Origin of the sequence: Chryseobacterium sp. IT-36CA2 (genome assembly GCF_949767875.1) — a bacterium.
Taxonomy (GTDB): domain Bacteria; phylum Bacteroidota; class Bacteroidia; order Flavobacteriales; family Weeksellaceae; genus Chryseobacterium.
Map to the genome: position 1 here is coordinate 1 of NZ_CATKPG010000021.1, position 57,671 is coordinate 57,671.

Here is a 57,671-nt window from a genome sequence, read left to right on the forward strand (position 1 = left end):
TCGTCCGTCTCTTTTTGAAGTAGCTAATGTTTTTGCCTATCTAAAGGCTCTTCTGCGCTACTGAATGTCTTTCGTTTTTCAGTGGGGCAAAGGTAGAAACTTAACTCAATCCACGCAAATTTATTTAACATAAATGTTACATTTTATTCACATTTATCCCTAAGACACTGGAATGCAGAGAGAAAAATTTTAAACATTTGTTTGGGAGGTTCGCGGAGAAGGTTTGAGAGTTGGAGAGTTTGGGTGTGAAAGGGGGTTTCAGGAGTAATGAGTAATGAAAGGTATACCTATATATAATAGTAGATATCTTTCTAGAAATATTCTTTTTCCAGGTTGGGGATAAAGCCCGCTTCTATTGAATAGCCAGATACAATTAACCACAGGTCGCACGGATTTGTACAGAGGATAGTAGATACAGTATATATAAGAGAGGTTATAATAGCAGAAATATTACGCATCGTAAGTAAAATGCTTCGACTCTGCTCAGCATGACACCGCTAATACTTACTCCTAAAAAACCTTAGACATTATACTCTCATTTTACTTCCTTTACAATTCTCATCAATAAGTCTGGATTCCTGCGGAATGACATAATGGGAATAGCAGGATATCTCTACACTGATTATTATATGGAATTATAGATTTAAAAACTTCAACCTGATTACCGAAACCCTACAACCAGGAACCCGCAACTTTATAACACATCATTCATCATTCATAATTCATCATTCATAATTCATCATTCATCATTTATAATTTTCTTCTAGCCCTGATAGAAATGGTTACCCCGCAGCTTACGTTGGTGGGTGGGTTTGGGCGTGGGAGTGCGCTGGCGCGAGGAGTAGGAATGGATAGCAGGATAAAGCTCCTGAGAATGTTGGAGACTGAGAGGGTCTGAGAGTTTGGGTGAGGATGATTGTAAGTAGGTTTGAGAGAGATGGAGAAGTGAGAAGAAGATGGGAAAGTGAAGAGACGAGAGGGTTAAGTGATAGCTTTCTATATGAAGGATCAGAAATGGAAATCTGATATGTTTTCAGGGGAGGGTATAAAAAAAACATTCCGTAAGAATCCTTTATATAAGGGACTCCTACGGAATGGGTATAAAACGAAGTTATATTTTTAGTTCAGGACGTATGATGTTCCGTCTCTTCCGTCTTTCAATTCGATTCCTTCTGCAAGCAGTTTGTCTCTGATTTGGTCTGACAGGTCAAAGTTTTTGGATTTTCTTGCCTGATTTCTCAATTCGATCAAAACTTTTAAGGTCTGATCAAGCTTTTCATTGTTGTTTTCTTCTACGGTCTGCAGTCCTAAAACATCAAAGATAAAGGCATTGAGAGTGGTTTTCAAATCTTCAAGATCTCCTGTTGAGATTGTTTCTTTACCATCATTCAAAGCAAAGATGTATTTCACAGCTTCAAACAGGTGAGCAATCAGAATTGGTGAATTGAAGTCATCTGTTAAAGCTTCATAGGCTTTATCTTTCCATTCTTTCAGACTAAAACCGGATTGTTTTGTATCGTCAGAAGTAATTGCATTCAATACTTTTACTGCTTCCATTAATCTGATGAATCCTTTTTCACTGGCAATCATTGCATCATTTGAAATATCCAGCACACTTCTGTAATGCGCCTGCAGGAAGCAGAAACGTACAATTGAAGGATGGAAAGGTTTTTCAAAGAAGTCATTATCTCCGGTAACCAACTGCATTGGAAGAATGTAATTCCCTGTAGATTTACTCATACGCTGAGAATTCATTGTTAACATATTGGCGTGCATCCAGTAATTCACTGGTGCTGCATCATTGCAAGCTTTCCCTTGTGCAATTTCACATTCGTGGTGTGGGAATTTAAGATCCATTCCTCCTCCATGGATGTCGAATGTTTCACCTAAATACTTAGTACTCATTGCAGTACATTCAAGGTGCCATCCCGGGAAACCTTCTCCCCAAGGGGAATTCCATCTCATGATGTGAGCTGGGGATGCTTTTTTCCACAATGCAAAATCCTGTGGGTTTTTCTTTTCTCCCTGTCCGTCAAGGTCTCTGGTATTGGCGAAAAGTTCTTCTATATTACGTTTTGAAAGTTCGCCATAATTCAATCCTCTTCTGTTGTATTCCAATACATCGAAGTACACGGAACCGTTGCTTTCGTAAGCAAAACCTCTTTCAATAAGTTTTTGAGTCAATTCGATCTGCTCTACAATATGTCCTGTAGCGGTAGGTTCGATGTTTGGAGGAAGCAGATTGAACATATCCAATACTTTGTGGAAATCTACGGTGTACTTCTGTACAATTTCCATAGGTTCCAGCTTTTCAAGTCTGGTTTGTTTTACGAATCTGTCGTTATCTACATTTCCATCATCGGTAAGGTGGCCTGCATCGGTAATATTTCTTACGTATCTTACTTTATACCCTAAATGCACGAGGGTACGGTAAATAAAATCGAAGGAAAGGAAAGTTCTTACATTCCCTAAATGCACATTGCTGTACACGGTAGGTCCGCAGACATACATTCCGACATTTCCTTCTAAAATAGGTTTGAATATTTCTTTTTCTGCAGTAAGCGAATTATATATTTTTAATTGCATTTATTTTTAAGTTAAAAGATTTAATGATTTTAAAGATTCAAAATTGAGTTAAAAAATTACTCTGTCACAACAAATAATTGTTGTGATAAAAATCTTATGTGAAACTTTTTTAAATTTTATCATAATTAAATCGCTTTTAAATGATGCTGTAAGTGATCTACATAATCATCAATAATAAACTTCAGTGTATAAATCCGAGGTTCTGTTTTGGTGGTATCGCAAGTTTTTTGCAATGCTTCATCGGGGATATTTTCCACGATGTGAACAATCTGATAGTTCAAAGACTTCCACAGGTCAATAAGATCTGAAGTAGGAACATTCTGATAGTTCTGAGCTTTTACCCAGAAATTCTGGTCATATACAATATTTTCGTTCTCTTTGTATTGTGTCACTACAAATCTACGGATATTTGTAAAAGCGCTGTCACAAAGATGGCCAATAATTTCTTTTTTAGACCATTTTTCTGAAGAACTTCTATATGACCATTCTTCTTCCGAGATGTTTTGAAATCTCTGAAGCTCAGCATCAATAATATTTCTAAGAATTTGGTAGTCCATTGTATTAATCCAGTTTTGCGTGGCTTCCTACGTAATGTAAGAATTCCTGTCTTGTAATAGGGTTTGTTCTGAAGATACCGCTCAATTCTGCCGTAATGGTAGAACTTGCCGTATCTTTTATTCCTCTGCAGTTAACGCAAAGGTGTTTTGCATCAATGATACATGCTACATCCTTAGTACCCAAAGCTTCTTTCAAAGCATCTACAATCTGCATGGTAAGTCTTTCCTGAACCTGTGGTCTTTTCGCATAATAATCCACAATTCTGTTAATTTTTGAAAGACCAATTACTTCTCCATTGGAAATATAAGCAACATGGGCTCTTCCTATGATAGGTAAAAAGTGGTGTTCGCAGAAAGAATATACGGTAATATCCTTTTCTACCAACATCTGGCGGTATTTGTATTTGTTGGAGAAAGTGGAGATTCCTGGTTTGTTTTCAGGAAGAAGTCCTCCGAAAATCTCATTGACGTACATTTTGGCAACACGTCTTGGAGAGTCTTTGAGAGAATCATCTGTCATGTCCATTCCTAATGTTTCCATAATCTCGCCAAAAAGCTCAGTAATTTTTTCAATTTTTTCCTGTGGCGATTTATCAAAAGCATCTTCCCTTATAGGCGTATGTTCTTTTCCAGTGAAAATATCATCGTCGTTATCAGTAAAATCAACCATTTTTATTTAATTTGCAGCAAAAATACGGATAATATCTATTTCTCTATTTCAAATAGGATGAAAAACATTATCTTTTATAGCATACTCTGATTAAAAAGCCTATGATTATTGTCGAAGAAGTACAAAACAAACTCCATAAGAGGGAATTTCTGGAATTCCCGGCCCGCCTTTATCAATCCGACAAAAATTATATCCGGCCTTTAGATAAACATATTGAGGAGATTTTTGATCCTGAAAAAAACAAGTTCTTTAAAAACGGTGAATGTAAAAGGTTTTTGTTTAAAAAGGATGGCAACACTGTTGGTAAAGTAGCCGTTTTTATAAATGGTTGTTATGAGCAAAAGCAGCCTACAGGAGGATTTGGTTTTTTCGACTGCATTGATGATCAGGAAACGGCCAATTTTATTTTTGACCATTGTAAAAACTGGCTTCAGGAAAAAGGAATGGAAGCTATGGACGGTCCTATCAATTTTGGGGAACGGGATAAATTCTGGGGACTTTTAATTGAGGGCTTTATTGAGCCTTTGTTTGGAATGAATTACAATCTTCCCTATTACAAAGAACTTTTTGAAAATTATGGTTTTCAGGTTTATTTTGAACAGCTTTGTTTTACCAGACCTGTTTTTGCGGAAGTTTCAAGGATTTTCACCATTGCTCATGAAAGAAACAGAAGAAATCCGGCAATTTCGGCGCAGCCTATGAAAAAGAATAACCTGGCCAAGTTCGCAAAAGACTTTACAGAGGTTTATAATAAAGCATGGGCTTCTCATGGGGAAGGAAAGTATCTGGAAGAAACCAAAGTTTTGAAAATGTTCAACACGATGAAACCTATCATCAATGAGCATATCTCCTGGTTTGTTTATGAAAATGAGAAACCGATTGCCATGTGGATCAATATTCCGGATCTCAACCAGTGGTGTAAATATTTGAATGGAAAGTTCGGCATTTTTGAAAAGCTCAAATTTTTGTTTTTAAAACGTTTTAAAAAGAATGAGAAAATGGTGGGGCTTGTTTTCGGTGTTGTTCCTGAGTGGCAGAAGAAAGGTATTGACGGATATATGATCTGGGAAGGAACCCAACATTTGAGAAAACACACAGATTTTACCATTACGGAACTACAGTGGATTGGTGATTTTAATCCTAAAATGATTAAGATTGCAGAAGCTCTTGAAACTACGGTTACCCGAAAGTTGGCTACTTATAGATATTTATTTGACGGGAATAAGGAGTTTGAAAGACATACTGGCCTTTAATGGAAATTTAATTTTTCTTGGATGCTTGAGGGTATTTGACGCAAAGCTTTTATTTACTGTCGTTATATTTGTTAGGAAGCAAAGATGGAATCAACAAAGTTGATTTTTTCTTAGCGGGTGTATAGCCTACGGTTTTCTTCATCTCTTCTATCTTTAAAATTAATTCGGTATCAGATTAAAAAAATAAAAACCCTGCTTTTTACGGCAGGGTTCCTTCATTTTGGTACTTTTATTAGAATAGCTCACCGGCTACTTTTTTTATGTTGTCACTCTTCCCCATTGAGTAGAAGTGCAGAACAGGAACTCCGAAATCCAGCAATTCTTTACATTGAGCAATAGCCCATTCTACCCCGATCTGCTTCACCGCTTCATTATTCTTAGCATTTTCTACTTCATTGATCAGTTCTTCGGGAAGATCTATTTTGAATACCTGTGGTAGGATTTTCAAATGTTTCTTTGTCGCAATAGGTTTGATTCCAGGGATAATCGGAACCGTGATTCCTATTTCTCTTGCTTTCTGAACGAATTCTATATACTTTTTATTGTCAAAAAACATTTGGGTAACGATATAATCTGCTCCGGCATCTACTTTTTGTTTCAGCCATTTCAGATCATAATTCATAGAAGGGGCTTCCATATGTTTTTCAGGATATCCGGCTACTCCGATGCAGAATTTGTTCAATTCATCACATGCCTCTTCCTCATTGTGAAGGTATTTTCCTCTTCCCAGGTTATTAATTTGTCCCACAAGATCCATAGCACTTGCATGCCCTCCCTGAGTGGGTTCGAAATACTGATGTCCTTTCATGGCATCTCCTCTTAAGGCCATTACATTATCAATTCCAAGGTACAAACAGTCTACCAGCAGATATTCTGTTTCTTCTTTCGTGAATCCTCCACAAAGAAGGTGTGGTACTGTATCTACATTATATTTATGCTGAATGGCGGCACAGATTCCCAATGTTCCCGGGCGCATTCTCGTAATACGGCGTTCCATTAACCCATTTCCTTTGTCCAAATAAATATATTCTTCTCTGGATGTGGTAACATCAATGAAAGGCGGTTTGAATTCCATTAACGGATCTATATTGGTATACAGGTCTTCAATCCCGATTCCTTTCTGTGGTGGAACAACTTCTAAGGAGAATAAAGTTTTTCCATTGGCATTTTTAATGTGTTCTGTTATCTTCATGTTAATTTTAATCTGCTAAATTTGGCGACAACCATTTTCTCGCTTCCTGGATGCTACAACTTCTTCTTGCTGCATAATCTTTAAGCTGGTCTTCTGTAATTTTTCCTAATCCGAAATATTTGGCATGCGGGCTTCCGAAATAATATCCGGAAACAGATGCCGTTGGAAACATGGCAAGGCTTTCTGTAAGGAAAACACCTGTATTTTCTTCTACTTTTAAAAGATCCCAGATGGTTTTCTTTTCCAAATGATCAGGGCAAGCCGGATATCCCGGAGCCGGACGGATTCCTTTGTATTTTTCGGCAATCAATTCTTCATTGCTTAAAGTTTCCTGATTGGCATATCCCCAGTATTCTGTTCTGACTTTTTTATGTAAAAATTCGGCGTAGGCTTCTGCAAAACGGTCTGCCAGAGCTTTTACCATGATGGAATTGTAATCATCATTGGCTTTTTCATATTCGTTGGATAGTTCATCGGTTCCAAATCCTGTTGTTACACAGAACGCTCCCATATAATCGGTTTTTCCGGAACTTTGAGGGGCGATGAAATCACTTAGAGCTAAATAGTCTTTTCCTTTTGATCTCTGAGCCTGCTGTCTTAAGGTTAAAAACTTCGCCTGCTCATTATTATCTTCATCAAAGATTAAAATGTCATCAGAGTCATTGGAATTGGCTTTAAAGATTCCAAAAATGGCTTTTGCGGTCAACAATTTCTCATCCAGAATTCTTTTCAGAATTACCTGAGCGTCTTTAAATAGTTCTTTCGCCTGTGCGCCCACGACCTCATCTTCTAAGATATTCGGGTATTTCCCGTGAAGATCCCAGCTTCTGAAAAACGGAGACCAGTCGATGAAAGGAAGAAGTTCTCTCAGATCCTGATTTTCGATGACTTTTATTCCTACCGTATTCGGAGTGAAGATCTCTTCGTTTTTCCAATCTATTTTAAAATTGTTTTCTCTTGCTTCTTCAATGGAAACATAATCTTTATCTACCTGTCTGTTCAGGAACTTTTCTCTGAAATCGGAATAGTCATTCTTTAAATCTGAAACATATTCTTTATTTCTGTCGCCCAGCAGTGAGCTTACTACGTTTACGGCTCTTGAGGCATCATTCACGTGAACGACAGCATTTTTATATTTTAAATCGATTTTCACCGCGGTATGTGCTTTTGAAGTTGTAGCACCACCGATTAATAAAGGAAAATCTAAATTTTGTCTTTCTAATTCTGAAGCGATATACACCATTTCATCCAAACTTGGGGTAATCAGTCCGCTTAATCCTATAACGTCTACTTTTTCTTCAATGGCGGTCTGGATAATCTTTTCAGCAGGAACCATTACTCCAAGGTCGACAATTTCGTAGTTGTTACAACCCAAAACAACGCTCACGATATTTTTACCAATATCATGAACATCACCTTTTACCGTTGCCATTAAGATTTTTCCGTTCGCTGGTCTTGATCCGTCTTTTTCAGCTTCAATATAAGGTTGAAGATAAGCGACTGCTTTTTTCATTACCCTTGCCGACTTCACTACCTGCGGAAGGAACATTTTTCCGCTTCCGAACAGATCTCCTACCACTCCCATTCCGGTCATCAAATTAATTTCGATCACATGAAGCGGTCTTTCAGCCAATTGTCTTGCTTCTTCTACGTCTTCTTCGATAAAACGGTCAATTCCTTTTACCAGCGCATAGGTAATTCTTTCCTGCAAAGGATTGTTTCTCCATTCTAAGTCTTCAGTTTTTTCTTTTTTTACTGATTTATGCTTTTCGGAATAATCAAGAAGTCTTTCTGTTGCATCTTCTCTTTTATCCAGAATTACATCTTCTACAAGTTCCAGCAGTTCTTTATTAATTTCGTCATAAACTTCAAGCATTGCCGGATTTACAATACCAATGTTCATTCCTGCCTGGATTGCGTGGTAAAGAAATACGGAGTGCATGGCTTCTCTTACAGTATCATTTCCACGGAAAGAGAATGAAACATTGCTCACTCCCCCACTTACAGAGGCATAAGGAAGATTCTGTCTTACCCAGCGTGTAGCTTCAATAAAATCGATGGCATTTCTTCTGTGCTCATCCATTCCTGTTGCTACCGGAAATATATTTAAGTCGAAAATAATATCTTCAGCAGGGAAGCCAAGCTGGTTTACCAAGATATCATAGGAACGTTTTGAGATTTCAATTCTTCGTTCAAAACTGTCAGCCTGCCCTACCTCATCAAATGCCATGACAATGACTGCTGCACCATATCTTTTGATGGCTTTGGCATGTTTGATAAATTCTTTCTCGCCTTCTTTTAAGCTGATAGAATTCACTACACATTTTCCCTGAGCTACCTGAAGACCTGCTTCCAGGATTTCCCATTTGGAAGAGTCTACCATGATTGGAATTCTTGCGATATCCGGTTCAGAGGCAATTAAGTTCAGGAATTTGATCATGGAGGCTTTTCCATCAATCAAACCATCATCAAAGTTGACATCCAGAATCTGGGCACCTCCTTCTACCTGATGGCGGGCAATATCTAATGCTTCAGAGAATTTCTCCTCTTTAATCAGTCTTAAAAACTTTTTGGAACCGGCAACATTAGTCCTTTCACCAACATTGATGAAATTACTTTCCGGCGTTATGATAAGAGGCTCGAGGCCTGATAATCTTAAATACTTCATTTTATTCTTCTAAAATATAGTAGGCATTATTGGCATTCTGTTTCAATAAATCCCTGTGCTTACCTAAAGCTGTAATCAGTGGAAATCTTTTGTACGCTAAATCATGTTCTTTAGCAAATTCTTCAATTTCCTCCGTGATTTCATTGTAATACATATAACTGTAGTTTGGAAACAGGTGATGGGCAACATGAAAATTGAAGTTTCCCAACATATTTCTTACCAGCCAATTATTTTCTTTTAAATCATTGGTCACTTCAAACTGATGCCGAAGCCAGCTGAATGGAAGACCTTTTTCTTTATTTAATTTTGGAAAGGCATTATCAGGAAGCGGATGCAAAGGCAGCAAAACAAACAATGCAAAAATACTTGCTGATATCACCTGTAAAAACCACGCCCCTAAAGCCAATCCTATTGATACTTTAAAGAACATTACAGGAACCACAATCTGATAAAAGAAATAGAACAGCTTATAGCTTATCATTTTTACTTTTTCAATAATGGGTATCTTTCCCTGGGTTTTTAAAATCACTCTTTCCTTATCAAAGAAGTCTCTAAAGTCTCTTATAAACATCCAGTTGAACAAATACAACGGATATACTAAAAAGAAAAACTTATCCTGATACTTCTGTACCCCTTTCGCTTTGATCCACGGCACGATTAAAAGCAGTCCGCTCTGTTCGATATCTGTGTCCCATCCATCTACATTGGGGTATGCATGATGGCTTGCGATATGTCTTTTTTTCCAGATATAGGAATTGGCTCCTATAAAATCAAAAATATGAAGAACCAGCCCGTTCATTCTTTTACTTTTAAAGATGTTGTTATGGGCAGCTTCGTGGATTAAGTTTAAATAAATCAACACCAGAGAAATTCCCATTAAAACAAAACTCAGAATATAGATCCAATGCTTTTCGGCATTCAAAATTGCTAGAAAATATAATCCGATATAGACCAGTGGCAGAATAACCGCTTTGATCTGAATGTAGATATCTCTGTTCTTAGAAATTGTTTCCAGCCTTTGGTTCACTTTCTTTCGCAGCTCATTAAATAATCTGGCATCCTCTGAATTTTTTAAGTAAATTGGCTTTTCCATTATATTTAACTTTGTGGTTTACTTAAAGTTAACACTTATAATTCAGCCTTCATTATTGATTTTAATTAAAAAAATCTATCAAATCACACAAATTTCTTCAATTTCCTTGGGTCATATTTCTCTACAAGGTCTGCAATCGCTTTAATATGCTCAGGAGTTGTTCCGCAGCATCCTCCGATAATATTAATTAATCCCTTTTCCACATATTCTTTAATCTGTCTCGCCATATCTTCAGGGGTTTCGTCATATTTCCCGAAAGCATTTGGTAAACCGGCATTCGGATATGCTGAAACATAGAATTCTGAATTATGAGCCAGTGTTTCAAGGTAAGGAGTCAGCTGATCTGCTCCCAATGCACAGTTGAATCCTACGCTTAATAAATTCAGGTGGGAAACGGAGATCAGAAAAGCTTCTGCCGTTTGCCCGCTTAACGTTCTTCCTGAAGCATCGGTGATGGTTCCGGAAACCATGATTGGAATTTGTATTCCTCTTTCATCCTGCAGCTCATCAATGGCAAATAAAGCAGCTTTTGCATTCAGTGTATCGAAGATAGTTTCTACCAAAAGGATATCTGAACCTCCATCCAACAAGGCTTCGCACTGCTGTTTGTAAGCCACTCTCAATTCTTCAAAAGTAATAGCTCTGTATCCTGGGTCATTCACATCCGGGCTTAAACTAGCCGTTCTATTCGTTGGTCCAATAGATCCTGCTACAAATCTCGGTTTGTCCGGATTTTTTGCGGTGTATTCGTCACAGGCTTTTCTTGCAATTTTTGCAGACTCAAAGTTCAGGTCGTATACCAGATCTTCCATATGATAATCTGCCATCGCAATAGTAGTTCCTGAAAACGTATTGGTTTCTATGATATCAGCTCCCGCTTCAAGGTATTTCTTGTGAACTTCTTCAATCGCCTGAGGCTGCGTCAGGGAAAGCAGGTCATTATTTCCTTTTACAGGATGTTCCCAGTCTTTGAAACGTTCTCCACGATAATCTTCTTCTTCGAATTTGTATCGCTGAAGCATAGTTCCCATTGCACCGTCAAGAATTAAAATTCTTTCGGATAGTGCTTTATATAATTGTTCTGAATTCTTCATTTCCTATCAATTTGTAACAGTTTATAAATCCGCTAACCAATTTTTTACATAAGAGGATTTTTTTATTGATGATTTCAAAATCTTCTTTAGAAATATAGTGTTGGTCTAGAGCCAAATGGAAATGAGCCTCTAGCTTATAAAGTGATTCCCCGGCAATGTGTAGAAACGGTAAAGTATCTTCAGGAGTCTCTCTTTTACTTCTTTCCGTAATATTGAACGAAACTGAAGTTGCCATTCTTCTTATTTGACTTGTTAAAGCCAATAATTCTTCTCCAGGAAAGTTTGTGGTCAAAATATAAGTCAGAGTAACCAACTTTCGTACTTCCCTATAAATTGCTAATTCTGTGTAATCTCTATCCATTTGGCTCTATAAACTGTAAACGATTAACTAATCTAAAGCCTGTTTCAGGTCCGCAATGACATCTTCTACATTTTCCAGTCCTACTGAACAACGAACCAATCCTGCAGTAATCCCTACTTCATTTCTTTCTTCGTCTGACAGTTTGGAGTGTGTAGTGGATGCCGGGTGAGTAACGATCGTTCTTGTATCACCTAAGTTGGCAGACAATGAACACATTTGTATCTTGTCTAAAAAGGCTCTTCCCCCTTCTATCCCGCCTTTTATTTCAAATGCTACGATATTTCCTCCCAGCTTCATCTGCTTTTTCGCTACTTCATAGCTTGGATGAGATTTAAGGAAAGGATATTTTACCAATTCCACATTGGGATGGTTTTCTAAAAACTCAGCTACCTTCAATGCATTCTCACAGTGTTTTTCTACTCGGATCGCTAATGTTTCCAAACTTTTTGATAAAACCCATGCATTAAAAGGAGATAATGCAGGTCCTGTATTTCTTGCGAAAAGATAAATTTCTCTGATCAGTTCTTCTTTTCCTACTGCTATTCCTCCTAAAACTCTTCCCTGTCCGTCAATCAGTTTCGTAGCTGAATGTACAACAATATCTGCACCGTATTTGATGGGCTGCTGAAGATAAGGTGTTGCAAAACAGTTGTCTACAATGAAAATAAGGTTATGTTTTTTAGCGATCTGCCCGAAAAACTCAAGATCCAGAATTTCAATAGCCGGGTTGGTAGGTGTTTCAAGATATAAGATCTTGGTATTAGGTTTAATGTATTGTTCAACATTCTCTGCATCTCCTGCTTTGAAGTAAGAGGTTTCAATGTTCCATTTCGGGAAATATTTGGTAAACAACGTGTGTGTAGACCCGAATACTGACTGGCAGCTTACAATATGATCTCCGGCATTTAACAAAGCTGCAAATGTAGAATAGATGGCCGCCATTCCTGTTGCAAAAGCATATCCAGCTTCTGCGCCTTCCATTTTAGCGATCTTATCTGTAAACTCTGTTACGTTTGGATTAGAAAAGCGGCTGTATAGATTTTTAGGTTTTTCTTCTGCAAAGCTTGCTCTCATATCTTCTGCATCCTGAAATATAAAACTTGAGGTAAGATATAATGGCGTAGAATGCTCATCAAACTGAGATCTTTCTGTTTGGGTTCTTATTGCTGATGTTTCAAAATTTTCCATATAGTTTTAATTTTAATAATGTACAATGTATTTTCAGGCTGCTATTCTATACTTCATTAAACAAATCCTTCGGCATTGCTCTCTTCTTCATGAATACATTGTACATTTTATTTTGTACAAATTATTTTGTTTCACTTACTCTTAAAATATCTCCGAATACTCCTCTTGCAGTTACTTGTGCTCCTGCTCCTGCTCCCATAATGACAATTGGATTTTCACCATAGCTTTCTGTATAAATTTCAAAGATGGAATCTGAACCTTTCAGCTGTCCTAATGCTGAAGTGGCAGGAACAGAAATCAGTTTTACATCCAGTTCACCTTTATCTTTCTGAAGATCGCCGTGTAAATCTCCTACATATCTCAATACATGTCCCGGTTCCTGATTTTCTTTTATTTTCTGGTATTCTTCGTCAAGCTCCTCAAGTCTTGAAAGGAATTCTGATTTTGAAACTTCAAGTAAGCTTTCCGGAACCAGATTTTGAATATTGATATCTCCGAATTCGTTGATTAAATCTAATTCTCTCGCCAGGATCAATAATTTTCTTGCCACATCGTTTCCTGATAGGTCTTCTCTTGGATCCGGTTCTGTATATCCTTTTTCCAAAGCTTCATTGATGATGGTTGAGAATTTATCATTTCTCAAAGAAAAATTGTTGAAAACATAACTCAATGTTCCGGAGAATACTCCTTTGATTCTTGTGATATTTTCTCCTGAAAGGTGTAATAATTTGATGGTGTCAATTAACGGTAAACCTGCACCAACATTGGTTTCATACAAATAACGTCTGTTATTTTTACTCAACGTATATCTTAGTTTTCTGTACTCTTCTATCGGAAGGGTATTGAAAATTTTGTTGGAAGAAACCAGATCAAATCCGTTTTCTGCCAAAGCGTGATAGTTCTTTACAAAATCTTTGCTGGCTGTGTTATCAACAACGATTAAATTTTCAAGTTGATTTTCATTAGAGAAATTAATCAGTTCTTCAACATTCGATGGATGTTCTGCCGTCAAAACCTCATCACTCCAATTGGCATCAAATCCTTTTTTGTTGAAGGCAATTTTCTTTGAGTTGGCTACCGCCACTACTTTCAGGTCTATTTTTTTACGCTTTTTAATTTCTTCTGCAGATTCCAAAACCTGTTGTATCAATGTTTTTCCTACGTTTCCGTGGCCAATGATTGCCAGATGAACCGTCTTTGGTTTTTTGAAAATTTCAGATTCTATGATGTTTCTTGTTTTTTCATCCTGTGAGGAAGTCACTACGATATTTACTCTGTTTTCTCCTGCTACCTGATTCAAAAGCAATGGGAAAACATTGTTTCTTGCCAGTTCGGCAAAGACTTTATTGAAATCTTCTGCTACAAAACCAATCACAGAAACATTATTGATACTATAGATCTGAGAAACTTTTCCAGATTTTCTTTCTTCTTCAAATTCATCAATAAGACAAGCTACTGCTTTTTCTGCATCAATTTCCTGAACCAAAATAGAAATTCCGTTTTCTATGGCTTGTTGTGAAATTACTCCTACACTGATACGCGCTAAGGTAAGCGCTTTAAAAATTCGTCCGTCAATCCCAATTTCTCCCAGAAAATCTTCTCCTTCAAATTTGACAATTGATCTATTTTTTAAGAATTTTATTTCGTTAACCTTTTTCATTACTTTATAAAATATTTTTTATGATATTATTTAATTGTTGATATTCCATTAGGAAGGCATCATGCCCGTGTATAGATTGGATCTCGTGATAAGAAACATCCTTATTTTTCTCTTGTAAGTTTTCAAAACACATTCGGATTTCAGAAGCCGGGAAGAATAAGTCTGTATCTACGGAGATCATGTGCATTCGTGTCTGTATGTTCTCCAGTGCTTCTTCAGCAACGTTTATATTCATCAAGAGATGATTCATCAGTTTGTAACTTTTCAAACTAAATCTTTCGTTTAGTGCATTACCATGATAAACCAGCCAGTCTTCTGATTCCAGGGATTTTTTTTCCTGGTTATATTGGTTTTGAAATCTGTCGTTGAGCGACTGTGGAGTTCTATAACACAACATGGCATGAATTCTTGCTTTCTGTAATGGTTCTTCTTTATCATTCAATAAAAATTTCTGAACCAGACACTGTGCATGAAGCCAGTCGTGTGTTCTGTAATCACAGGCTATAGGAATAAATATTTCTGCAAGATCCGACTGCTTGGCAAGCATTTCCCAGGCAATCCCTCCTCCCAGAGAGCCTCCAATAATGGCATATAAATTTTTGATATGTAAAGCTTCAAGCCCTTTCAGAAATATCGCTGCGATATCTGAAGGAGTGAAGTCTTCATAGTCTTCAATTAAAAAATCGTCATATCCGTTTCCGGGTATATTAAAGCACAGAACGGTATATTTATCGGTATCTACAATCTGATTTTCTCCTACCAACTGTTTCCACCAGCCTTTTTCTCCGGATACATTGGAATTTCCGGTAAGAGCATGGTTGATTAAAATGATAGGGGCTGTAAACAGATCTTTCCCAAAAAGCTGATAGCTTAATGAGATATGGTATTCCTTTTGAGAATAAGTTTGATACGAAAGATTAATATAGTTTAATTCTGTTTTCAATTCTATTAAATTTTAATACAATTGAAAATGCCACAGGAAATGGCTGAAAAAGAACTTCAGTGAGTTATCTGTCCAAAATACTTTGGTAGAACGTAGCACCTTCTTTGCTTGCGCAAAGGGTTGCTAAGGTTTCATAGGGTCTAATCCCTCAACCTTTCTTGATAACATTTTCAATATTTGAATGAACGAATGATGCAAAGGTAGTTCTTTTCTTTTAATTTCAAAAAAAAAATATTTTAATATTCAAAAAAGCCCTTAAACACAAGTGTTTCAAGACTATATTAATAATTATTCAGATGAAAAAAATTGGAATTACTTCTCAAAAAAACTAACTTCGTGGGGAAAAATGATGAGATATGACCGCTGAAAAAGAAAGATTACAAGATACCAAATGGAAAAACTGGGGACCTTATGTAAGCAACCGGCAGTGGGGAAATGTACGCGAAGATTATAGCCCGAACGGGAATGCCTGGAATTTTACCAATCATAATAATGCCGAAAGCTACGCCTACCGCTGGGGTGAAGAAGGCATTGCCGGAATTTCTGATGTAAAGCAGCTTTTATGTTTTGCTTTTTCATTTTGGAACAAGAAAGACAAAATGGTAAAAGAAAGGTTCTTCGGATTGAGTAACCCTCAGGGAAATCATGGGGAAGACATCAAAGAAATTTTTTATTATCTGGATAATACGCCTACTCATAGCTATATGAAAATGGTGTATAAATATCCGATCAATGAATTTCCTTATGATGACCTTGTTGCCGAAAATGGAAAACGCAGTAAAAAGGAACCGGAATATGAAATTTTCGATACCGGAATTTTTGATAATGATGAATATTTTGATATTTTCATAGAGTACTGTAAAGCCGACCACAATGATATTCTGGCCAGAGTAACCATCTGCAACCGAAGTCAGCATGAAGCACCTATTCTGGTAGCGCCTACTGTATGGTTCAGAAACAACTGGAAATGGGGATATAATACCTATAAAGGAGAAATCAATGCTTCTGAGAACGGAAGTATCAATATTGGCCATGATAGTATTTCGATCAAAAAGTTCTATTCCCGAAATACCAATGCACAAAGCGTATTTTGTGATAATGAAACCAATAACGCTAAACTTCATGGAACACCTGCTGCCGAAAACAGCTATTTCAAAGATGGGATCAATCATTTTATTACCCATCAGGCAAATACGATAAATCCCGAAAAGAAAGGGACAAAAGCTTCTTTTCTGATTGACGAAGTTATTGGCGCCGGAGAATCAAAAGTTTTTGAATTCAGACTATGTCCTGATGAGGCGGATGAACCTTTTGAAAAGTTTGATGAAATTTTCAATACCCGACAGGCTGAAGCTGAAGAGTTTTATAAAGACGTTCAGAATGACACTGTCAACGAGGACGAAAGAAATGTTCAGAGACAGGCATTTGCCGGACTTCTCTGGAATAAGCAGTTCTATCACTACAATATTGGAAAATGGCTAAAAGGTGATCCGAACTTTGAAGCCCCGAGAAATTTCAACGAATACGTAAGAAATACAGAATGGAATCATCTCCACAATAAAGATATTATTTCCATGCCTGATAAATGGGAGTATCCATGGTATGCTACGTGGGATCTGGCATTTCACTGTGTTCCTTTTTCTATCATCGATGCAGAATTTGCCAAAGGACAGCTTTTGCTGCTCACGAAAGAATGGTATATGCATCCTAACGGTCAGCTTCCTGCCTATGAATGGAATATGAGTGACGTGAACCCGCCTGTACACGCATGGTCATGCTTCCGTGTTTTTAAAATTGATGAAAAAAATAATGGAAAACCGGATTTATTATTTTTAGAGAAAGTATTCCAGAAGCTGCTTCTTAATTTTACCTGGTGGGTAAACCGAAAAGATAAAAACGGGAAAAATATTTTTGGTGGTGGTTTTCTTGGTCTGGATAATATCGGAGCTTTTGACCGGAATATGGAATTAAAGGATGGTCAACATCTTGAACAGGCAGACGGAACAAGCTGGATGGCGATGTATGCACTGAATATGATGCGCATTGCAATGGAGCTTGCCCAATATTATCAGGTGTATGAGGATATGGCGATCAAATTTTTTGAACATTATCTTTATATTGCCGAAGCTATGGAAAATCTTGGTGAAGGCACAAAAGGTCTCTGGAATGAAGAAGACGGATTTTTCTATGATGTGTTGCAGCTTGGAAACGGAGACAGTGTTTCTTTAAAACTAAGAACTATTGTAGGTTTAATTCCGATGTTTGCCGTTGAGATTGTGGATCATCATTTACTGGAAAAGATGCCGAATTTCAGAAGCAGAATGGAATGGATCTTAAAAAACAAGCCAGAACTCACCAAACTTGTTTCCCATTGGGACGAGGAAGGACAAGGCCGAAAACATCTGATGAGCATCCTGCGTAAAAACAGACTGACAAAGGTTCTGACCAGAATGCTTGATGAAAATGAGTTCCTGAGTTCTTACGGAATCCGTGCCATGTCTAAGGTATATGAGGAAAATCCTTTTGTATTCTCAGTGCACGGAAAAGAAAATATAGTATACTACACACCTGCAGAAAGTGACAGCCGAATGTTCGGAGGAAACAGCAACTGGCGAGGACCTATCTGGTTTCCTATTAACTTCCTGATTGTAGAAAGTCTGCAACGCTTCCATTTTTATTATGGAAATAGTTTAAAAGTAGAATTTCCAACAGGAAGCGGTGATAAAAGAAATCTTGATGAAGTAGCTCAGAATATCAGCAAAAGACTTTGTTCCCTGTTTTTAAAGGATGAACATGGGCAAAGAGCCTTTAATGGTGGTAATCCAAAGTTTAATTATGACGAACATTTCAGGGATTATATTACCTTCTTTGAATATTTTCATGGAGATAACGGCCGAGGTGTAGGTGCATCTCATCAAACAGGGTGGACTGCCACCGTGGCAAAACTGATCAAACCAAGACTTACCTTCTAGATGAGCAATCAGTAATAGGTAATGAGTAATAAAAAAGCCGGATGAATCATCCGGCTTTTTCTATTTTGTATAAGAGATTAAATTTTTTCTCCGTTCACATATACTTCGTATCCGATTTCTACATTCGGTTCTAACGTTTTTGATACAGAACAGTATTTTTCAAAAGAAAGTTCTGCTGCTTTCTGGGCTTTTTTAGGATCAATTTCTCCTTCTAAAAGGAACTTAACGTTAATCGATTTAAAAGGTTTTGCATCATCTACCTGTACTCTTTCTCCTTCTACTTCTGCCTGGAAACTCTTGATTTCCTGGCGTTGCTTTTTCAGAATAGAAACTACATCAATTCCGCTGCATCCAGCCACTGCCATCAGTACACTTTCCATTGGAGAAACTCCTTTTGCTCCCGGTTGGGAAGTATTATCCAAAAGAATAGAATTTCCCTGAGCGTTGGTACATTCAAATAAAAAATCGTCGTTTATTCTGTTAAGTGTAATTTTCATTATTTATTGCTTATTGCTTCTACAAAGTTATAAAATTCCTCTTGCTTTTATCTCCAAATATTTATTGATAACATCAATATTCAAATTTTCCGGAAGCGTATATACTGTATAAATTCCATATTTGCGAAGTTCCTGGATGATCAGTTTCTTTTCAAATTCGAATTTTTCAGCAATGACCTCATCATAAATCTCCTGCATGTTTTCAGGATTTTTGTTGATGAGCGTCTGCAGTTCCGAATTTTTGAAGAATACCACTACCAGCAAATGGTTTTTGGCAATTCCACGAAGATATTTCAGCTGCCGGTTCAATCCATCCAGTGTTTCAAAGTTGGTAAAAAGCAGAATTAAGCTTCTTTGATTGAGGGAATATTTTACATCCTGATACAAACGGTTGAAATCACTTTCAAAGAAATCTGTTTTAATATTATAAAGTGCCTCAGAAATTTTCTTCAGCTGTCCTGATTTGTTATCAGCAGCAATTTTATTTTCAGCTTTTTTAGAAAATGTCATCATTCCGGCTCTGTCTCCTTTTCTTAAAATAATATGAGACAATGCCATCGTTGCATTAATGGAATAATCCAGCAAGCTTAATCCGTTAAAAGGCATTTTCATAGTTCTTCCTTTATCAATCAGCATAAAAATACGCTGTGATTTTTCATCCTGAAACTGGTTTACCATCAAACGGTTGGTCTTGGAAGTCGCTTTCCAGTTGATTGTTCTGATATCATCTCCAGGTACATATTCTTTGATCTGCTCAAATTCCATGGTGTGTCCAAGCTTTCTTACTCTCTTGATTCCACCTAATAAAAATTCACTCTGAATGGCCATCAGCTCATATTTTCTGAGGTGAATAAAAGACGGATAAGCAGGCAACATAGCATCTTTCTGGAAAATAAATCTTTTTGAGATTAATCCTATTGGTGATGATGCATAGACATTCAAACCTCCAAAATGATATTCTCCTCTTTCTTTAGGCTCTAATGTGTATTGAAAAAAGGTGTTCGCTCCTGAAGCAATCTTCTTTTCGATCAAAAAATCTCTTTTCTGAAACTGGAACGGAATTTCATCAATAATCTTAGTGTCTATGGTAAAGCTGTAATTATTTTTAATATCAATTTTTACAAAATTCTCATCTCCATTGGAGAGTTTTTCCGGCAGAATCCTTTGAACCTGTAATGCATTCTTCTGATTAAAAAGCAACAGAAAATCTACCATTGCTGCAAGAAAACAAATCAGGAGTACGATATGGGCTGCCCACATCAGCACCGGAAAGAAAAATGCCAGGACATACAGAATCCCCACTCCGATGAGTGTAAAAAAGAAACGTGTATTGATGTATAAGTTTTTCATTGGTTAGGTGGCAGGTTGCAGATGTTGGGTTTTAGGTGGTCGTTTATTAGCTTTTTTACAATCATTATTATTGTAGAGAATTAATAAGTCCGTTCAACATTTTGGATATTTCTATAATTTCCTGATTTAGTTTTAAATAATCACCCTCACTAAAAAACCGAGATTTTTTGAAATGATTAATTGTGTTTCTACTTCTGCACAACTGCCTCTTGCTATTTTTAAAAATTGTAGATAATCAGGCTTGCTTCGTCTCGAGTTTCCCTCAGCAATGTTAGAAGGGATAGAAACAGCAGCTCTTCTGATTTGTGATATTAATCCGTAGATTTCGGCTTTAGGAAAAGTTTCGGTAATCCTATACATTTCAGTAACAAAATCAATAGACTTCTGCCAAACTAAAAGCTCTTTAAAATTTGCCATATATAATATTTTGCATTAGATTAACTTAGAACTGTCCATTAACTGCTACCTTCTACCTATCATCTACTACCTATTAGCCTATCTCGGTATTTCTATTCCTTCTAAAATCTGACGGATAATTTCATCTGCGGTAAGACCTTCCATTTCTCGTTCCGGAGATACGATTACTCTGTGCCTTAAAACAGCATAACTTGCTTCTTTAATATCTTCAGGAGTTACAAAATCTCTTCCTCTTAATGCTGCAAATGCTTTTGACGCTGTAAGAAGCGCCAGTGAAGCTCTTGGAGAAGCTCCCAGATATAAGAATTGATTTTCTCTGGTATTGATGATAATTTTAGCAATATATTCCATCAGTTGGGCTTCCACAATGATTTCTTTTACCAGCTGCTGGTAGTTTTTCAACTGTCCGGCTGTGATAACCCTGTTTACACCTTCTGTTTTATCTTCTTTTTTACTCTCGTGCTGATTTTTAATGATCGCAATTTCCTGTTCAAGATTAGGATATCCTACATTAATTTTGAATAGAAAACGGTCCAGCTGAGCTTCCGGAAGTCGGTATGTGCCTTCATGTTCAATTGGGTTTTGTGTAGCAATAACCAAGAAAGGTTCTTCCAAAACATAACGTGTCCCGTCCATTGTGATCTGTCTTTCTTCCATTACTTCAAATAATGCAGACTGTGTTTTTGCCGGCGATCTGTTGATCTCATCAATCAGGATGAAATTGGAGAAAATAGGTCCTTTTTTAAATTCAAATTCTGAATTTTTCACATTGAAGATGGATGTTCCCAGAATATCTGAAGGCATCAGATCCGGTGTAAACTGGATTCTGCTGAAACCTACGTCAATCGTTTTGGCTAATAATTTTGCTGTAATTGTTTTTGCTACTCCCGGTACCCCTTCAATAAGAACATGCCCGTTTGAAAGTAGTGCGGCCAAAAGGTGTTCAATCATCTTCTCCTGCCCTACAATTACTTTTCCGATCTCAGATTTTACTTTCTCTAAGCTTGCACGAAGTTCAATCATATCGATTCTCGACTGAAACTGTTCTTCCTGTTTATTAAGATTGATAGAGCTTTCGTTTTCTATATTGGGGTTGTCAAAATTTTCCATAGTAAAATTTAATTTACGATCTCACAATGTAATCATTATATTCTTTCATTGAGACTACATCATTATCATGGATCGAGTTTCACATTGTTATATTATTTAAGTATTTCATCAAGGAGCTTATTGATCCTTGTAAGGTCTTCCTTCATTACACTGGCGTAAGGGTCCTGAGCTTTTTTAATAAGCAATATTGCTTCACCGATCATTTCCACTGGTTTTCCAGTTTTCAGTTGTAATTTTTTTGCAAATTCTTCGTCTAAATTCTGAGTGTCTATCAACAAATCCATTCTCACTTTGTTCAGAAAATACTGGGCTTTTTTTGCCATCATATCATGAAAATCACCTTCCTGAAGATACAGATTTCCAATGCTTTTCACAAAATCCAGGGAAGTATTTCGTAAGGGCTCTTCTACAGGTACTATTCTCTGTTTTCTTTTTGCATTAAAGAAAATGAAAAGGATAAATCCACCCAAAAATACCCACCAGGCATATTTTAAAGCCGGATTCGACAATACGAATCTCATAAAGAAACGGGATGCAGAACTTTTGTTGGATACAAACCAAAGCGTTTCCCTATCCTGCAAATATGAAAACACATCCTGAGCGTACTTTACATTTCCCGGTTTTAGAAGATAATAATTGGTTAGAAAAAGAGGTTCGGTGTGAGCATAAATATGCCCTTTCCCAAATTTCACTTTAATAAAGTTCGTCTGATCTGTATTCTTTCTCTCTACTGTTTTTCCAAGTACTTCTACTTTAGGTTTGATAAATGAAAATCCTCTGCCAGATGGAAATTTATCCAGTTTTATAAAATCATTCTGAAATTTTTTATCCGTAAGTTTCAGGACATTTTCTTCTTCAAAAGAGATTTCAGAATCATAATATCCAATACTGTCTGAGACTTCTTTAGGCATACGGGTTACCATCAGCATTGCATCTGAACCTTCAGATACCTGAGTCAGAATTTTATTCCAGGATTCTCTGTCAATATCATTTTCAATAACTACAATATTGTGTGCGGTCTTTTTATGCTGACCGTAATATTCGTAAGGTGCCTGTTCAATTTTCTTCAGCTTATTTTTAAAAAGATCTTTAGCTTCATTATTAAAAACAAACAACCCGAACGGAGACTTCTCATTGAGATCAAAATTCCTCCGCCAGTCTGTCGTTTCTTTTTTGTTAACTTCAAGCAACGCCAAAATAATCATCACGATGATGAAAATTACAGCATATGTTTTGAAAGTTTTATTCATGGTTACTATGGTTATGGTTTAAATGCCTGATACTGGTTTTTAAATTTCTGGTAGCTTTCTTCTTCAATATTGAATTCTCCGTACCAGACATAATCAAAGATATAGGACAAATTAGAGAAGTCATTTTTAAGATGAGGAGCTTTGAGCTCTGCAGCATAGTCTTTATTTGTTTTTTCCGGATTCCAGTTGATCAGTTTTTTGTCACTCAGTTTTTTCAGAACAAACAGGAATTGGTAACGAACTGCTGAACGGTAATCTCCAGCATGTTCAAATTTCGCAATACTTTCCGGAAAATTGATTTCATGGATATTCTCATGAAGTTCCTGTACATTGAGATCCAGCTTTTTATTCTTTTTACCAAAAATAAAATTACCATCTTTTCCCATGATGTATTTAATGATGAAATAAAGTAGAAATCCTACAAGAAGAATCGCAAACAGACGAATAAGGACAGTGGCAAATTCTCCCGACTTACTGAGCGTAGTTTCACCAAAAATGCTCTGTATTATCTGATCCAGTTTTCGCATCAGCTTCTGAAAGAAAGATTCTCTCGGTTTTGATACAGAATAATCAAATTCATTTCCTTTATATCTGGACGGAATGTTTTCTTTGAATGTTTTAGGATAAACCTCATTTTCCGAGACCGGATTTTTCATCAGTACAGAATCTGCACGCAGCATATTTCTGTAATGCCCGGTGTTATACAATGAATCTACCAGATCATCGGAATCAGTATTGTCATCCTGAGCATGAACCAGCCCAAGAGAGAAAAAAAGCAGTATGAAAAAAATAATTTTATTCATTGATTCCAATCGTATCTATTTCTGCCAGTTCTACTTTCTGATGAAGATCTGTTCTGCTGTCGTAATACATCAGTCCTGCATTCACATACATCAGGTTTGAAAGAAAAAATGAAAGCAGCATCGAAATTCCATACAATACAAAAAACAGGATTCCCGCAGTTCCGGTAAAAGGATTTTGCTCAAAATTTCCGTCTGGTGTAGAAGTAAGAAGTGATCCGTAAAAAAACATCATCGGGATAAATGTGAATATGGATGTTATCATATAAATAATAATAAACATCACAAATGCAGATCCCCAATATTTCCAGTATGGTGATTTTTCACTTCCATTCGGGTAAGAAAACTGAGAACGTAAAGCATAGCTCAAGCTTCCCCAGAAACCTCTGTCTGAATTAAAATAATCATACATCAGAAAGGTAGTAAAATTAAATATCGTCGGGTAAAGAAGCAGAATCAAAAACAATCCGATAATAATAAAAATCAGGATATAAGAAAATCCTACCACAAATAAAATTGCCGGGGTAACAATGAAGATCATCCCAAGACACAGCTTACCGATTCTTCCGGCATTGTTTTTAAAGTCATTTAGAATTTCATCCGCCTTTATCTTTTCTGCTCCCTGCGCTATTCTTTTTAAATAAAAAACAGGATACAGGTAATTGACAATCATCAGAATCATGAAAAGCAGGAATGTCAATAATCCCACAGTAATCAGCATTCCGGAATTTTCTGAAAAATATTGTTCAAAATAATACGTTTCGCCTCCAAGATTAGATCCGAATATCTGTGAAAAGAGTTCTTTATACCCGAAAATCACCACAGTAACCATTAAGATCAAAAGCAAACCGTTGATCAGAATATAGTTTTTGAAATAATTCTTTCCGTATAATTTGAAAAAATTGAAACTGTCACTGATGAAAGTTCCAAAATCTCTTTTTTTATAAAATTGTATCATGGATGTGTTTATTAGTTTTTTTGTAGACAACTGACGGATATACAAAATAGTAGAATCCTATGATGGCCAATGAGCCCAAAATGATGATCAGGTTCAGAAACAAAGGCATTTTCAAAGCATGTCTTGTAACGTAACCTTCTATAATCCCTGCACAAATAGTGAAAGGAACCGTACTTAAAAATATTTTAAATGAATCTTTAAATCCTTTTTTAAAAGAATTGAACCTTGAAAAAGTTCTCGGGAATAAAATAGAAGCTCCCAGAATCAATCCGCACATGGCTTCCACCACCATGGCAAAAATTTCAAAAACTCCGTGAAGCCAAATTCCTCTTGCACTGTCTTTCAATGCTCCGTAATCATAGAAAAAATACTGAAAAGCTCCCAGCATTACACTATTGGAAAGTAGCGCAAACAAAGTTCCCACCCCTCCGGCAATTCCGTAAATATATAATTTTGCTCCAACCTGAATATTATTAAAAATAATTCCGATCGTGCTCCCCCACGTGCTTCCACTCTGATAAACTCCTACAGCATTATTATTTTTGATATTTTCAACGGTTTCATTCACATACCCTTCACCCAGAATAATGTTCACAAAGTCTTTATCATAGATTGCAGAAAGCACTCCTATTGAAGTAAATAAAATGAAAAAGAGAAATGCATACATCAGATATCTCCTGTAATGATACATCAGCAATGGAACTTCTGTTTTGAAAAAATAAACCAGCCTGTTCTCCTCTACCCTTTTTGTTTTATAGATCTTCTGAAAAATCTGGGCAGATAAATGATTCAGATAAACGGTAGTGTTACTTTTGGGATAATAAGTCTGGGCAAAAGAAAGATCGTTGATCAGGTTTATATACAATGAAGACAGGTCATCAGGATTTTTTTTAATTTTCCCTTGAATAACCTGTTCGATTCCCAACCATTTTTCTTTATTTTGTTTAATGAAATAAACTTCTCTCATAATTATTAAGGCTAAAATAATAAAAAATATGTCTCAAATTGCGATAAATACCTCACAAAATGTAAATATTAACTTTAATATTGCAGGCGTAGGAGAAAGGATGCTTGCCTTCATTATTGATCTTCTGATCAGGATTGCTTATGTGGTGATTGTCCTGTATTTATTCTTCAATATTTTTGATTTGGGATACATCTTAAATGGTCTTGACGACTGGTCCATAAGAGCAGTATATCTTATTCTTACCTTTCCCATCTATATTTATCCTCTTGTTTTAGAAAGCCTGATGGAAGGACAGACTCCCGGTAAAAAACTGATGAAAATAAAAGTGGTAAAAATTGATGGTTACCAAGCCAGTTTCGCAGATTATATGATCCGATGGGTTTTCAGAATTGTAGATGTTTCTTTTGCCGGTGTGATAGGACTTATTTCTATGATTGTTTCTAAAAATAACCAACGTCTTGGCGATATTGCTTCCGGAACGGCTGTAATTTCTCTGAAAAACAACATTAATATCTCTCATACAATTCTGGAAAATATTCATGAAAACTATGTTCCTTCTTTCCCTCAGGTGATTGCTTTGAGTGATAATGATATGAGGATCATCAAAGATAATTATACCAAAGCTCTAAAAGTAGATGACCGCCAGATCATCAATAAACTAGCTAATAAAATCAAAAGCATTCTGAAACTGGAAATAGATGCTACTAAAATGACGGAAAGACAGTTCATCAATGTAATTATTAAAGATTACAACTACTACACGGGAAAAGACAATTAGGAGAGTCATCGTCAATTTTGTTTCGCAAGTGAATGGTCAATTTAAAAACGTTGAAAATTAACAACTAAGCACATCCATTATTGCTTATTGCTTATTGCTTATTGCTTATTGCTTATTGCTTATTGCTTATTGCTTATTGCTTATGCAAAGCTCGGTGCAATTTTTGTATATTTATCATTAAAGTCCTGAATCATGAAATTTGAAAACAATAAATCCGGAAACGGCGGTGTTCTTACTTTAAATAATGAAACAGAAGAAGTAGGAAGACTTACGTATACTATTTTCCCGGAAGATCATAAATTCATTATCTCTTTTGTATTGGTACACCCGGAATTTGAAGGTAGAGGAATGGGAAAATTTTTAGTAGAAGAAGCCATCAAATTCGCCAGAGAAAACAATTGGAAAGTATACCCGCATTGTTCCTATGCCAGATCTGTGATGATGAGAATGAGTGATGTGGACGATATTTTTTTAAAGAATTAAAACTTCTTTTACCAGGATATCTTCAATATCATCCGGATAATCTACTTTAAGATGATGGTCTGAAGCTACCCATTCCATAATTTCCTGAAGATTTAAAACCTTGGAATTGGGGATTCCCATTTTGTCAAGAGCACATGCATTGCATTCCTGCTCATATTGGTTGTGGATAGGAATGACAAATAGTTTTTTGTCCATAAACAATGCTTCTGCCGGGCTCTCAAAACCGGCGTTGCATAAAATACCTTCACAGCCTTCAAAATATTTCAGGTACTGGCTTTCATCAATAGGAAACACTTCTACGTTTTTTACTTTCACCTGTACTTTACTGTATTTTGAGAATACTTTCCATTCCACAGGAATTTTTCTTAGAACCTTGATAATATTCTCATCCGCAAAACTGGGAAGATAGACAAGATAATATCCCTGTTTGTAAGGATTAAGATTTCTTATCTTTCTTCTGATTACAGGTTTCTTGATCTGTGGATGATAATTTTCAAAATGAAACCCTATTTTTCTCTCGCTGGGAACATAGTATTTTAAAATCATTTCTCCGAGAAAGTCTTTTTTCTTGGGTTTTGGAGTTTCCGCAAAACTCATAGAAGCCTGGTGGCTGAGTTCTATCATCGGAAGTTTTTTCAGTTTGGAGGCCCAACCTGTCAAAGGCTCATAATCATTGATGATTAAATCATATTGGGAAAGTTCCAGTTCTCTGATTGTTTTGGCTGCTTCAATGAATTTATTTTCTGTAAACGTTTTTCGGTAGGATAAACCGCCTGTTTTGTTATAAAGAAGAGAAATGCCTCTATACTTGAAATCAATATCAAAATCAGCCTTTAATTGCGATTGATGCCCACTGATCAATGTATCAACAGATGCATATTTTTTAAGAAGAGGAATAATTTCCTGTGCTCTGGCAACATGCCCGTTTCCAGTACCCTGAAATGCATACAAAATCTTCATCTAGGAAAAGTTGGTTACAATTTTTAAAAGAGCAGAATTATCCATTTCCGGGATTTCTTCCACTTCATCATCTTTCAGTAAGTGTTTATGTTCATCATAATAAAAAATCTTCCATTCCTTATCATGATATTCTAAAGCAGACAGGTTTTCAATCCAGTCACCGGAATTCAAATAAGTACAGGATCCTTTTTTATTGACCACCTCACGAATCTGTGGCTGATGGATATGCCCACACACCACATAATCATATTGATTGTCAATGGCCAGTTCAGACGCTGTAAGTTCAAAATCTCCGATATACTTGACTGCTTTTTTCACATTGTTTTTAATCTTTTTTGAAAACGAGTATTTTTCTTTACCCATTTTTTCCAAGAACCAATTTACAACATTATTGATAATAATAAGGAGATCATACCCTTTTCCGCCTAGTTTGGCGATCCATTTGGAATGCTGGACGGATGCATCGAAAACATCACCGTGAAATATCCATGCTTTTTTCTGATCGATAGTCAGACAGACTTTATTACAGACTTTAAGTTTTCCCAGCTCAAAATCTGTGAACTTACGGAACATTTCATCATGATTGCCCGTAATATAATAGACATCTGTGTTCTTTGTGGCTAATGAAAGAATCTTTCTGATTACTTTCAAATGAGGTTTAGGGAAGTAAGACTTTTTAAACTGCCAGATATCAATAATATCGCCATTTAAAACTAAAGTTTTAGGCTGGATAGAATTGAGATATCTCAACAATTCTTTAGCCTTACATCCATAAGTTCCCAAATGAACATCCGATATAACAACTAATTCAACGTTTCTTTTCATAGTTTTGTACAAAGAAACTAATTGAAAATTAACTGTATATGAATGCTATATTATTTTTTATAAAGAGTCCATCAGCTCTTCTGTGATTTCCATGTTGTGATAAACGTTTTGAACGTCATCATCCTCTTCAAAACGCTCAAGCATTTTCATATTAGCTTTAAACTGTTCTGCGTTTACTTCTTTTGTATTGTTTGGAATTCTTTGAAGTTCTGCACTTTTAGCTTCAATTCCAAGATCATCCAATTTGTGAGATAAAGAACCGAAATCTTCAAAAGCAGTTGTAATCATTACTTCTTCTTCATCTTTTTCTACATCTTCTGCACCTCCATCAATCATTTCCATTTCGAAATCATCCCAATCCATTTTGATCTGAGCCAAATCAATGGTGAAAATTCCTTTTCTATCGAAGATAAATGCTAACTCACCATTTTTACCAAGATTACCGTCAAACTTGTTAAAAACAGCTCTTACGTTCGCTACAGTTCTTGTCGTATTGTTTGTAGTACATTCTACAAAGAATGCAACGCCACCTTGTCCGTAACCTTCATAAGTGATTTCTTCATAGTTTTCTGCATCTGCACCACTCGCTTTCTTAATAGCTCTTTCAACATTATCTTTAGGCATGTTTGCCCCTTTCGCGTTTTGGATACATCTTCTCAACGCAGGATTAGCTTCTGGATCTGTTCCTCCAGCTTTTACAGCTAGTGCAATATCCTTTCCTATTTTGGAGAATGTTTTGGCCATTTTATCCCATCTGGCCATTTTAGAAGCTTTTCTATATTCAAATGCTCTTCCCATTTTAATTTTTAAATTTCCAGCAAAATTACTCAAAAGTCAACAAAAAAAAAATACCTCCAATAAAATTGGAGGTATTCATTATTTAGAAAAATTAATTATTTTTTCTTTTTAGCAGCAGCTTTTTTCTTAGCTGGAGCTTTTTTAGTAGCTTTCTTAGTAGCCTTTTTAACTGGCTTAGCTACAGTTAAGTCATTTTTCTTGTAAGTTTCCCACTCAGAACCTGAGATAGCTCTTACAATAACTTTTCTGTCTTGTTGTCTATCTGCATCCGATGCAGTTGCAGGAACAGTAGCTTCCTGAGAACCGATACCGATAGATTTCAATGTTGAAGGGTTTACACCTCTAGCTTCTAAAGCACCTACTACAGAAGCAGCTCTTTCTTTAGAAAGTTTCAAGTTGTAAGCAGCAGCACCTTTAGCATCTGTCATACCTACTACTACAAAGTTCTCAGCTGGAGCATCTTTGATGATTTTAGCAGCGTTGTCTAATTTTTCGTTAGACTGAGGTCTGATTGTAGCTTTGTTGAAGTCGAATAAGATATCTTTCAATTCTTTAGTTACTGCAACATAAGTAGGATCTTTTGGCTTAGGACATCCGTTGTATTCAGGAAGACCTGGAACAGTAGGACAAGCATCATCTTTATCTAAGATACCGTCACCGTCTGTATCTGGCCAAGGACAACCGTTGTTTTCAGCAGGACCTGCTACTGTAGGACAAGCGTCATCTTTGTCGATTACACCGTCACCGTCAGTATCTGGCCAAGGGCATCCGTTGTTTTCAACTGGACCAGCCACTTCTGGACATTGATCGTCTTTATCTGGAACTCCGTCACCGTCAGTATCAGGACATCCTTGGAATTCTGGTAAACCTGGTGTATCTGGACAAAGGTCATCTTTATCTAGGATACCATCCTTATCTCTATCTCTGTTTCCAAATCTGAATAAGATAGAAGCAGAAGCTTGCCAAAAGTTAGCAACTGTAGATTTATCACCTGGAGTTGATACATAATCTCCTTGAACACCAAGACCGAAGTTCTTAGTTACCCAGAAGTTAGCACCAGCACCTGTAGCTACTGTAAAGTGGTTAGCTTTACCGTTTTCGTTACCATCCTTACCATTAGTTACGTTTTCGATTGGATTACCGTTAGCGTCAACAGATGTTCTTGGGAAAGTAAGAGCTGTATAGTCGTGTCTTAAATAGTTAGCACCAACTCTTAAATATGGATCAAACCAAGATTCTTCGTTCCATAAAAGACCTGCAGCGTGAGCCTGGAAACCTAGACCTGTCATTAAGAAAAATTCTTTCCCCATGTTGAATCTTTTGTTTTCAACATTTCCAACAGAAGTCTGCCAGTCAATTACCAAACCTTTACCAACGTTTCTAGCAACTGTTAGCTTAGATAATGGAGGCGTAATAGAGAAATTGTTCACATTGAACATACTCTTTGTCAAATTGTTAGCAGAGAACGTATTACCGAAGCTTGAACGTGCTGCTACATGATTTTCTGCATGAGCACCAACTCCGATTAACCACGGATTGTTGGTAGTCTGTGCGAAAACAGTAGAGGCAACAGTAAGCGCCAATGCTGAAATTCCTAATTTTAGATTTTTCATAGAATTAAATGATTAAATAATTGATAATGCAAAATAAATATAATTTTTCTTTATATACAAAGTTTTTCAAATGATTTTTAACTTTTCTTTAATATTCTGTCCAGGTTCCGTTTATTTTCTCTATCTTTTATCGCCTCTCTTTTATCGAAAAGCTTTTTCCCTCTACCCAGCGCTATCAGCACTTTTGCTTTACCTCGGTCAGTGATATATAATTTTAAAGGTATTATGGTGTTCCCAGCATCCTTTAACTTTTTTTCAAGTTTTTGCAATTCTTTTTTGTGCAAGAGCAATTTCCGTTCCCTTTTTGTTTTATGATTGTAAAAAGTTCCTAATTTATACTCATCAATCATCATGTTAATGATGTATAATTCCCCATCAATAAACTGACAGAAGGATTCTGTGATGGATGCTTTGGAAGAACGTAAAGATTTTATTTCTGTACCCGTCAAAACCATTCCGGCTTCGTATTCTTCCAGAATTTCATATTCAAAACGGGCTCTTCTGTTTAATATGCTAACTGTTTTTTCAATCTTCATCATTTTAAAATTTCGTTAATGAAATATATAAAAAATACCATACATTTAAAAACTTGACTATTATATTATTACAGAATACCCAAATTCTTTTCGTATTTTTGCGCCAAATTTACAAAACTATATGTTAACAGTATCTAACTTATCTTTACAATTCGGGAAAAGAATTCTTTTTGACGAGGTAAATATTATGTTTACCAAAGGAAACTGCTACGGGATCATCGGAGCAAACGGTGCGGGAAAGTCTACATTCCTGAAAATATTAACAGGAAAGCAGGATCCTACAACAGGGCATGTATCTCTGGAACCAGGGAAAAGAATGTCAGTTTTGGAGCAGGATCACTTTGCTTTTGATCAGTATACTGTTCTTGAAGCGGTTTTGAGAGGTAACAAGAAATTATTTGAGATAAAAGAGGAAATGGATGCGTTATACGCAAAAGAAGATTTCTCTGATGAAGACGGAATTAAGGCCGGCGAACTAGGTGTAATTTATGATGAAATGGGAGGTTGGACTGCTGAATCTGATGCACAAACCATGCTTTCAAACGTTGGAATAAAAGATGATATGCACTGGCAAATGATGAGTGAACTTGAGAATAAGGACAAAGTAAAGGTTCTTTTGGCTCAGGCACTTTTCGGAAACCCTGATGTATTGATTCTGGATGAGCCTACCAACGACCTTGATATTGATACCATCTCATGGTTGGAGGATTTCCTTGCAGACTATGAAAACACCGTAATTGTTGTATCTCACGACCGTCACTTCCTGGATACGGTTTGTACGCATATTGGTGACTTGGATTATGCTAAACTAAACCTTTATACTGGTAACTACTCTTTCTGGTATCAGGCTTCTCAATTGGCAACAAGACAAAGAGCTCAGGCAAACAAGAAAGCTGAAGAGAAGAAAAAAGAACTTCAGGACTTTATCGCAAGATTCAGCTCTAACGTTGCTAAGGCAAAACAGGCTACTGCAAGAAAGAAAATGATCGACAAATTAAATATTGACGATATCAAGCCTTCTTCAAGAAGATACCCTGCTATTATTTTCGAAATGGAAAGAGAAGTAGGAGATCAGATTTTAGATGTAAAAGGTCTTGAAAAAACGAAAGACGGAGAATTATTATTCTCAAATATCGACCTTAACCTTAAAAAAGGTGATAAAGTAGCTATCCTTTCTAAAAACTCTTTGGCAATTACAGAGTTTTTTGAAATTCTAGCAGGGAATGTTGAAGCAGACAAAGGAAATGTAGCTTGGGGAGTTACTACAAACCAATCTCACATGCCTTTAGACAATACAAGTTTCTTCCAGGAAGATCTTAGTTTAGTTGATTGGTTAAGACAATTCACTAAAAACGACGAAGAGCGTCACGAAGAATTCATGAGAGGATTCTTAGGAAGAATGCTATTCTCAGGAGATGAAGCTTTAAAATCTTGTAAAGTACTTTCCGGAGGTGAAAAAATGAGATGTATGTTCAGTAGAATGATGCTTCAGAAAGCTAACGTTCTTTTATTAGATGAACCTACCAACCACTTAGACCTTGAAAGTATCACAACTTTGAACAACTCTTTATCTAACTTCAAAGGAAATCTTTTACTGGCATCTCATGACCACGAAATGCTTTCAACAGTCTGTAACAGAATCATTGAACTGACTCCTACCGGAATCATTGACAGAGAAATGACTTATGACGAATACCTTGCTGATAAAAAGGTAAAAGAATTAAGAGAAAAAATGTATTCATAATCTGAACAACATTAAAATCTATATAAAAATACCTCAAAGCGTTGCTTTGAGGTATTTTCGTTTAAACAATAAATAAAATAATTATTTCGTTAATTTCGCTGTAGGCAAAGAAACAGTTCCCGGATCTTTCCATAAACCATCTTTCTCTGCTCTCTTTTTGATAGATTCTGCTCTTTTATTACTATCCGGATGAGAATTGAACATTTTCTCAAAATTAGTCTGGGTACTTCCCTCTGAAAGTAAAGCTAATTTTTTGAAGGCTGTATAAGCTCCTACCACATCATATTTATTGGCTTTCATGAAGTCATAGGAATAAGTATCTGCTTCCGACTCCTGTTTTTTACTGTGCGAAGCATCCAAAAATGCATTCGCCATTTTCCCAACCTGGCTCTCATTAAGGGTAGCTACGGCAGAAGAAGCTGATGATGCCGCATCTAATGCAGCAGCTTTCAGATAAGCCGATTTCATAGCATCTTTGGTATCCTGATTTTTCACGTGCCCAATTTCATGTCCAATAACTGCAAGCAATTCATTATCTGTCATAACATCCATCAGAGAAGAGAATACACGTACACTTCCGTCCGCACAGGCAAACGCATTAATGTCTTTTACTTTGTAAACTTTATAATTCAAATTCAACCCGTCCTGAGATTTGTGTTTTCCAAACAATTTGTTCAGTCTCACGGTATACGGATCTTTAGGGCCTGCTACAGCATTATTTTTGTCCATCCAATCAACTGATTCTTTGGATAATTTAACAGCATCTTCGTTGGTAAATGTTAGGGCTTTTGCACCATTTGAAACCATTCCGGCTGCTTTTCCGAGATTAATTTTCTGTGCATTGATCGAATACATAGCCCCCAATAACATAAGGCTTAAAGTAATTTTTTTCATAATTATTTAAAATTTGGAGCACGAAGATAACTTTTTTAACAATTATAAAGTCAAAAATTCTCCAAAATCTTTTCTGAATAGTATTTTTATTCTAGACAAAATGATCATAAAAAAACTTAAAAAGTAGAATTTGAATGAATACATTACTCCTGTAAAGATAGCCACTGAAGGAAATAGAAAGAGAGATATTACGATCATTTTTAACAATAAGAATAAGTTTTATAATGACTGCCCCTACTCTTTTCCAAAATCTAATTTGCTGATTTTTAAAGCCACTTTTAGAACTTTTTTCCTTATTTTTGTGAAATGAGTCAAAAATGGATTTACAAGCCTGAACCCGATGAGGAAGTTGTGGACAGACTAAGTTCGTCACTTGGTTTTGGTACTTTTGAATCTAAACTTCTCGTTCTGAGAGGAATTGACAATTACCAAAAGGCCAGAGAATTTTTTAAACCCAACCTTAACGATATCCACAATCCATTTTTAATGGCAGATATGCAAAAAGCTGTAGAGCGTATTGCAACCGCAATTGAAAATGGTGAAAAAATATTGGTATATGGTGATTATGATGTGGATGGAACCACAGCGGTTGCTTTAATGTATCTTTATCTCAGTAAGATTGTTGAGAAAAAATATTTAGAATACTATATTCCAGACAGAAATTCTGAAGGATATGGTATTTCTACAGAAGGAATTGATTTTGCCAAAGAAAATGGTTTTTCATTAATCATTGCTCTGGACTGCGGAATTAAGGCACTCGACATGATCAGCTATGCCAGTAATCTGGACATCGATTTTATTATCTGTGATCATCACCTTCCGGGTGAAGAAATCCCCAATGCTGCTGCAGTACTTGATCCTAAAAGAAATGACTGCCGATATCCGTTCAAAGAACTTTCAGGATGTGGTGTTGGTTTTAAACTTTGCCAGGGACTTAATACAATTTATAAATTACCAGAAGCAGAATTATTTGAACTGACGGATCTTCTGGCTATCTCCATTGCGGCAGATATTGTTTCTATGACTGGAGAAAACAGGGTTTTGGCTAAAATGGGATTGAAAACACTCAGAAAAACCAGAAATCTTGGGTTAAGACTCTTGATCCCTGAGGATAAGCTTTCTCATTTTGAAATTTCCAATATTGTTTTTGAAATAGCTCCTAAAATTAATGCAGCCGGAAGAATATCTCATGGTAAAGCAGCTGTAGAACTTATGGTTTCTGACAATCTGAAACACGCCAATCAGATTGTAAATGACATCATGGATCTCAACGATGAAAGACGTGAGCTCGATATGAATTCCACACTTTCTGCATTAAATCAAATTATAGAATCTCAGCAGGAAACCAAGCACACTACCATTGTTTACCATCCTGAATGGAACAAAGGAGTTATTGGTATTGTTGCTTCAAGACTTATTGAAACCTACTATAAGCCAACACTTGTATTTACCGATGGCAATAATGGAGAAATGGTAGCTTCAGCAAGATCTGTTTCTGATTTTGACGTACATGAAGCTCTTGATCTGTGTTCTGAATATTTTCTTAAATTCGGGGGACATCACGCTGCAGCCGGACTTTCGATGGAGAAAGATAAGTTTGCTGCTTTCAAGGAAAAATTTGAAAGAATTGTTTCTGAGAAAATTAAAGAACATCAGAAGGAACCTTCCATTACCATTGATACAGAAATTGAGGTGGATGAAATCAACAGAGAGTTTATCAATTTCCACAGAAAGTTGGCTCCATTTGGGCCTCATAATATGAAACCTATTTTTACCCTGACAGATCAAAAGCTTTCAGGCTATGTAAAAACTATGGGGAAAGACAATAATCACCTTAAGTTTTATATCAAACAGGAATCTACAGGGCGAAATATTGAATGTGTCGGATTCAAACTGGGACAGTTTGTTGAAGATTTTAAAAATAAGAATTTTGATCTTGCTTTCACACTGGAGGAAAATCACTGGAAAGGCAATGTAACCCATTATCTGAATATTAAGGATGTAAAATTTAGGGAGTAAAAAGGTTGTAGTATTTAGGTTGCAGGTAATAAAAGCCTGCACAAATATAAATTCTGATTAAAATATTGATATTTCAAACTACTATAACCTGCTACCCGGTACCTACTACCTATTATCTAACAAAAAATGAAAAAAATCGGTTTATTTTTCGGATCATTCAATCCTATTCATATCGGACATCTTATTCTGGCTAATTATATCCTGGAAAATTCTGATATGGAAGAACTTTGGTTTGTTGTAAGCCCACAGAACCCTTTTAAAGATAAAAAGTCTTTACTGAAAGATCATAACAGGCTTGATATGGTACAGCTTGCAGTAAAGAATTATCCGAATATGAGAGCTTCCAACGTGGAATTTTCTCTTCCTATGCCTAGCTACACTATTGATACTCTTACTTATCTTCATGAAAAATATCCTGAATATTCTTTCAGTCTGATTATGGGAGAAGATAATCTCAAGAGCCTTCATAAGTGGAAAAATTCTGATATTCTGATCAAAAATCATCATATTATTGTGTATCCAAGAGTATTTGAAGGAGAGAAAAAAGATTCTGAATATCTGCAACACGACAATATTTCTTTGATAAAAGCACCGGTCATAGAGCTTTCTGCTACTGAAATCCGAAATATGATCAAAGATGGTAAAAATGTAAGACCAATGCTTCCTCCTGAAGTTTTTGAATATTTGGATGGTAGCAGTTTTTATAAGTAATTTTGCAATCAGAAATGAGAGGCTAAAAACTAAAAGCCAGAGAAAGACTCTTACCTTTTAACTCTCACCTCATACCTCAAGAAATGGAATTCATCGAAAAAATATTCTCAAAATATTCTCAGGAAAAAATCATCAAATGGTTCAAACAGATTTGTCTCGCAGAAGCTATTTCGTGTCTTTTATTATATTGTGTTGCGATGATCTGGATTCGATATGATGAAAATTTATATTCTATTATCTTCATCAGCGTTATTGGCAGTTTACACGGATTATTTTTTACACTTTACCTTTTACTCTGCCTTCCTGCAAGAAAAATTTATAACTGGGATGATGAAGATTTTGTTTTCGCATTATTATCCGCATTTTTCCCTTTTGCAACAATTTGGGTGGATAAAAAACTTGCCCGATTCGATAGAGAATAAATAATACAATAAAAAAAGGACCTTTTCGGTCCTTTTTATTTTTACAGTGATTAAAGATCTCGTTTTACGTGTCCTGTTGCCGTGAAGGTATGATTTCCTGAACTATTGGTGTAAGTTCCATTGACTGTGAAATCAATATAATCTCCTACAGCTCCAAAAGAAGTTACATTTACAACGAGGTTGCCATTATTTGAAGTAATAGCACCTCCTGAAAATTCAAACCCATAATTTGAAGTAAAGCTTGCAGCAACTCCCAACATATTATTCTGAGTCATAGAAAAAAATGGCCCAGCGGCATTCATTGAATTTATTCTCAATTGTTTAGGTGACATATTAGGTGATGTAGGTGTAAGACCTGTCCATTGTGCATTAATTAGTCCTAACACATAAACAACAGGTTGATTATCAATCTTATAATTTATAAATTCACTTAAAGAATTACAAGCCATGATGTTTCCTAAATTTACATTATTAGATGTTGCTGTGAAAGTAATTTCATTGGTTGTCTGAAAATTAGCACTGTCAAATCCTTCATAAGTAAATTGTGGATTTGCATTGCATGAATAGGTATTAAATGTAAAGCCTCCGGTACTATTTACCGGTACTGACAAATATTGAAAGTAGTTTGTACTTATTACAGGCTTCAGGATTACATAACCATCAGTAACATCAGTATTCGAACAGGTTTTCAAATTCCCCTGAATGGTATAACTGGTAGTTGTAGTGGGATTTACAGTAATATCCGGGATCGTTGTTATAATCCCAGCTGGAAATGGCCCAACATTCGAGGTATAAATTACATTATTACAAACATCATACACTTTTAAGCTAAGGGCTTCACCTGCAGGAACAATTCCAGACACCATCCCTGCATTATCTGTCATCCCGTAAGTTTCATAGGATTGAGAACTTCTCTTTAATGTCACTTTAATATTAGGCAAAACCTGTCCTGCAGCATTTTTTACAGTTACTTTCATTGTTGCCTGTGCAAACTGTGCATCACAATTCCACCAGGAAAAATGGCTTACTGTTCCTACGTAGATATTTCCAATCTTTGTTGCAGAACCTTCTTCTTTCCACATTCCAGTGTCTTCGTTATAAGACCATAATGGAATTGTGCTGGGTGAATTGGAAATTTGTGAAGCATCTACCGGAACTGTAATTTCCGCAGTATGGCCGTTTGCAATCTGAAGATTTTGTCCGGCACTACCTGTTAACTGTACATGCAGCATCCCAAAAGTTTCCATCACTCTGGCATTTCCCCCGGAATTGGTTGCCAAAAAAGATCCTGGCATGAGTTCGTTCAGGTATTGATTTGACGGAGCTAAATGAAAGACAGCTACATTCACATTTCCCGAATAAGCATTCCCGTTTGCATCTTTGAAACTTCCGTCAAATTTCACTTTAGTTCCATTGGGCAGTGAAACTGTAGATGTAGAGCCTGAGGTAATTGTAGAAGTAGTTGCGACAGGAATCATCATAATATTCACCTGATTTATTCCGTTGGTAGGAGCTAAAACCCTTGAGGCATTTACGTAACCGGCCTTTGTCACTTTTATGTGGGCAAAGTTTTCTTTTACTGAAGCATTTTTAAATGTAAATAATCCTTTAAGATTGGTTGTTGCCGTACTGGCTCCAATGGTAACGGTTGCTCCTGAAACCGGCTGTCCGTTTGTGTCGAGAACTACACCCTGGAAATTCTTTTGCGCAGTACTTCCAAAATTATAATTAGATGTAGGGTCTGATGTGTTGTCTTCTATTTCTAAGAAAGATTCATCTTTACATGAAAATATCAACATTAACAACAAAAATAATAAGTAAAATTTCCTCATATGGTATTAATTTTTAGTTTTTACTAAATTAATAATAAAAAACAACCACATCTCTCTTTTACTAATTTTCTTTATTCTTTTTTATAAAATCTTCATGAATTTCATTTTGTGATGTAACATTTTTCATCTGTCGTTTGTCTTATCATACAGAAAGATGAAGTACACAAAATTTTTTAAGTAATTTTTATATACTGATAATCAATAACTTAAATTTAATTTAAAATATTTTTAAGTACTTTGTATTGCATGATACTAAATTTATTACATATCTTTGCAATATAAAATAACAAACCATACAAGCTATTAATTAAAAAAGAATAATCATGAAGACTCAAATTCTTATTGCAGCACTATTTTTCGGTGGACTTGTAACTGCCCAGCAGAAAAAAGACAGTATGAAAGTAAATGCTATTGATGCAGTGAATATCAAGAAGCAGGTTTTCAAAAAACAAGGTGACAGATTAGTTTACGATGTAGCTTCTTCATCTATTGCTAAGGGAACCAACACCTTCAATCTTTTGAAACAAACTCCGATGATTTCAAGTATAGACGGAAAAACGCTGAAGATTTTGGGGAAAAATGATGCCATAATCTACATCAACAATAAGAAAACCAATATGGATTCTGAAGCATTGATTGAAATGCTGAAATCTACTCCATCAGAAGATATACAGAAAATAGAAGTCATTACTGTTCCGGGAAGTGAATTTCAGGTAGAATCCAAAGAAGGGGTTATCAATATTGTCATGAAAAAAAGTAAAAATAACGGCTACAACGGAACGCTGAAAATGCAGAATGAGCAAGGTTATTACAACAATCCCAATGCAGGAGCTTCTTTTAATTTCAGACAAGGAAAATGGTCCGGTAATTCTAATTTCAGAACAGGAAGCTGGACAGACAGACAAAGATATACACTGTCTAACGGAGACCCTACCTTCAGAAATGAGTCTTATGGATATAATGATGATCCCAATAAAAACTACGGTGGAGGGTTCAATATAGATTATGAAATCAATAAAAAACACAGTCTGGGATTCTCTTACAACATGAGATATAATAAAAGTTTCAATTCTGTATTAGATATCACCAACTGGCAAGATGGAGTTTTAAATAATAGAACTGTCAATAATGAGGATGCACAAACCAGAAATCATTCTTTCAATTTAAATTATGAAATGAAAACCGATTCTCTGGGAAGTAAACTGACATCGAATGTATCTTATTTATGGTTCAACAGGAATAAAGTAAGTTTTAATGAAAGCTTTCCTCTAAACAGTAATCCTGATAACAACTATTCTGCATTACATCAGTCTGTACCCCAAATTATCAACAACTATGCAGCCAATATCGATTATCTGAAAAAGACTGCTAAAGGATCAACATGGTTAATGGGTGTAAGCTATAATCACACCAATACAGATAATGATACCAAGCAGGATAAACTGAAAAACGGAGAGTTTATAATAGATCCTAACCAGACAAATCATTTCATTTATAAAGAAAATATTCTTGGAATTTATTTGAATTATGAAAGAAAACTGACTGAAAAATTATCTGGGAAAATAGGTGCACGTTATGAAATGACAAGAAGTACGGGAGATATTGTAGACAAAACAGGATTTGAAAGAAACTACAATAACCTTTTACCTTATCTGAATTTAAATTATGCCATCAATTCAGACCATAATTTGAGTTACACTTTTTCTAGCAGAATCAGAAGACCAAGATTCTGGGAACTGAACCCTTCCAGAACTTACTTCACTCCTACCAATTATACACAGAACAATCCTTTTATACTGGCTGCTAAATTTTATAATCAGGAGCTGAACTATATGTATAAAAATGCATATTACGCGAATCTTAGCTTTAATATGGTAGAAGATGCTGCCGCTTCTGATCTGCTTCCATTACAAGGAACGGTAACACGTCCTAAAAGAGATGCAAATGGCAATATTATCAATGATGGTAGTGGCAATGCAATCACGGAAAAAGTAAGATTTCTAAGATATATCAGAACTAATTATGGAAAAAACAGGGAGCTTGCCTTAACTCTTGGTATGAACAAGTCATGGTTTAAAGATATCTGGACAACCAATTATTCTGTGAACTTAGGATATGTAACATTTACAGGCGGTGTATGGGAAGATCCTACTTCCATGCCGGTTCCCGGAGAAACTGAAGAAGTAGAACCTTATATCATTGATGTGAAAAACTACAATATGTCTGTTACCATCAATAATGTAATCCGACTTTCATCTAAAAAAGACTGGTTCTTAGGAGTGAATTACTTCTTTGGAAGCCAGACTGCCATGGAGGGAGGAATGATTGGAGCGAGACAAAGTTTTGATTTCAATGTGAAGAAAATCATCGGCGACTGGACGATTGTAGCTGAAGTCAGCGATCTATTTAATCAAAGTTTTTATAGAATTAAAGGAGTACAGCCCAACGGAACCTATAATAATATCACCAACTTTAATTATCCAAGGCTGATGAGCATCGGGGTTACTTATAATTTTGGAAACCAGAAACTGAAAAAAGCAAGGGAAATGAAATCAGCCAATGATGCTGTAAAATCAAGAACCTAATCTTTAAAAACTTATATCACTAAATCCACTCTTAAATAAAAACAACATGAAACGTATAATTTTGTCAATGGCCATCGTATTCAGTACCTGCGCATTTGCTCAGGAAAAAAAAGCTGACACGGCAAAAACAAAAAATATAGAAGGGGTTACCATTACCAAGCAGGTTTTTAAAAAGCAAAGCGATCGTTTTGTATATGATGTAGCAGCTTCTCCTGTAGCAAAAGGAAATACCACTTTTGATCTGCTAAAGCAGACTCCATTATTATCTTCTACGGATGATAAAACATTGAAAATTGCCGGAAAAAACAATGCTTTAATCTATATCAACGGAAGAAAAACCAATATGGATTCTGAATCTCTGGCTCAGTTCCTAAAAAATACTCCGGCAGAAAACATTCAGAAAATTGAAGTGATTACTGTTCCCGGAAGTGAGTTTCAGGTAGAATCATCCGACGGAATCATCAACATCGTTCTTAAGAAAAAAATGAGTGACGGTCTCAGCGGAAACATGAGGATGTCTAATACCACCAATAAATACAACGGTAGCCAAGCCAGCTTCTCTGCCAATTACAGAAAAGGTAAGCTGGGAGTGAGCGCCAATCTTAGCGGTGGAGAAAATATTGAAGCACAAACCTACACTTTAAGAAATGGTACTGCTAAAACTTCTAATCAATCCACAGGAAATATTGACGATCCGAACAAAAATATAGGTGGTTATTTGAATATTGATTACCAGCTGAATGAAAAAAGCAATCTTGCTTTATCCTGGAACACATGGGCGAATAAAAGTTATAATTCAACAGTTAATCTTTTCAATACCATCAAGACGGAAGACGATATAAAATATACATGGTCTAAAAACAAAGAAGATGCAAGATCTTATAACAATTCTCTAAACTTAAATTATGAATTAAAAACTGATTCTCTTGGCAGTAAGCTTAATGTAAATGCAGCCTATCTTAATTACAAAAGATTCCAGTTTACAGACAACAGAACGTATATGTCTGATGCAAATATGGGAACTGGAAATATGACAACACAGGTATTCCAGGATCTACCTCAGATCATTAATAACTTCTCCGGAATGGTAGATTATATTCAGAAATTTAAAAATGACCTGACAATCTCTGTAGGAGGAAATTACAACAAAACCAAAACAGACAACGATTCTAAAAACATAACGTATTCTTTTGATCCCGCAAAAGATCCGGACCCAAGACCCAACCATTTTATCTATGATGAAAATATTTACGGAGCTTACCTTACTGTAGAAAAGAAATTCTCGGATAAAATCTCCGGAAAAATAGGAGCGAGATATGAAATTACAAACAGTTTGGGAACTTCTGATAATGCTCCTACAGATGAACTTAAAAGGATTGAAAGAAATTACAATAATCTGCTTCCTTATCTGAGCTTTAATTACGCCATCAATGATAAAAATAATATCTCATACTCCTTTTCAAGCAGGATGAGAAGACCGAGCTTCTGGGAAATTAATCCAGTAAGAAATATCCTGACGGATGATAATTATACACAGAACAACCCGTTTGTAAAAGCTTCATCTACCTATAATCAGGAGCTTACGTATATGTTTAAAAATTCATATTTCCTGATTTTAAACCATTCTTACATTAAAGATGCTATCACTCAGGTTCCGCTGCAGGGATATCCTGTATCTCCTGACGGTACGGTGGGGACTAATCCTGTATTGAGATACATCAGAACCAATTTTGGAGATAAGCAGGAAATGTCTGCCATGGTAGGTATTCAGAAGTCATTTTTTAAACAATACTGGACCACCAATTTCAACATCGGAGTTCAGCATAATATCAACAACGGAAGTCTTGATACTGATCCTACTACAGGAGACCGATTCAGAAACCAGGATGGTAAAGATATCGCTTACACTAACAAAACGAATTCTACCAGTCTTTTGATTCAGACCAACAACACCATTCGTCTTGATAAAAAGAAAACATGGTTCTTTGGAGTTAATTATTTCTTCGTAGACAAACAGCAGATAGAGCTTGGATTACTGAAAAGTTTAATGAGCTTAGATCTCAGCCTTAAGAAAATGTGGAACGACTGGACTTTTGCCGTGAATGTAAACGATGTATTGAATACCAACATTGTCAAAATTGAAGATTTTCAGGAGAATGGAAATTACAATTACATCCACCAAAATCGCTACAACAGAAGCTTTACGGTAAGTCTTACTTACAATTTCGGAAACCAGAAAGTGAAAAAGGTAAGAGACATCGAAGGCGCATCAGATGCTATTAAAAGCAGAACAAGATAAAGATTATCTTTCTTCATATTCAATTATTCTTACGGTATCCGCTGATTCTTTTCAGCGGATTTTTTATATTTAATCGCTATGGAAAAAAAGGTACTTATTATTTTCGCTTATTTCAGTCTTGTCTTTCTTTGGACAGCCTGCACAGAAAAGAAAATAAAGCTGGGAAAGGATATCGGCTTTGATAAAGAGGAAAATATTCATTATGGAAAAAGTTCTGACCAAATAATGGATCTCTATATTCCCAATATAAAAACTACTAAAGAAAAAGATATTTTCATCATTATGCATGGTGGAGGCTGGCGCAGTGGAAATAAATCACAACTCACCTTTTTCACACTTTCCATGATGCAGAAATTTCCTGATCATATTTTCGTCAACATGAATTACAGACTGGTATCAGAGACCCACTATGGACTGCCTGATCAGATGAATGATATTAAGGAGGTTTCCGCTTTTTTAGAAAAGAAACTTAAATATAATCCTAAATTCATACTGTTGGGAAACAGTGCCGGAGGACATTTATCTATGCTGTATGCCTATAAATTCGATACAGATAAAAAAATAAAGGCTGTTATTAATATTGTTGGTCCCGCCGACCTTTCGGATCCGGGTTTCAAAAACTATCAGGAATATTCTTTTGTGGAAAGAAGGCTTGTAGATCCTCGTGTACCGGAATCGGGAATTTCCAGAATAGATTTTGCCAGCCCTGTTAAATGGATAACTGAAAAATCCCCTCCTACTTTATCTTATTATGGAAATTCGGATCGTGTTATTCCTTCTACACAAGGAAAAATCTTAGATTCTGTTTTAAAGAAAAACCATGTACTTCATGAGTATTATCAATTCAATGGAGGGCATCTGGATTGGGATAAACATCCCCATGATGAACTTCTTATTGATAAAATAGCAGCTTTTCTTAAGAAAACAGACAAAAAATAACACGTTCTGATTTTTCAAAACGTGTTATTCATTTATTTTTAATTAAACTTATTCAGATTTTGCAACGGCTGTTCTTTCCGAAACGCCATTCGCATTGAAAGCTTCAATCTGGAAATAGTATGCATCTGTTCTGTCTGCTCCTGTAAAGAAATATTCATTTTTTCCGTAGACCATAATGCTTCCATACAATTTATCAGGAGTCTTACCAAAATAGATTACATAGCCGTCTGCATCAGGGTTCTGCTGCCATTTCATCCAGATGCTTCTTCTTTCACCGTATTTTTTTGGATCAGCTCTTAAAGGTACAAAGCCTTCTACTTTTTCAGGCTGTTTCCCAGCTCCTTTTCCGAACACTCTGAAACCGCTTAATGCAAATTTACCCGTTGGCATTTTCAGGTTTTCCATTTTCAGGAAACGGGCTTTTGCAGGCTGTTCAAGCTCAACATAATCATGAGGAACGTCTTTTGTATTTTTGCTTTTATCCACAATCACATTCCACTTCTTCCCATCATTGGAACCATAGATTTTATACTGATGCATTTTGCCTAAAGTTTTCCCCATAAACTCTACATCCTGATCTGCATAATTGATCTGAATAGCATTGATGGTAGAAACTTCACCAAGATCAGTCTGGAACCACTCCCCTGAATTTCCGGTTTTAGCACTCCAATACGTTTTGATATCTTCATCTACCGCATTATTGGGCTGATATCCTCCTAAAGTAGATGAAACCTGAACCGGTTTATTATAATTTAGCAGCATCCATCCGGCAAAAAGACCTTTTGAAAAATCTTTTCCCTGTGCATACTGTGGAAGATAAGTTGGATAATCTCCATAAGCCGTATTACAGTACATTACATCATCTTTATCAAAGCCAGCAGGCCAGATTCCCAGTCTTCTTTCAAAATTATTTTTAGTAGAAATAAAGATGGTGGAAATGTGCCACCAGTTTTTATAATTATCTTCAAACGTTGCTCCGTGACCTGCTCCTCTGGCAAAACCTCCCGGCTTGTAAGAGAATGGATTATGCTGTTGGTATTCGAAGCCCTCCAAAGGACTTTTGCTTACGTATACTCCATCAGAATATCCACTGAATTCTGTTGCCGGAGCACCATACTGCATATAGTATTTTCCGTTGTGTTTTGTCATCCACGCTCCTTCCACAAAAGGCTGAAGAAAAACATTGTCATTGTATTCTCCGAAACGTTCCCATCCGTGGTCTTCGGGTTTTAATTTAATAATAGGCTTTACGAAACCTTCAGACTGAAGGTTTTTCACTTTCACTTCTGTTCCAAGTAACGGCCACTCGTTACTTGAACCCCAGTACAGATACAGTTTATTTTTATCTTCATCATAATGGAATGCCGGATCCCACGCTCCTACTTTTAAAGTATCTACTGCAATTTTCCAGTCATCTTTAGTAGGATTTGTACTTTTCCAGATCGGAAAATCCTGTTCCCAGGTAGAACCATAAACGTACAAAGTGTCTTTCATAGCCCATACCGCCGGAGCATTAAGATCGTGGGTATATTTATTATCTCTTAAAAATTTGCGTTTGACAAATTTCCAGTCCAGCATATCATCACTGTACCAGTATCCTTCCTGATTGGTGGAGAAAAGAAACAGTTTATTCTTAAAATTAACAATCACCGGATCTGCCGTAGCACGGTGTTTCCCTTGTTTCGAAAAAACTTCGAAAGGGGTATAACCATAATCAATATTAATGGGATTACAGAAAGTTTTCTGCTGAGCCCCTACAATCATTCCAAGAAAAATTGCTAATGACAGAAAGTATTGTCTCATTATTAGATTTTAAAGATTACCGCAAAGTTAACTAACTTTTTTTGGTTTTCTCCAAATAAAGCCATCAAGCAGATAATGAGTAAGCTGCGGAACAACCAGCAACGGAACGAGGAACTGAAATAATTTCTCTGAGAGAGTTACATTAAGGGAAAAATGTTCGTTCCACACTAAAGTTTCCCATAAAAATTCTTCCAAAAAGGCGAAACCTAAAATAACGCCTACAAATAAAAATATTCCTGAAAAAGATTTAAAAACCTGCATTCTGTTCAGCTGGCCACTTTCCTTTTGTTGGATTTCCCGGATATAGATCAATGCGATATAAGGAATTCCGTGAGAAACTACATTCAGAAAAGTAAACAAAAGGTCATTATTGAAGTAGACAATCCCAAAATACCAGGAAAGAAAAGTTCCGGTGATTAATGCAGTTTTCGGGATATTAATACTTTTTGTTTTTACTCCTTCAAAAATAGTTTTAATGATCCAAATGATCAGAATTGTAAAATAGATCACAGTAATCAAAGGGACATAATCCGGAAGGTTTTGAAGCCATTCAAATTCATTATTCACAAACCAGGTAAAGGCCCGAGGGGTCTTAAACCAATACAACATCGGAAAAATGGTAGCAGAATAAACAGCAACCTCATCTATTTTTTTGCTCCAGTTATTGGGTTCAAAACGGGCATAGATCCTCATAAAACCATATTGCTGACGTATAAAATGAAAAACAGCTATCAATGCCAGTACCGACCAGAATGTCAGACTCCCGAATTGGAATAGGATAATTCCCAATATCCAACTCACAGCAGGAATTCCGAGATAGAGCAGTTTGTTTTTCTGTATTTCACCCTTTACAAAATACGTTTTGAACAGCGTAGAATATACATGGGCTACATCCACAAAAACAATCAGAAAAAGCCATGTGTAAAAGGAATAATGGTTTTCCAGCCCTTGAATTTGTTTCTGAAAAAGAAAAATAATCAACAATACAACAAAAGGTGGTGATAAAATAAACCACCAGTCTGTTTTTGCATTATGTATCCAGGGTTGTTTCATTGTATTATTTTATCATTTGTTCTGCAGTCCGTATTCCCTGATAAAAGGCTTCTTCAAAAATAGATATTCCTGAAAGATCGGAATGAGCAAAGAAAATTTTCCCATCTACAGGTTCTTTCGCTATTCTGGTTTCTTCGCCAAAAATCTGGTTAGGAATGGGAGCAATCATAGCGTGTCCTATTTTGTGAAACTGCATTTCGAGAATAAAATCTTCTATCAGAGGATGTGCTTTCTTCAAATCATTTAAAACTAAATCTTTCAGTTCAGCATCTTTCATAGCATAAAGTTGTTTCCTTGCTTTCTTACAATCTGCTGTTGAAAAACTTTTATAGTGGGTAATTACTTTTTCGCCTATAATTTGGTTAAGATTCTGATGTTGATCAAAGATATATCCCAATCCGGAAGAACCATAGATCACATTATCCCAGGCTAGTTCTTCATCTCCTCCAAATTCATTCTTCAAAGTAATGGTTGTTAAAAGCCAAGGTACATAATGAAATGATGATGCTCTTTTTTGGTTAAAAATCCTTTCATTCACAAACTGTGGTGATGCAAACAGGACTTTATCTGCAATAATCTTTTTCGTTTTCTTTTGAGCATTATCAAAGCTTAGCACTTCAACTTTATCATTAATTTTCACATCAAAAACGAGATTTTCGGGCATGTGTTTTCCTTCTGTGTATTTTGAAAAATGTTTGGCAAGCCTTGCATTTCCTTCCGGCCAAGTGAAAACCTGGTCTTTATATTGGGTGCTCCAGTTGTTTTTTCTTCCGGCAAAATAATGAATTCCTGCCCATGATGAAACATAGTCTATTCCCAATCCGAAATCATCTCTGCAGGAGTAATCCAACAGCCAGAGAAGCTCTTCGGAGTGATAGCTATGTTCTTTGAGCCAGTCTTTGAATATAATTTTTTCAAGCTTTACAACCTCATCTTCCCGGCTTGAATCGTGTACCGGAATAGCAAACCAATATTTCCCCTGTCTATCTTTCTTTATGCGAAACTCATCCATCAACTTAAAAAAGCGGTTAAGCTCTTGCTGTGTTTCTGCTGAAATACCTCTTTGAGGCACAATATCATTCTGCCAGAAATTTTTATAAAACAATCTTTCCTGCTGTGGAAAAGTCATTTGGTATTCGTCAAGAACAGGTTCCCCGTTTTCTTCTGTTCCGAGACAGATTTTGCACTCTTTCAGGAAGTCTATAATTTCAACATTTTCTTTATTGGGTAAGGGTAAATAGTGTGCGCCTAAAGGAAATTTTGAAAATGAATTTTGTCCGTTGGAAGAATTTCCTCCAAGATGGTTTTCCATTTCAAGGAGAATATAATCCTGCTCATTATTTTGGTTAAAAAATCTGCAGGCCGAAAGTCCGGAAATTCCACCGCCAACGATAAGATATTTTGTGTGGATAACTTCTGAAAACTGTGGAAAATCTTTTGCCCATAGTTTATGACCGAGAACATGGTTTGTCCCGGTAATTTTAAGCAGCAAAGCTTTTACTTTCTTTCCGCAATACTGCAAAAAGGGAAGCATAAGGCTACCTAAAAATATAGTTTTAAGAAAATCCTTTCTACTGTACTTTCCCCCACTCTTCATCGAAATAACGGACTAATATCTGGTTATCCAGACGGTTAACTTCTACATCTTTCACTTTCATATCTTTATTAAAATATGCCATTTGTGAAAAGTTGTAATCATAGTATTTTAAGCCGGGAAGCTTTCTGTAGACTCTATTGTTGATGGGTTCAAATGAAGCCATGGAAAATCCCCATTCTCCAAAAGACGGAACATAGGTATGATATGCTGCTGTGAAAGGAAAAATCTGATTGATTGTTTTTTCTATACACCAGAAAGATTTCGGAGCAAAATACGGAGAGGTGGTCTGAACTACAATTTTGGTATCGAGCGTTGTTAATTTCTCCAGTTCTTTATAAAACTGCAGAGAATATAATTTTCCTAAGCTGTAATTAGACGGATCCGGAAAATCGATGATAATAACGTCAAACTTCTTTTTGCTGTCTTTTACCCAAATGTAAGCGTCTTTATTGATGATTTCTATTTTCGGATTGGAAAAAGAATTTTGGTTCAGCCTGCGCATAGTTTCGTTGGTTTTGAAAAACTGGGTCATTTCACCATCTAAATCTACGAGTGTTACTTTTTTAACATCTTTGTATTTCAGTACTTCTCTGGCTGCAAAACCATCACCACCTCCCAAAATCAGGACATTATCAATATTTTTTGCCATAGACATCGCGGGATGTACTAAGGCTTCATGATAACGGTATTCATCGGTGGAGGAAAACTGTAAGTTGTTATTTAAATATAAACGGAATTCGTGGGTATTTCTCGTTAAAACAATTCTTTGATAGGGTGAGCTTTTGGTATACACTACATTTTCACCGTACAGTTTCTCTTCAGAATAAGACAGAATCGTATCTGAGAAAAAGAAAAGTCCCAGCAAGAATGCAAATGCTGCAATAGATTTTACTTTTAAGGACAAGGGTTTCGATAATTCCTTGGTGAGATAATAGCATAGAAATATCGCAATAGAGATATTAATCAATCCAAAAAACAAAGGCGTCTTTACAATTCCCAGCTTTGGAATCAAAACCAGCGGAAAGAGAATCGACGCTAATAAAGCTCCGATATAATCGAAAGCAAAGACGTTTGAAACTAAATCTTTAAACTGTACTCTGTCTTTCAGAATATTCATCAAAAGCGGTATTTCTACTCCGACGAGACAACCTGTGAAAAATACAAAAAGGTATAGAACACTTTCAAAGTGTGCCAAGGTATTAAACAGAATAAACAGCACCACAGAGCTGATTCCGCCTACAATTCCTACAAGGATTTCGATCTCAATGAATTTATCAATAAGATTTCCTTTGATGAATTTTGCAAGATAGGAACCTACTCCCATTGAAAAGAGGTATACCCCGATAATGAAAGAAAACTGCTTTACAGAGTCTCCTAAAAGATAGCTCGCCAGGGCTCCGGCCACCAGCTCATAAATCAATCCACATGTAGCAATGACGAATACTGAAAACAATAAAAGCAGCTCAAGAGGAATCCTCTTCTTATCCATGGATTGCCGCGCTTATAATCATTGAAATTCCGATGATAAATGCTCCGAAGACAATAGCCAATGCTATATTTTTGTTCTGAGCGATCTCATGCCATGTTTTTTCCGGGGTAAGCTTTTCAATAATGAAATAGCATACAAGCAGAATTGCGATTCCTAAAAATGAGTAAAGAACCGAGTTGAGTATTGGTAAGAAATTGATGTTGTCCATAGTTTTTATATTTTTATTTGTGATAGTATCTGTAGAATCCTACTCTGGAATGGCTTCTTGTGGTTCCGTCACGGTATGTTTCCGTTTTGGCACAATCGCAGACCTGATTTCCCTGATAGGTAAGGTATACAAACCAGGTCATGAAAAATCCTCCGATCAGGCAGATCATCCAGTTTTGTCTTATGTAATGTAAAATATTGTTCATCATGATGTGGAATAAGGGGTGTTTGAGCTATTTTTCCATTTACTCACATTAAAGAAATGTCTTCCTATCAATAAAGCAATAAAGAGTACAATCATCAGGAATAAAATGAATCCAAAATTCCAGAATGAAACGGGAAGCCAGGTTGCCTTGAGCTGTACATAAGTATTGCTTGAAGTTGGATCTGTAGTGAGTTTGGGTGCTTCAGCATTGATCAGAGAATCTATTTTTGAAGTTCCAAATGATGTTTTTACCAGTTTACCCAATTCTGTTGTATCTTTTTCTAAAGTCTTTCCGTCTGTAAAGGTTGTGGTTTGAGCCTTAAATAAATCAGTAATTTCAATAGTTCCTGATTTATCTCGTGAAATCATCACCTTTGAATCCGGAGACTGAAGGTTGGAAAATGTTGGTAAAGCCCCTTCTTTCTCTGCAGAAATAAGAAAGTGATATTGTCCGGAGCTTACTCCGCAAAGGTTGAATTCTTCAGATTGATTTCCTTCCGACCAGCTTTCCCCATCTTCGTAACCATGATACTGTTCGATATCTTTGGAGGTATAGATAATTTCATTGGTTTTTTCATTCACAAGACTCAGCTGGATATTTGCCCAGGAATTATCAACACCTGAAAATGCATTCACCTTTAATGGTGCTGAACCTCCGGAAAGCGCAAAACTTTTGCTCACCATTTCTTTGTCCTGTACATCTGCAAAATTGATGGTCTCTGCAAAAACGGTTTCGTTGGTTCTTGAAGTATAAACATACAACTGGATCAGGCATATCATTAATGCGGCCACACAAAAGATGTTGACTACCTGTCTGATATCAAAATAATAAGGCTGAACGATTCCTACCCCTGTATAATAGGGCATATGAGCTATTCTAAAAGCTCTTTTAACATCGTGCTTTGAAATGTGAACTCCATAAAAATATTCGCTTTTCTTACTGGTCTTCTCCTGAGAGATCATACGGGTTCCATTGACATATTCTTTGTAGGTAGCAATACTGAAATCCAGTCGCTCATCAAAAAATCCGGCTGCAGCGTCAATACTGCATGGAGTGTTTTCGTACCAGCGATAAGTTCGTCCGGCATAGGTTGGTAATTTCGAATTTTTACTTTTAAAATCGTCAGGGTTCATTGAGGTTATAAAAACCCAATGGCCGTCACTTTCACTCAGGAAAGCATCATTTCCTTTACTGTCTTTTAAAGAGTATTCACGCCAGAAAATACTGTTTCCGTATTTCCTGACAACAATTGCTATAACAGTATATTCTACACCGTCAATTTTTCCTTTCTGCCCGACATCCAAAACAACGTTTTCTGTCGGTACCTTCAAATGTTTGGTATTCTTATTTCCGGCTACATCAATAAGATGAGAGCAGGTTTTACAAACATATTCCTCGATAGGAAAAGTAAGATCTAATGTATTTTCTGATTCGCATGCTGGGCAGACATAGTGCATTTTTTATCTGTAAATTTTGTGTTTCTGAATGGTATTAGCTTTAAAATACTGAACCACTTCATCTGCAATCTGCTCTACTTTTGTGGTATTGTCCTGTGTATAATTACAAAGAAAAACATCAAAAGTAAGCTGTTTAAATTCCGGCCACGTGTGGATACAAAGGTGAGACTCTTTCAGGATTACTGCGGATGTAAAACTATCATTTTCAAAAATATGATTGGTGACTCCTACAATTTCTACATCTTTGGTTTTCAGAATTTCTTCTGTAAATGCCAGAAAACCTTTGCTGTCTAATAACAAATCTTCTGACTCTGTTTCCAAAGTCAGAAGAATATGTAAACCTTTACTTGATAATGGGTTCAATTAATTTTTTTGGTAAATATATTATTTTTTTGGAAGAAAAACCTCAGCAAGCATGCATCTTGCACTTCCTCCACCATTTACTTCAATGGTATTCAGGTCTGAATAGATAATTTCGCAGTATTTTTCAATAGCAGCTACCTGTTCTGAAGATAAAGACTGGTAAGCGGTTTGGCTCATTACCAAAAATCTCTCGCCTTCTTTATTTTGAACCTGAAGCATATTTCCTGCAAACTGCTGCATCTGGTCTTCTGAAATTTCGATAATTTCTTTTCCTGAACCTTTAATCGTTTCTATTACTTTCTCTCTTTCCAGCTCATCATCAATACAGTCAAGACAGATTACGACGAACTTATCTGCCACACACATCATTACATTGGTGTGATAGATAGGAAGTCTTTCTGTTCCTACCGTCTGGAATGAATGGAAAACCACCGGAGTGAATCCGTATTTTGAACAGAATTCTCTGAACAGCTTTTCATCCAGTCTCAAAGAAACAGAACCGTAAGCAATTTTATTATCATGATCGAAAATCATGCTTCCCGTTCCTTCCAGGAAATGTCCCTGAGTTTCAGAGAAAGACCAGTCATCTACCTCAGACACTTCAAATCCTTGAGCTTCGATAGTTTCAATAATGTCATCTCTTCTTTCCACTCTTCTATTAGAAGCGAACATAGGATATAAAACTACTTTCCCATCTTTATGGAAGCTTACCCAGTTGTTTGGGAAGATAGAATCCGGAGTATGAGGATCCAGTGTGTCTTTTATAGTGATCACATTGATTCCTTTTCCTCTCAGTTTTCCGACAAAAGTACTGAACTCAGCCAAAGCTTTTGACTGGATGTCAGAACCTGTCTGTTCTACCTGAAAATAATTATTTTTTGCTGTTTCAGCGTTGTAACCGAATGCAATCGGTTCTATCATTAATACTGTATCTGTTGTTTGCATTTTTTATAAGTTTGAGGGTGTTAGTGTATTAGAGTTTGAGAGTCTCAACAGCGTTTTACAAATTATTCTCTTCTTTATTTATTGAAGAAAATGAACACCATTTTTCTGACTGACTCATCATATTAACTAACATCCCTATTATTTGGTTGTATTTGTTGTGCAAATTATTGTATTGCTCTTCATTCATATAATTGCAGGCAAAGGCAAACTGAAGCCATGTTTGGGTTTCTCTTGCTTCTCCCTCCGAATCTGTAAGCTTGGCTATGAAAGATTTTTCATATTTTCTTTTTCCCCAGGCCTCGCTAATATTTGCTGTTACCGATCTTGATGATCTTCTTATCTGATCTGTAAGTGAATAAAGCTCTTCTTTAGGAAAAAATTTTGAGAGTTCATAAATCAACTGTGCTGTTTCAAATGATTGTTGAAAAACTTTTAAGTCCTGATGAAATTTAATTGTCGACATACCCAAATATTTTTTTAAAATTAAAAAAATATTCAAACCCACCGACACTCTAACGCTCAGACTCTAAAACTCCTTCGCTCTCAAACACTAAAACTCTCCTACTCCATTATTCTCTCACAAGCGGCATTGTAGAACATCTCAACAAACCACCCATTTTGGATATTTCTCTGTAAGGAATTTCTTCAACCGTCATTCCCCATTCGTTTCTTAGATGGTTATTCATTCTGGTGAATGCTTTATCTGAAACCACTACATCGGGAGAAATGGAGAAAATATTCGGGAACATTTCAAACATTTCATCATCATTGATGTGGAAACAGTTTTCTTCCCCAAAAATATCGATGATTAAACGGTAATCACTCTCATCTACAAATCCATTTTTATAAATAATACATTTGTCTTCTCCTATCGGATTAAATGTGCAATCCAGATGCAGGATCCCTTCAAAAGGAACTTTATCGTTTTTTTTCAGTTCCAGATCTATGATTCTTTTCTTTGGAAAATATTCTTTTAAGATTTCAATAGCATACTCGTTGGTTCTTGCCGTCTTATAGTTTCTATAGTCTTCACTGAAGCAGGTTCCGATGAAAATAAAGTCATTCCATACAATTACATCTCCTCCTTCAATGTGTGCTGTTTCCGGAAGATTGATGATTTTTCTCCATGCTACTTTCTCAAAAACGCTTTTGTATGCTTCCTGCTCGTCTGCTCTGTCTGCAATCACGTTGGAAATGATCATCTTGTCATCTATCACAAAGGCTACATCTCTCGAAAAAACCTGGTTGTAATCTTTGATGATACTTGGACGCAGTACTTCAACGTCATACTTTTTTAAAACCGCTTCAAAAGCGTTCATTTCATTGATAATATCCTCTTCTTTAGGATAAATATTATGTTCGATTGAGTAATATGACTTTGCGTCATAACTTTCCTCTAGTGTGGGAACGGCTCCCAATGAATTAGGCTGGCCTAGAACTACTGACTTCAGCCTACCCGTTTCGTTTTTAATGTTTAGTCTCATAAAGATTTATGCAATACTACAAATATAAGTAAAGGGCGCTATCTATAAAACTTTTGCATTATTTTATGCATTAAATTTGATTTCTAAAATCAACACTCTCCAACAAAATTTCCTTGTCTCTGCAGCCAACTGCAGTGAATCGTCCCAAAAACATCTACAACTTACTATTTTCCATCTACATAAGAACAAAAAAATAGATAATTATATTATTTAATTTCCTATATTAGTGATATAATTTTCGCGAAATTATAAACCATAAAACTTAACTATTAACACCAAAAATCAAAGTTATGAACAAGAACATTAAAGTGCTAAAACACGCACAAAAACTAGGTAGAGATCAACAAAAATCAGTAATAGGCGGAATCGCCATAAGACCAAGATACTGCTGTGAGTGGGATGCAGATGGAAAATGTATCATCTGGACATGTGGAAATTGTGTATGCCCATAATAAAAAACGAAAACCTGCTTTCTCAAGCAGGTTTTCGTTTTGAAATCTATTTATATAAACAAATAAAGAATCCCAAAGCAAGCTTTGGGATTCTTTTATGGTATAAGCAAATATTATCTGCTTGCGATGTCGATGTAGTTTCTTTCCTGAGCACCTTGGTAAACCTGTCTTGGTCTTCCGATTGGGTCTCCTTTAATTCTCATTTCTTTCCATTGAGAAATCCATCCTGGAAGTCTTCCTAATGCAAACATTACGGTAAACATTTCTGTAGGAATTCCTAACGCTCTGTAGATGATTCCTGAATAGAAGTCTACGTTTGGATAAAGTTTTCTTTCAATGAAGTACTCATCTTCAAGTGCTACTCTTTCTAACTGCATTGCAATATCAAGAGCTTTATCCTGGATTCCTAATGATTTAAGGATATCATCAGCAGCTTTCTTGATAATTTTCGCTCTTGGGTCGAAGTTTTTGTACACTCTGTGTCCGAATCCCATTAGACGGAAGCTATCATTTTTATCTTTTGCTTTAGCAACATATTTAGATACGTCACCACCATCTTTCTCGATAAGTTCAAGCATTTCGATTACAGCCTGGTTAGCACCACCGTGAAGTGGTCCCCAAAGTGCAGATACCCCAGCAGAGATAGAAGCGAAAAGACCTGTGTGAGCAGAACCTACCATTCTTACTGTAGAAGTAGAACAGTTTTGTTCGTGGTCTGCGTGAAGGATTAATAATTTATCTAAAGCATTTACAACTACCGGATCCATCTCGAAATCAACGTTTGGTAATCTGAATGCCATTTTGTAGAAGTTTTCTACGTAGTTTAGGTTGTTATCACCATGGTTTAATGGTAAACCTTGAGTTTTTCTGTACGTCCAAGCACAAAGGTGAGAGAACTTAGCGATCATAAGCTCAGCAGCATGATCCATTTCTTCTTTAGAGTTTACGTTCACTGCTTTCGGGTTGAAAGCGGTTAATGCAGATGTCATAGAAGACAAAACTCCCATAGGGTGAGCAGAACGAGGAAAAACATCAATGATTTTTTTCATTTCGTCTGCGATGAAGTTATATTTTTTAATATTATTGTCGAATGAAGCAAACTGATCCTGAGTAGGTAATTCTCCATGTAATAAAAGATACATTACTTCAGTGAAGTTAGATTTTTCAGCAATCTGCTCGATTGGATAACCTCTGTAAAGTAATTCTCCCTGATCTCCGTCTAAGTAAGTGATGTCGCTAATAGTAGCTCCTGTATTTTTGTAACCTAAATCCAGAGTGATCAAACCTGTCTGGTCTCTTAATTTTGAAATATCAATCCCTCTGTCTCCGATAGTACTATCCACGATTGGATATTCATATGAATTACCTGCGTAATTCAATATTACTTTGTTGTCTGACATTATTTATTTATTTTTTTTAAATATACCACTTTCCATAAAATACGGCAAACAAAAATTATCGCTTGCCGTTATTTATAAATTCAATTATCTTTTTATCTTAAATGCTTCCAGTCCTGGGAAAATTGCAGTTTCACCAAGAGCTTCTTCAATTCTTAATAGCTGGTTGTATTTTGCCATTCTGTCTGATCTTG

At 36.1% G+C, this 57,671-nt stretch carries 50 protein-coding genes and 1 riboswitch (1 of these 51 running past the window's edge); of the genes, 11 read left to right on the forward strand and 39 right to left on the reverse strand.

Going from position 1 to position 57,671, the window contains the following annotated elements:
- Positions 1 to 1,119 precede the first annotated feature (1,119 nt).
- From cysS to folE, 3 genes are all read right to left on the reverse strand, one after another.
- Entirely contained in the window at positions 1,120 to 2,586 is a 1,467-nt protein-coding gene (gene cysS, locus ACM6F9_RS11480; RefSeq protein ID WP_414845864.1) for a cysteine--tRNA ligase, read from the reverse strand.
- A 125-nt stretch (positions 2,587 to 2,711) separates the two neighbouring features.
- Positions 2,712 to 3,143: a DinB family protein gene (locus ACM6F9_RS11485; protein ID WP_414845865.1), complete on the reverse strand. Its 432-nt coding sequence runs from the start codon at positions 3,141 to 3,143 to the stop codon at positions 2,712 to 2,714.
- A 4-nt stretch (positions 3,144 to 3,147) separates the two neighbouring features.
- Complete coding sequence (folE, locus tag ACM6F9_RS11490) at positions 3,148 to 3,813, reverse strand: GTP cyclohydrolase I FolE (protein WP_034694807.1); 666 nt, start codon at positions 3,811 to 3,813, stop codon at positions 3,148 to 3,150.
- Between the two features lie 101 nt (positions 3,814 to 3,914).
- Here folE and ACM6F9_RS11495 point away from each other — a divergent pair, with 101 nt between their 5' ends.
- Complete coding sequence (locus tag ACM6F9_RS11495; RefSeq protein ID WP_414845866.1) at positions 3,915 to 5,066, forward strand: hypothetical protein; 1,152 nt, start codon at positions 3,915 to 3,917, stop codon at positions 5,064 to 5,066.
- A 232-nt stretch (positions 5,067 to 5,298) separates the two neighbouring features.
- Here ACM6F9_RS11495 and metF read toward each other — a convergent pair whose 3' ends face one another.
- The 8 genes from metF to ACM6F9_RS11535 form a co-directional block, all read right to left on the reverse strand.
- Positions 5,299 to 6,258 carry a methylenetetrahydrofolate reductase [NAD(P)H] gene (gene metF, locus ACM6F9_RS11500; RefSeq protein WP_414845867.1) on the reverse strand — a complete coding sequence of 320 codons (960 nt, stop codon included), beginning with the start codon at positions 6,256 to 6,258 and terminating at the stop codon, positions 5,299 to 5,301.
- Positions 6,259 to 6,265: 7 nt separating this feature from the next.
- Positions 6,266 to 8,926, reverse strand: a complete 2,661-nt coding sequence (metH, locus tag ACM6F9_RS11505) for a methionine synthase (RefSeq protein WP_414845868.1) — start codon at positions 8,924 to 8,926, stop codon at positions 6,266 to 6,268.
- 1 nt (position 8,927) lies between these two features.
- On the reverse strand, positions 8,928 to 10,019 hold the full coding sequence (locus ACM6F9_RS11510) for a fatty acid desaturase family protein (protein ID WP_414845869.1): 1,092 nt from the start codon (positions 10,017 to 10,019) through the stop codon (positions 8,928 to 8,930).
- A gap of 83 nt (positions 10,020 to 10,102) precedes the next feature.
- Complete coding sequence (locus ACM6F9_RS11515) at positions 10,103 to 11,113, reverse strand: homocysteine S-methyltransferase family protein (RefSeq protein WP_414845870.1); 1,011 nt, start codon at positions 11,111 to 11,113, stop codon at positions 10,103 to 10,105.
- Positions 11,088 to 11,474: a four helix bundle protein gene (locus ACM6F9_RS11520; RefSeq protein ID WP_414845871.1), complete on the reverse strand. Its 387-nt coding sequence runs from the start codon at positions 11,472 to 11,474 to the stop codon at positions 11,088 to 11,090. The genes ACM6F9_RS11515 and ACM6F9_RS11520 overlap by 26 nt, the downstream gene beginning before the upstream one ends.
- Before the next feature lie 27 nt (positions 11,475 to 11,501).
- Positions 11,502 to 12,662, reverse strand: coding sequence for an O-succinylhomoserine sulfhydrylase (locus ACM6F9_RS11525; RefSeq protein ID WP_414845872.1), 1,161 nt, complete (start codon positions 12,660 to 12,662; stop codon positions 11,502 to 11,504).
- A gap of 121 nt (positions 12,663 to 12,783) precedes the next feature.
- A complete protein-coding gene (locus ACM6F9_RS11530; protein ID WP_414845873.1) occupies positions 12,784 to 14,322 on the reverse strand; it encodes an ACT domain-containing protein in 1,539 nt (512 codons plus the stop codon).
- A gap of 4 nt (positions 14,323 to 14,326) precedes the next feature.
- Entirely contained in the window at positions 14,327 to 15,265 is a 939-nt protein-coding gene (locus tag ACM6F9_RS11535; RefSeq protein ID WP_414845874.1) for an alpha/beta fold hydrolase, read from the reverse strand.
- Positions 15,266 to 15,326: 61 nt separating this feature from the next.
- A riboswitch (SAM riboswitch) is annotated at positions 15,327 to 15,433 on the reverse strand.
- A 188-nt stretch (positions 15,434 to 15,621) separates the two neighbouring features.
- Between ACM6F9_RS11535 and ACM6F9_RS11540 the strand changes: the two genes are divergently transcribed.
- Positions 15,622 to 18,237: an MGH1-like glycoside hydrolase domain-containing protein gene (locus tag ACM6F9_RS11540; protein WP_414845875.1), complete on the forward strand. Its 2,616-nt coding sequence runs from the start codon at positions 15,622 to 15,624 to the stop codon at positions 18,235 to 18,237.
- Positions 18,238 to 18,314: 77 nt separating this feature from the next.
- Here ACM6F9_RS11540 and ACM6F9_RS11545 read toward each other — a convergent pair whose 3' ends face one another.
- The 8 genes from ACM6F9_RS11545 to ACM6F9_RS11580 all read right to left on the reverse strand — a co-directional run bounded on the left by ACM6F9_RS11545 (position 18,315) and on the right by ACM6F9_RS11580 (position 25,586).
- On the reverse strand, positions 18,315 to 18,734 hold the full coding sequence (locus tag ACM6F9_RS11545) for an OsmC family protein (protein WP_105702098.1): 420 nt from the start codon (positions 18,732 to 18,734) through the stop codon (positions 18,315 to 18,317).
- Between the two features lie 27 nt (positions 18,735 to 18,761).
- Positions 18,762 to 20,084 (reverse strand): DUF58 domain-containing protein, encoded by a 1,323-nt coding sequence (locus tag ACM6F9_RS11550; protein WP_414845876.1) that lies wholly within the window; start codon positions 20,082 to 20,084, stop codon positions 18,762 to 18,764.
- Positions 20,085 to 20,216: 132 nt separating this feature from the next.
- The gene (locus ACM6F9_RS11555; RefSeq protein WP_414845877.1) at positions 20,217 to 20,501 is read right to left on the reverse strand and encodes a four helix bundle protein; all 285 of its coding nucleotides are present in this window, start codon (positions 20,499 to 20,501) and stop codon (positions 20,217 to 20,219) included.
- Between the two features lie 78 nt (positions 20,502 to 20,579).
- Complete coding sequence (locus ACM6F9_RS11560; protein WP_414845878.1) at positions 20,580 to 21,611, reverse strand: AAA family ATPase; 1,032 nt, start codon at positions 21,609 to 21,611, stop codon at positions 20,580 to 20,582.
- A gap of 92 nt (positions 21,612 to 21,703) precedes the next feature.
- A complete protein-coding gene (locus ACM6F9_RS11565; protein ID WP_414845879.1) occupies positions 21,704 to 22,861 on the reverse strand; it encodes a hypothetical protein in 1,158 nt (385 codons plus the stop codon).
- 11 nt (positions 22,862 to 22,872) lie between these two features.
- Complete coding sequence (locus ACM6F9_RS11570) at positions 22,873 to 23,664, reverse strand: DUF4129 domain-containing protein (RefSeq protein WP_414845880.1); 792 nt, start codon at positions 23,662 to 23,664, stop codon at positions 22,873 to 22,875.
- On the reverse strand, positions 23,657 to 24,619 hold the full coding sequence (locus ACM6F9_RS11575; RefSeq protein ID WP_414845881.1) for a DUF4013 domain-containing protein: 963 nt from the start codon (positions 24,617 to 24,619) through the stop codon (positions 23,657 to 23,659). Before ACM6F9_RS11575 ends, ACM6F9_RS11570 begins: the two co-directional genes overlap by 8 nt.
- Positions 24,603 to 25,586 (reverse strand): stage II sporulation protein M, encoded by a 984-nt coding sequence (locus ACM6F9_RS11580; protein WP_414845882.1) that lies wholly within the window; start codon positions 25,584 to 25,586, stop codon positions 24,603 to 24,605. Before ACM6F9_RS11580 ends, ACM6F9_RS11575 begins: the two co-directional genes overlap by 17 nt.
- A 28-nt stretch (positions 25,587 to 25,614) precedes the next feature.
- Between ACM6F9_RS11580 and ACM6F9_RS11585 the strand changes: the two genes are divergently transcribed.
- Both ACM6F9_RS11585 and ACM6F9_RS11590 read left to right on the forward strand, forming a co-directional pair.
- A complete protein-coding gene (locus ACM6F9_RS11585; protein ID WP_414845883.1) occupies positions 25,615 to 26,364 on the forward strand; it encodes an RDD family protein in 750 nt (249 codons plus the stop codon).
- A 192-nt stretch (positions 26,365 to 26,556) separates the two neighbouring features.
- Positions 26,557 to 26,847 carry a GNAT family N-acetyltransferase gene (locus ACM6F9_RS11590; RefSeq protein ID WP_414845884.1) on the forward strand — a complete coding sequence of 97 codons (291 nt, stop codon included), beginning with the start codon at positions 26,557 to 26,559 and terminating at the stop codon, positions 26,845 to 26,847.
- On the opposite strand, the gene ACM6F9_RS11595 is transcribed toward ACM6F9_RS11590, so the two are convergent.
- The 5 genes from ACM6F9_RS11595 to smpB form a co-directional block, all read right to left on the reverse strand.
- A complete protein-coding gene (locus ACM6F9_RS11595; protein ID WP_414845885.1) occupies positions 26,836 to 27,807 on the reverse strand; it encodes a glycosyltransferase family protein in 972 nt (323 codons plus the stop codon). The two genes, ACM6F9_RS11590 and ACM6F9_RS11595, sit on opposite strands and share 12 nt — an antisense overlap.
- The gene (locus ACM6F9_RS11600; RefSeq protein ID WP_414845886.1) at positions 27,808 to 28,632 is read right to left on the reverse strand and encodes a UDP-2,3-diacylglucosamine diphosphatase; all 825 of its coding nucleotides are present in this window, start codon (positions 28,630 to 28,632) and stop codon (positions 27,808 to 27,810) included.
- A 57-nt stretch (positions 28,633 to 28,689) separates the two neighbouring features.
- Positions 28,690 to 29,430 carry a YebC/PmpR family DNA-binding transcriptional regulator gene (locus ACM6F9_RS11605; RefSeq protein ID WP_047422445.1) on the reverse strand — a complete coding sequence of 247 codons (741 nt, stop codon included), beginning with the start codon at positions 29,428 to 29,430 and terminating at the stop codon, positions 28,690 to 28,692.
- Positions 29,431 to 29,525: 95 nt separating this feature from the next.
- Positions 29,526 to 31,043: an OmpA family protein gene (locus tag ACM6F9_RS11610; RefSeq protein ID WP_414845887.1), complete on the reverse strand. Its 1,518-nt coding sequence runs from the start codon at positions 31,041 to 31,043 to the stop codon at positions 29,526 to 29,528.
- Between the two features lie 77 nt (positions 31,044 to 31,120).
- On the reverse strand, positions 31,121 to 31,579 hold the full coding sequence (gene smpB, locus ACM6F9_RS11615; protein WP_045501613.1) for an SsrA-binding protein SmpB: 459 nt from the start codon (positions 31,577 to 31,579) through the stop codon (positions 31,121 to 31,123).
- A gap of 121 nt (positions 31,580 to 31,700) precedes the next feature.
- Here smpB and ACM6F9_RS11620 point away from each other — a divergent pair, with 121 nt between their 5' ends.
- Complete coding sequence (locus ACM6F9_RS11620) at positions 31,701 to 33,323, forward strand: ABC-F family ATP-binding cassette domain-containing protein (protein WP_414845888.1); 1,623 nt, start codon at positions 31,701 to 31,703, stop codon at positions 33,321 to 33,323.
- Positions 33,324 to 33,404: 81 nt separating this feature from the next.
- On the opposite strand, the gene ACM6F9_RS11625 is transcribed toward ACM6F9_RS11620, so the two are convergent.
- The gene (locus ACM6F9_RS11625; RefSeq protein WP_414845889.1) at positions 33,405 to 34,217 is read right to left on the reverse strand and encodes a M48 family metalloprotease; all 813 of its coding nucleotides are present in this window, start codon (positions 34,215 to 34,217) and stop codon (positions 33,405 to 33,407) included.
- A 306-nt stretch (positions 34,218 to 34,523) separates the two neighbouring features.
- Between ACM6F9_RS11625 and recJ the strand changes: the two genes are divergently transcribed.
- The 3 genes from recJ (at position 34,524) to ACM6F9_RS11640 (ending at position 37,369) form a co-directional block, all read left to right on the forward strand.
- Entirely contained in the window at positions 34,524 to 36,236 is a 1,713-nt protein-coding gene (recJ, locus tag ACM6F9_RS11630; protein WP_414845890.1) for a single-stranded-DNA-specific exonuclease RecJ, read from the forward strand.
- Positions 36,237 to 36,362: 126 nt separating this feature from the next.
- Positions 36,363 to 36,947: a nicotinate (nicotinamide) nucleotide adenylyltransferase gene (gene nadD / locus ACM6F9_RS11635; RefSeq protein WP_414845891.1), complete on the forward strand. Its 585-nt coding sequence runs from the start codon at positions 36,363 to 36,365 to the stop codon at positions 36,945 to 36,947.
- An 83-nt stretch (positions 36,948 to 37,030) separates the two neighbouring features.
- On the forward strand, positions 37,031 to 37,369 hold the full coding sequence (locus tag ACM6F9_RS11640) for a DUF3817 domain-containing protein (protein ID WP_414845892.1): 339 nt from the start codon (positions 37,031 to 37,033) through the stop codon (positions 37,367 to 37,369).
- Positions 37,370 to 37,419: 50 nt separating this feature from the next.
- On the opposite strand, the gene ACM6F9_RS11645 is transcribed toward ACM6F9_RS11640, so the two are convergent.
- Complete coding sequence (locus tag ACM6F9_RS11645; RefSeq protein WP_414845893.1) at positions 37,420 to 39,201, reverse strand: carboxypeptidase-like regulatory domain-containing protein; 1,782 nt, start codon at positions 39,199 to 39,201, stop codon at positions 37,420 to 37,422.
- 323 nt (positions 39,202 to 39,524) lie between these two features.
- Here ACM6F9_RS11645 and ACM6F9_RS11650 point away from each other — a divergent pair, with 323 nt between their 5' ends.
- From ACM6F9_RS11650 to ACM6F9_RS11660, 3 genes are all read left to right on the forward strand, one after another.
- Positions 39,525 to 41,786, forward strand: a complete 2,262-nt coding sequence (locus ACM6F9_RS11650) for a TonB-dependent receptor domain-containing protein (protein ID WP_414845894.1) — start codon at positions 39,525 to 39,527, stop codon at positions 41,784 to 41,786.
- A 46-nt stretch (positions 41,787 to 41,832) separates the two neighbouring features.
- Positions 41,833 to 44,085: a TonB-dependent receptor domain-containing protein gene (locus ACM6F9_RS11655; RefSeq protein WP_414845895.1), complete on the forward strand. Its 2,253-nt coding sequence runs from the start codon at positions 41,833 to 41,835 to the stop codon at positions 44,083 to 44,085.
- 78 nt (positions 44,086 to 44,163) lie between these two features.
- Positions 44,164 to 45,024 carry an alpha/beta hydrolase fold domain-containing protein gene (locus tag ACM6F9_RS11660; protein WP_414845896.1) on the forward strand — a complete coding sequence of 287 codons (861 nt, stop codon included), beginning with the start codon at positions 44,164 to 44,166 and terminating at the stop codon, positions 45,022 to 45,024.
- A 48-nt stretch (positions 45,025 to 45,072) separates the two neighbouring features.
- Here the strand turns inward: ACM6F9_RS11660 and ACM6F9_RS11665 are convergent, their stop codons facing one another.
- From ACM6F9_RS11665 to eno, 13 genes are all read right to left on the reverse strand, one after another.
- The gene (locus ACM6F9_RS11665; protein WP_414845897.1) at positions 45,073 to 46,827 is read right to left on the reverse strand and encodes a discoidin domain-containing protein; all 1,755 of its coding nucleotides are present in this window, start codon (positions 46,825 to 46,827) and stop codon (positions 45,073 to 45,075) included.
- A 27-nt stretch (positions 46,828 to 46,854) separates the two neighbouring features.
- Positions 46,855 to 47,880: a hypothetical protein gene (locus ACM6F9_RS11670; RefSeq protein ID WP_414845898.1), complete on the reverse strand. Its 1,026-nt coding sequence runs from the start codon at positions 47,878 to 47,880 to the stop codon at positions 46,855 to 46,857.
- Positions 47,881 to 47,884: 4 nt separating this feature from the next.
- Positions 47,885 to 49,414 (reverse strand): NAD(P)-binding protein, encoded by a 1,530-nt coding sequence (locus tag ACM6F9_RS11675; RefSeq protein ID WP_414845899.1) that lies wholly within the window; start codon positions 49,412 to 49,414, stop codon positions 47,885 to 47,887.
- 37 nt (positions 49,415 to 49,451) lie between these two features.
- Positions 49,452 to 50,966 (reverse strand): polyamine aminopropyltransferase, encoded by a 1,515-nt coding sequence (locus ACM6F9_RS11680; protein ID WP_414845900.1) that lies wholly within the window; start codon positions 50,964 to 50,966, stop codon positions 49,452 to 49,454.
- On the reverse strand, positions 50,959 to 51,174 hold the full coding sequence (locus ACM6F9_RS11685) for a DUF350 domain-containing protein (protein ID WP_045491052.1): 216 nt from the start codon (positions 51,172 to 51,174) through the stop codon (positions 50,959 to 50,961). Before ACM6F9_RS11685 ends, ACM6F9_RS11680 begins: the two co-directional genes overlap by 8 nt.
- A gap of 13 nt (positions 51,175 to 51,187) precedes the next feature.
- Positions 51,188 to 51,382, reverse strand: coding sequence for a hypothetical protein (locus ACM6F9_RS11690; RefSeq protein WP_414845901.1), 195 nt, complete (start codon positions 51,380 to 51,382; stop codon positions 51,188 to 51,190).
- Complete coding sequence (locus tag ACM6F9_RS11695; protein ID WP_414845902.1) at positions 51,379 to 52,836, reverse strand: DUF4178 domain-containing protein; 1,458 nt, start codon at positions 52,834 to 52,836, stop codon at positions 51,379 to 51,381. Before ACM6F9_RS11695 ends, ACM6F9_RS11690 begins: the two co-directional genes overlap by 4 nt.
- 3 nt (positions 52,837 to 52,839) lie before the next feature.
- Positions 52,840 to 53,199, reverse strand: a complete 360-nt coding sequence (locus ACM6F9_RS11700; RefSeq protein ID WP_223598563.1) for an S-adenosylmethionine decarboxylase family protein — start codon at positions 53,197 to 53,199, stop codon at positions 52,840 to 52,842.
- A gap of 21 nt (positions 53,200 to 53,220) precedes the next feature.
- Complete coding sequence (ctlX, locus tag ACM6F9_RS11705; RefSeq protein WP_414845903.1) at positions 53,221 to 54,144, reverse strand: citrulline utilization hydrolase CtlX; 924 nt, start codon at positions 54,142 to 54,144, stop codon at positions 53,221 to 53,223.
- A 55-nt stretch (positions 54,145 to 54,199) separates the two neighbouring features.
- Complete coding sequence (locus ACM6F9_RS11710) at positions 54,200 to 54,607, reverse strand: four helix bundle protein (RefSeq protein ID WP_414845904.1); 408 nt, start codon at positions 54,605 to 54,607, stop codon at positions 54,200 to 54,202.
- Between the two features lie 106 nt (positions 54,608 to 54,713).
- Positions 54,714 to 55,628, reverse strand: coding sequence for a dimethylarginine dimethylaminohydrolase family protein (locus tag ACM6F9_RS11715; RefSeq protein WP_414845905.1), 915 nt, complete (start codon positions 55,626 to 55,628; stop codon positions 54,714 to 54,716).
- Between the two features lie 565 nt (positions 55,629 to 56,193).
- A complete protein-coding gene (locus ACM6F9_RS11720; protein ID WP_414845906.1) occupies positions 56,194 to 57,480 on the reverse strand; it encodes a citrate synthase in 1,287 nt (428 codons plus the stop codon).
- Between the two features lie 84 nt (positions 57,481 to 57,564).
- Positions 57,565 to 57,671, reverse strand: partial view of a phosphopyruvate hydratase gene (eno, locus tag ACM6F9_RS11725; protein ID WP_105702132.1) — the 3' end only. Its footprint extends 1,186 nt past the window's final position; 107 of the gene's 1,293 nt are visible here — the last part of the coding sequence; the start codon falls outside the window, past its right edge; the stop codon is at positions 57,565 to 57,567.

Excerpts from the sequence above, each read along its gene's own strand:
- folE (WP_034694807.1), bottom strand. The coding sequence starts at position 3,813 with ATGGTTGATTTTACTGATAACGACGATGATATTTTCACTGGAAAAGAA.
- cysS (WP_414845864.1), bottom strand. The coding sequence starts at position 2,586 with ATGCAATTAAAAATATATAATTCGCTTACTGCAGAAAAAGAAATATTC.
- ACM6F9_RS11520 (WP_414845871.1), bottom strand. The coding sequence starts at position 11,474 with ATGGATAGAGATTACACAGAATTAGCAATTTATAGGGAAGTACGAAAG.
- ACM6F9_RS11670 (WP_414845898.1), bottom strand. The coding sequence starts at position 47,880 with ATGAAACAACCCTGGATACATAATGCAAAAACAGACTGGTGGTTTATT.
- ACM6F9_RS11625 (WP_414845889.1), bottom strand. The coding sequence starts at position 34,217 with ATGAAAAAAATTACTTTAAGCCTTATGTTATTGGGGGCTATGTATTCG.
- ACM6F9_RS11515 (WP_414845870.1), bottom strand. The coding sequence starts at position 11,113 with ATGAAGAATTCAGAACAATTATATAAAGCACTATCCGAAAGAATTTTA.
- ACM6F9_RS11645 (WP_414845893.1), bottom strand. The coding sequence starts at position 39,201 with ATGAGGAAATTTTACTTATTATTTTTGTTGTTAATGTTGATATTTTCA.
- ACM6F9_RS11570 (WP_414845880.1), bottom strand. The coding sequence starts at position 23,664 with ATGAATAAAATTATTTTTTTCATACTGCTTTTTTTCTCTCTTGGGCTG.
- ACM6F9_RS11620 (WP_414845888.1), top strand. The coding sequence starts at position 31,701 with ATGTTAACAGTATCTAACTTATCTTTACAATTCGGGAAAAGAATTCTT.
- ACM6F9_RS11640 (WP_414845892.1), top strand. The coding sequence starts at position 37,031 with ATGGAATTCATCGAAAAAATATTCTCAAAATATTCTCAGGAAAAAATC.
- ACM6F9_RS11555 (WP_414845877.1), bottom strand. The coding sequence starts at position 20,501 with ATGGCAAATTTTAAAGAGCTTTTAGTTTGGCAGAAGTCTATTGATTTT.
- ACM6F9_RS11720 (WP_414845906.1), bottom strand. The coding sequence starts at position 57,480 with ATGTCAGACAACAAAGTAATATTGAATTACGCAGGTAATTCATATGAA.
- ACM6F9_RS11610 (WP_414845887.1), bottom strand. The coding sequence starts at position 31,043 with ATGAAAAATCTAAAATTAGGAATTTCAGCATTGGCGCTTACTGTTGCC.
- ACM6F9_RS11485 (WP_414845865.1), bottom strand. The coding sequence starts at position 3,143 with ATGGACTACCAAATTCTTAGAAATATTATTGATGCTGAGCTTCAGAGA.
- ACM6F9_RS11665 (WP_414845897.1), bottom strand. The coding sequence starts at position 46,827 with ATGAGACAATACTTTCTGTCATTAGCAATTTTTCTTGGAATGATTGTA.
- metH (WP_414845868.1), bottom strand. The coding sequence starts at position 8,926 with ATGAAGTATTTAAGATTATCAGGCCTCGAGCCTCTTATCATAACGCCG.
- recJ (WP_414845890.1), top strand. The coding sequence starts at position 34,524 with ATGAGTCAAAAATGGATTTACAAGCCTGAACCCGATGAGGAAGTTGTG.
- ACM6F9_RS11600 (WP_414845886.1), bottom strand. The coding sequence starts at position 28,632 with ATGAAAAGAAACGTTGAATTAGTTGTTATATCGGATGTTCATTTGGGA.
- ACM6F9_RS11525 (WP_414845872.1), bottom strand. The coding sequence starts at position 12,662 with ATGGAAAATTTTGAAACATCAGCAATAAGAACCCAAACAGAAAGATCT.
- ACM6F9_RS11545 (WP_105702098.1), bottom strand. The coding sequence starts at position 18,734 with ATGAAAATTACACTTAACAGAATAAACGACGATTTTTTATTTGAATGT.
- ACM6F9_RS11510 (WP_414845869.1), bottom strand. The coding sequence starts at position 10,019 with ATGGAAAAGCCAATTTACTTAAAAAATTCAGAGGATGCCAGATTATTT.
- ACM6F9_RS11565 (WP_414845879.1), bottom strand. The coding sequence starts at position 22,861 with ATGAATAAAACTTTCAAAACATATGCTGTAATTTTCATCATCGTGATG.
- ACM6F9_RS11660 (WP_414845896.1), top strand. The coding sequence starts at position 44,164 with ATGGAAAAAAAGGTACTTATTATTTTCGCTTATTTCAGTCTTGTCTTT.
- ACM6F9_RS11530 (WP_414845873.1), bottom strand. The coding sequence starts at position 14,322 with ATGAAAAAGGTTAACGAAATAAAATTCTTAAAAAATAGATCAATTGTC.
- ACM6F9_RS11690 (WP_414845901.1), bottom strand. The coding sequence starts at position 51,382 with ATGATGAACAATATTTTACATTACATAAGACAAAACTGGATGATCTGC.
- ACM6F9_RS11590 (WP_414845884.1), top strand. The coding sequence starts at position 26,557 with ATGAAATTTGAAAACAATAAATCCGGAAACGGCGGTGTTCTTACTTTA.
- ACM6F9_RS11540 (WP_414845875.1), top strand. The coding sequence starts at position 15,622 with ATGACCGCTGAAAAAGAAAGATTACAAGATACCAAATGGAAAAACTGG.
- ACM6F9_RS11710 (WP_414845904.1), bottom strand. The coding sequence starts at position 54,607 with ATGTCGACAATTAAATTTCATCAGGACTTAAAAGTTTTTCAACAATCA.
- ACM6F9_RS11560 (WP_414845878.1), bottom strand. The coding sequence starts at position 21,611 with ATGGAAAATTTTGACAACCCCAATATAGAAAACGAAAGCTCTATCAAT.
- nadD (WP_414845891.1), top strand. The coding sequence starts at position 36,363 with ATGAAAAAAATCGGTTTATTTTTCGGATCATTCAATCCTATTCATATC.
- ACM6F9_RS11655 (WP_414845895.1), top strand. The coding sequence starts at position 41,833 with ATGAAACGTATAATTTTGTCAATGGCCATCGTATTCAGTACCTGCGCA.
- ctlX (WP_414845903.1), bottom strand. The coding sequence starts at position 54,144 with ATGCAAACAACAGATACAGTATTAATGATAGAACCGATTGCATTCGGT.
- ACM6F9_RS11605 (WP_047422445.1), bottom strand. The coding sequence starts at position 29,430 with ATGGGAAGAGCATTTGAATATAGAAAAGCTTCTAAAATGGCCAGATGG.
- ACM6F9_RS11675 (WP_414845899.1), bottom strand. The coding sequence starts at position 49,414 with ATGCTTCCCTTTTTGCAGTATTGCGGAAAGAAAGTAAAAGCTTTGCTG.
- ACM6F9_RS11580 (WP_414845882.1), bottom strand. The coding sequence starts at position 25,586 with ATGAGAGAAGTTTATTTCATTAAACAAAATAAAGAAAAATGGTTGGGA.
- ACM6F9_RS11680 (WP_414845900.1), bottom strand. The coding sequence starts at position 50,966 with ATGGATAAGAAGAGGATTCCTCTTGAGCTGCTTTTATTGTTTTCAGTA.
- ACM6F9_RS11715 (WP_414845905.1), bottom strand. The coding sequence starts at position 55,628 with ATGAGACTAAACATTAAAAACGAAACGGGTAGGCTGAAGTCAGTAGTT.
- ACM6F9_RS11595 (WP_414845885.1), bottom strand. The coding sequence starts at position 27,807 with ATGAAGATTTTGTATGCATTTCAGGGTACTGGAAACGGGCATGTTGCC.
- ACM6F9_RS11575 (WP_414845881.1), bottom strand. The coding sequence starts at position 24,619 with ATGATACAATTTTATAAAAAAAGAGATTTTGGAACTTTCATCAGTGAC.
- ACM6F9_RS11585 (WP_414845883.1), top strand. The coding sequence starts at position 25,615 with ATGTCTCAAATTGCGATAAATACCTCACAAAATGTAAATATTAACTTT.
- ACM6F9_RS11695 (WP_414845902.1), bottom strand. The coding sequence starts at position 52,836 with ATGCACTATGTCTGCCCAGCATGCGAATCAGAAAATACATTAGATCTT.
- metF (WP_414845867.1), bottom strand. The coding sequence starts at position 6,258 with ATGAAGATAACAGAACACATTAAAAATGCCAATGGAAAAACTTTATTC.
- ACM6F9_RS11650 (WP_414845894.1), top strand. The coding sequence starts at position 39,525 with ATGAAGACTCAAATTCTTATTGCAGCACTATTTTTCGGTGGACTTGTA.
- ACM6F9_RS11550 (WP_414845876.1), bottom strand. The coding sequence starts at position 20,084 with ATGAAAAACTTATACATCAATACACGTTTCTTTTTTACACTCATCGGA.
- smpB (WP_045501613.1), bottom strand. The coding sequence starts at position 31,579 with ATGAAGATTGAAAAAACAGTTAGCATATTAAACAGAAGAGCCCGTTTT.
- ACM6F9_RS11495 (WP_414845866.1), top strand. The coding sequence starts at position 3,915 with ATGATTATTGTCGAAGAAGTACAAAACAAACTCCATAAGAGGGAATTT.
- ACM6F9_RS11685 (WP_045491052.1), bottom strand. The coding sequence starts at position 51,174 with ATGGACAACATCAATTTCTTACCAATACTCAACTCGGTTCTTTACTCA.